The organism is Bacillus sp. ISL-34, from assembly GCF_018613325.1.
Lineage (GTDB): Bacteria > Bacillota > Bacilli > Bacillales > DSM-1321 > Peribacillus.
In genome coordinates this window covers 57,672-115,342 of sequence record NZ_JAGGQJ010000031.1, presented here as the reverse complement: position 1 = coordinate 115,342, position 57,671 = coordinate 57,672, and the positions used below count along the sequence as shown (strand labels likewise).

General features: G+C 40.2%; 54 protein-coding genes, 2 pseudogenes and 2 riboswitches (1 of these 58 only partly in view). Of the genes and pseudogenes, 13 read left to right on the top strand and 43 right to left on the bottom strand.

Annotated elements, in window-relative coordinates:
• Nucleotides 1-135 precede the first annotated feature (135 nt).
• Nucleotides 136-366: a dCTP deaminase domain-containing protein gene (locus J7E52_RS20970; protein WP_214750373.1), complete on the bottom strand. Its 231-nt coding sequence runs from the start codon at nucleotides 364-366 to the stop codon at nucleotides 136-138.
• A gap of 294 nt (nucleotides 367-660) precedes the next feature.
• On the opposite strand from J7E52_RS20970, the gene J7E52_RS20965 reads away from it, so the two are divergent.
• A complete protein-coding gene (locus J7E52_RS20965; protein WP_309476921.1) occupies nucleotides 661-1,857 on the top strand; it encodes a macrolide family glycosyltransferase in 1,197 nt (398 codons plus the stop codon).
• Nucleotides 1,858-2,392: 535 nt separating this feature from the next.
• Here J7E52_RS20965 and J7E52_RS20960 read toward each other — a convergent pair.
• From J7E52_RS20960 to J7E52_RS20945, 4 genes and pseudogenes are all read right to left on the bottom strand, one after another.
• Nucleotides 2,393-2,569 carry a hypothetical protein gene (locus J7E52_RS20960; RefSeq protein ID WP_214750371.1) on the bottom strand — a complete coding sequence of 59 codons (177 nt, stop codon included), beginning with the start codon at nucleotides 2,567-2,569 and terminating at the stop codon, nucleotides 2,393-2,395.
• 240 nt (nucleotides 2,570-2,809) lie between these two features.
• Nucleotides 2,810-3,193: pseudogene (locus tag J7E52_RS20955) on the bottom strand (DNA-methyltransferase); the annotation flags it as partial.
• A 342-nt stretch (nucleotides 3,194-3,535) separates the two neighbouring features.
• A complete protein-coding gene (locus J7E52_RS20950) occupies nucleotides 3,536-5,068 on the bottom strand; it encodes a flotillin lipid rafts scaffold protein FloT (RefSeq protein WP_214750369.1) in 1,533 nt (510 codons plus the stop codon).
• A 21-nt stretch (nucleotides 5,069-5,089) separates the two neighbouring features.
• Entirely contained in the window at nucleotides 5,090-5,608 is a 519-nt protein-coding gene (locus J7E52_RS20945) for an NfeD family protein (protein WP_214750368.1), read from the bottom strand.
• Nucleotides 5,609-5,925: 317 nt separating this feature from the next.
• On the opposite strand from J7E52_RS20945, the gene J7E52_RS20940 reads away from it, so the two are divergent.
• Nucleotides 5,926-6,498, top strand: a complete 573-nt coding sequence (locus J7E52_RS20940) for a biotin transporter BioY (RefSeq protein ID WP_286197968.1) — start codon at nucleotides 5,926-5,928, stop codon at nucleotides 6,496-6,498.
• Nucleotides 6,499-6,774: 276 nt separating this feature from the next.
• Here the strand turns inward: J7E52_RS20940 and J7E52_RS20935 are convergent, their stop codons facing one another.
• Nucleotides 6,775-7,260 (bottom strand): YusW family protein, encoded by a 486-nt coding sequence (locus J7E52_RS20935; RefSeq protein WP_214750367.1) that lies wholly within the window; start codon nucleotides 7,258-7,260, stop codon nucleotides 6,775-6,777.
• 98 nt (nucleotides 7,261-7,358) lie between these two features.
• Nucleotides 7,359-8,003 carry a PAQR family membrane homeostasis protein TrhA gene (gene trhA / locus J7E52_RS20930; RefSeq protein ID WP_214750366.1) on the bottom strand — a complete coding sequence of 215 codons (645 nt, stop codon included), beginning with the start codon at nucleotides 8,001-8,003 and terminating at the stop codon, nucleotides 7,359-7,361.
• A 160-nt stretch (nucleotides 8,004-8,163) separates the two neighbouring features.
• Between trhA and J7E52_RS20925 the strand changes: the two genes are divergently transcribed.
• A complete protein-coding gene (locus tag J7E52_RS20925) occupies nucleotides 8,164-8,751 on the top strand; it encodes a DUF2087 domain-containing protein (protein WP_214750365.1) in 588 nt (195 codons plus the stop codon).
• A gap of 62 nt (nucleotides 8,752-8,813) precedes the next feature.
• On the opposite strand, the gene J7E52_RS20920 is transcribed toward J7E52_RS20925, so the two are convergent.
• The 14 genes from J7E52_RS20920 to ku all read right to left on the bottom strand — a co-directional run bounded on the left by J7E52_RS20920 (nucleotide 8,814) and on the right by ku (nucleotide 28,706).
• A complete protein-coding gene (locus J7E52_RS20920) occupies nucleotides 8,814-9,413 on the bottom strand; it encodes a cell wall hydrolase (protein ID WP_214750364.1) in 600 nt (199 codons plus the stop codon).
• A 105-nt stretch (nucleotides 9,414-9,518) separates the two neighbouring features.
• Nucleotides 9,519-10,094 carry a GNAT family N-acetyltransferase gene (locus J7E52_RS20915; RefSeq protein WP_214750363.1) on the bottom strand — a complete coding sequence of 192 codons (576 nt, stop codon included), beginning with the start codon at nucleotides 10,092-10,094 and terminating at the stop codon, nucleotides 9,519-9,521.
• Nucleotides 10,095-10,123: 29 nt separating this feature from the next.
• The gene (locus J7E52_RS20910; RefSeq protein WP_214750362.1) at nucleotides 10,124-10,528 is read right to left on the bottom strand and encodes a secondary thiamine-phosphate synthase enzyme YjbQ; all 405 of its coding nucleotides are present in this window, start codon (nucleotides 10,526-10,528) and stop codon (nucleotides 10,124-10,126) included.
• 556 nt (nucleotides 10,529-11,084) lie between these two features.
• Nucleotides 11,085-12,977 carry a PTS fructose transporter subunit IIABC gene (locus J7E52_RS20905; protein WP_214750361.1) on the bottom strand — a complete coding sequence of 631 codons (1,893 nt, stop codon included), beginning with the start codon at nucleotides 12,975-12,977 and terminating at the stop codon, nucleotides 11,085-11,087.
• A 4-nt stretch (nucleotides 12,978-12,981) separates the two neighbouring features.
• Nucleotides 12,982-13,902 carry a 1-phosphofructokinase gene (gene pfkB, locus J7E52_RS20900; protein WP_214750360.1) on the bottom strand — a complete coding sequence of 307 codons (921 nt, stop codon included), beginning with the start codon at nucleotides 13,900-13,902 and terminating at the stop codon, nucleotides 12,982-12,984.
• Entirely contained in the window at nucleotides 13,902-14,654 is a 753-nt protein-coding gene (locus J7E52_RS20895; RefSeq protein WP_144479012.1) for a DeoR/GlpR family DNA-binding transcription regulator, read from the bottom strand. The genes pfkB and J7E52_RS20895 overlap by 1 nt, the downstream gene beginning before the upstream one ends.
• Before the next feature lie 227 nt (nucleotides 14,655-14,881).
• Nucleotides 14,882-16,159 carry a 2-oxoglutarate dehydrogenase complex dihydrolipoyllysine-residue succinyltransferase gene (odhB, locus tag J7E52_RS20890; protein WP_214750359.1) on the bottom strand — a complete coding sequence of 426 codons (1,278 nt, stop codon included), beginning with the start codon at nucleotides 16,157-16,159 and terminating at the stop codon, nucleotides 14,882-14,884.
• A 1-nt stretch (nucleotide 16,160) separates the two neighbouring features.
• A complete protein-coding gene (locus tag J7E52_RS20885; protein ID WP_214750358.1) occupies nucleotides 16,161-19,013 on the bottom strand; it encodes a 2-oxoglutarate dehydrogenase E1 component in 2,853 nt (950 codons plus the stop codon).
• A 376-nt stretch (nucleotides 19,014-19,389) separates the two neighbouring features.
• Nucleotides 19,390-20,160 carry a dioxygenase family protein gene (locus J7E52_RS20880; RefSeq protein ID WP_214750357.1) on the bottom strand — a complete coding sequence of 257 codons (771 nt, stop codon included), beginning with the start codon at nucleotides 20,158-20,160 and terminating at the stop codon, nucleotides 19,390-19,392.
• 75 nt (nucleotides 20,161-20,235) lie between these two features.
• Complete coding sequence (locus J7E52_RS20875) at nucleotides 20,236-21,003, bottom strand: polysaccharide deacetylase family protein (protein WP_214750356.1); 768 nt, start codon at nucleotides 21,001-21,003, stop codon at nucleotides 20,236-20,238.
• Between the two features lie 102 nt (nucleotides 21,004-21,105).
• On the bottom strand, nucleotides 21,106-24,555 hold the full coding sequence (gene metH, locus J7E52_RS20870; protein WP_214750355.1) for a methionine synthase: 3,450 nt from the start codon (nucleotides 24,553-24,555) through the stop codon (nucleotides 21,106-21,108).
• The gene (locus J7E52_RS20865) at nucleotides 24,548-26,395 is read right to left on the bottom strand and encodes a bifunctional homocysteine S-methyltransferase/methylenetetrahydrofolate reductase (protein ID WP_214750396.1); all 1,848 of its coding nucleotides are present in this window, start codon (nucleotides 26,393-26,395) and stop codon (nucleotides 24,548-24,550) included. The genes metH and J7E52_RS20865 overlap by 8 nt, the downstream gene beginning before the upstream one ends.
• A 104-nt stretch (nucleotides 26,396-26,499) precedes the next feature.
• Nucleotides 26,500-26,598, bottom strand: a riboswitch (SAM riboswitch).
• Nucleotides 26,599-26,709: 111 nt separating this feature from the next.
• On the bottom strand, nucleotides 26,710-27,360 hold the full coding sequence (locus J7E52_RS20860) for an MOSC domain-containing protein (protein ID WP_214750354.1): 651 nt from the start codon (nucleotides 27,358-27,360) through the stop codon (nucleotides 26,710-26,712).
• 503 nt (nucleotides 27,361-27,863) lie between these two features.
• Nucleotides 27,864-28,706, bottom strand: a complete 843-nt coding sequence (gene ku / locus J7E52_RS20855; protein ID WP_063234429.1) for a non-homologous end joining protein Ku — start codon at nucleotides 28,704-28,706, stop codon at nucleotides 27,864-27,866.
• A 150-nt stretch (nucleotides 28,707-28,856) separates the two neighbouring features.
• Between ku and ligD the strand changes: the two genes are divergently transcribed.
• On the top strand, nucleotides 28,857-30,707 hold the full coding sequence (gene ligD, locus J7E52_RS20850; RefSeq protein ID WP_214750353.1) for a DNA ligase D: 1,851 nt from the start codon (nucleotides 28,857-28,859) through the stop codon (nucleotides 30,705-30,707).
• Between the two features lie 667 nt (nucleotides 30,708-31,374).
• Here ligD and dapF read toward each other — a convergent pair.
• The 5 genes from dapF to J7E52_RS20825 all read right to left on the bottom strand — a co-directional run bounded on the left by dapF (nucleotide 31,375) and on the right by J7E52_RS20825 (nucleotide 36,001).
• A complete protein-coding gene (gene dapF, locus J7E52_RS20845; protein WP_214750352.1) occupies nucleotides 31,375-32,361 on the bottom strand; it encodes a diaminopimelate epimerase in 987 nt (328 codons plus the stop codon).
• Between the two features lie 172 nt (nucleotides 32,362-32,533).
• Nucleotides 32,534-33,835 (bottom strand): NCS2 family permease, encoded by a 1,302-nt coding sequence (locus tag J7E52_RS20840; RefSeq protein WP_214750351.1) that lies wholly within the window; start codon nucleotides 33,833-33,835, stop codon nucleotides 32,534-32,536.
• Nucleotides 33,836-33,993: 158 nt separating this feature from the next.
• On the bottom strand, nucleotides 33,994-34,566 hold the full coding sequence (locus J7E52_RS20835) for a beta-class carbonic anhydrase (RefSeq protein ID WP_214750350.1): 573 nt from the start codon (nucleotides 34,564-34,566) through the stop codon (nucleotides 33,994-33,996).
• 89 nt (nucleotides 34,567-34,655) lie between these two features.
• The gene (locus J7E52_RS20830; RefSeq protein ID WP_214750349.1) at nucleotides 34,656-35,450 is read right to left on the bottom strand and encodes a hypothetical protein; all 795 of its coding nucleotides are present in this window, start codon (nucleotides 35,448-35,450) and stop codon (nucleotides 34,656-34,658) included.
• A gap of 230 nt (nucleotides 35,451-35,680) precedes the next feature.
• On the bottom strand, nucleotides 35,681-36,001 hold the full coding sequence (locus tag J7E52_RS20825; protein ID WP_034311189.1) for a DUF4870 domain-containing protein: 321 nt from the start codon (nucleotides 35,999-36,001) through the stop codon (nucleotides 35,681-35,683).
• 201 nt (nucleotides 36,002-36,202) lie between these two features.
• On the opposite strand from J7E52_RS20825, the gene J7E52_RS20820 reads away from it, so the two are divergent.
• Nucleotides 36,203-37,225 carry an IS1595 family transposase gene (locus J7E52_RS20820; protein WP_214750348.1) on the top strand — a complete coding sequence of 341 codons (1,023 nt, stop codon included), beginning with the start codon at nucleotides 36,203-36,205 and terminating at the stop codon, nucleotides 37,223-37,225.
• Between the two features lie 138 nt (nucleotides 37,226-37,363).
• Here the strand turns inward: J7E52_RS20820 and J7E52_RS20815 are convergent, their stop codons facing one another.
• Entirely contained in the window at nucleotides 37,364-37,876 is a 513-nt protein-coding gene (locus J7E52_RS20815; protein WP_214750347.1) for an ankyrin repeat domain-containing protein, read from the bottom strand.
• A gap of 318 nt (nucleotides 37,877-38,194) precedes the next feature.
• Between J7E52_RS20815 and J7E52_RS20810 the strand changes: the two genes are divergently transcribed.
• The 4 genes from J7E52_RS20810 (at nucleotide 38,195) to J7E52_RS20795 (ending at nucleotide 41,119) form a co-directional block, all read left to right on the top strand.
• Nucleotides 38,195-38,974, top strand: coding sequence for an undecaprenyl-diphosphate phosphatase (locus J7E52_RS20810; protein ID WP_214750395.1), 780 nt, complete (start codon nucleotides 38,195-38,197; stop codon nucleotides 38,972-38,974).
• A 333-nt stretch (nucleotides 38,975-39,307) separates the two neighbouring features.
• Nucleotides 39,308-39,862 (top strand): GNAT family N-acetyltransferase, encoded by a 555-nt coding sequence (locus J7E52_RS20805; protein ID WP_214750346.1) that lies wholly within the window; start codon nucleotides 39,308-39,310, stop codon nucleotides 39,860-39,862.
• A 206-nt stretch (nucleotides 39,863-40,068) separates the two neighbouring features.
• A complete protein-coding gene (locus J7E52_RS20800; RefSeq protein WP_214750345.1) occupies nucleotides 40,069-40,461 on the top strand; it encodes a CidA/LrgA family protein in 393 nt (130 codons plus the stop codon).
• Nucleotides 40,436-41,119, top strand: a complete 684-nt coding sequence (locus J7E52_RS20795) for an LrgB family protein (protein ID WP_214750344.1) — start codon at nucleotides 40,436-40,438, stop codon at nucleotides 41,117-41,119. The genes J7E52_RS20800 and J7E52_RS20795 overlap by 26 nt, the downstream gene beginning before the upstream one ends.
• Before the next feature lie 36 nt (nucleotides 41,120-41,155).
• Here the strand turns inward: J7E52_RS20795 and J7E52_RS20790 are convergent, their stop codons facing one another.
• Both J7E52_RS20790 and J7E52_RS20785 read right to left on the bottom strand, forming a co-directional pair.
• Nucleotides 41,156-41,305, bottom strand: coding sequence for a DUF2639 domain-containing protein (locus tag J7E52_RS20790; protein ID WP_214750343.1), 150 nt, complete (start codon nucleotides 41,303-41,305; stop codon nucleotides 41,156-41,158).
• A gap of 52 nt (nucleotides 41,306-41,357) precedes the next feature.
• Nucleotides 41,358-42,446 carry an undecaprenyldiphospho-muramoylpentapeptide beta-N-acetylglucosaminyltransferase gene (locus J7E52_RS20785; protein ID WP_309476917.1) on the bottom strand — a complete coding sequence of 363 codons (1,089 nt, stop codon included), beginning with the start codon at nucleotides 42,444-42,446 and terminating at the stop codon, nucleotides 41,358-41,360.
• A gap of 193 nt (nucleotides 42,447-42,639) precedes the next feature.
• Here J7E52_RS20785 and J7E52_RS20780 point away from each other — a divergent pair, with 193 nt between their 5' ends.
• A complete protein-coding gene (locus tag J7E52_RS20780; protein ID WP_286197965.1) occupies nucleotides 42,640-43,752 on the top strand; it encodes a mechanosensitive ion channel family protein in 1,113 nt (370 codons plus the stop codon).
• A gap of 123 nt (nucleotides 43,753-43,875) precedes the next feature.
• Nucleotides 43,876-45,231 carry an MATE family efflux transporter gene (locus J7E52_RS20775; protein ID WP_214750341.1) on the top strand — a complete coding sequence of 452 codons (1,356 nt, stop codon included), beginning with the start codon at nucleotides 43,876-43,878 and terminating at the stop codon, nucleotides 45,229-45,231.
• Nucleotides 45,232-45,293: 62 nt separating this feature from the next.
• Here J7E52_RS20775 and J7E52_RS20770 read toward each other — a convergent pair whose 3' ends face one another.
• On the bottom strand, nucleotides 45,294-46,067 hold the full coding sequence (locus J7E52_RS20770) for an SDR family oxidoreductase (protein ID WP_214750340.1): 774 nt from the start codon (nucleotides 46,065-46,067) through the stop codon (nucleotides 45,294-45,296).
• A gap of 158 nt (nucleotides 46,068-46,225) precedes the next feature.
• Here J7E52_RS20770 and J7E52_RS20765 point away from each other — a divergent pair, with 158 nt between their 5' ends.
• A complete protein-coding gene (locus J7E52_RS20765) occupies nucleotides 46,226-46,693 on the top strand; it encodes an Hsp20/alpha crystallin family protein (RefSeq protein WP_214750339.1) in 468 nt (155 codons plus the stop codon).
• Between the two features lie 161 nt (nucleotides 46,694-46,854).
• On the opposite strand, the gene J7E52_RS20760 is transcribed toward J7E52_RS20765, so the two are convergent.
• The 6 genes from J7E52_RS20760 to J7E52_RS20735 all read right to left on the bottom strand — a co-directional run bounded on the left by J7E52_RS20760 (nucleotide 46,855) and on the right by J7E52_RS20735 (nucleotide 51,955).
• The gene (locus tag J7E52_RS20760; RefSeq protein ID WP_214750338.1) at nucleotides 46,855-47,586 is read right to left on the bottom strand and encodes a CAP domain-containing protein; all 732 of its coding nucleotides are present in this window, start codon (nucleotides 47,584-47,586) and stop codon (nucleotides 46,855-46,857) included.
• Nucleotides 47,587-48,046: 460 nt separating this feature from the next.
• Complete coding sequence (locus J7E52_RS20755; protein ID WP_214750337.1) at nucleotides 48,047-48,484, bottom strand: FixH family protein; 438 nt, start codon at nucleotides 48,482-48,484, stop codon at nucleotides 48,047-48,049.
• 19 nt (nucleotides 48,485-48,503) lie between these two features.
• Nucleotides 48,504-49,919, bottom strand: a complete 1,416-nt coding sequence (locus J7E52_RS20750) for a sensor histidine kinase (protein ID WP_214750336.1) — start codon at nucleotides 49,917-49,919, stop codon at nucleotides 48,504-48,506.
• A complete protein-coding gene (locus J7E52_RS20745; RefSeq protein WP_214750335.1) occupies nucleotides 49,916-50,602 on the bottom strand; it encodes a response regulator transcription factor in 687 nt (228 codons plus the stop codon). Before J7E52_RS20745 ends, J7E52_RS20750 begins: the two co-directional genes overlap by 4 nt.
• Before the next feature lie 5 nt (nucleotides 50,603-50,607).
• Entirely contained in the window at nucleotides 50,608-51,570 is a 963-nt protein-coding gene (locus tag J7E52_RS20740; protein WP_214750334.1) for a YncE family protein, read from the bottom strand.
• A 118-nt stretch (nucleotides 51,571-51,688) separates the two neighbouring features.
• Nucleotides 51,689-51,955, bottom strand: a complete 267-nt coding sequence (locus J7E52_RS20735) for a hypothetical protein (RefSeq protein ID WP_214750333.1) — start codon at nucleotides 51,953-51,955, stop codon at nucleotides 51,689-51,691.
• A 101-nt stretch (nucleotides 51,956-52,056) separates the two neighbouring features.
• Between J7E52_RS20735 and J7E52_RS20730 the strand changes: the two genes are divergently transcribed.
• Nucleotides 52,057-52,299: a DNA alkylation repair protein gene (locus J7E52_RS20730; RefSeq protein ID WP_214750332.1), complete on the top strand. Its 243-nt coding sequence runs from the start codon at nucleotides 52,057-52,059 to the stop codon at nucleotides 52,297-52,299.
• Nucleotides 52,300-52,356: 57 nt separating this feature from the next.
• On the opposite strand, the pseudogene J7E52_RS20725 reads toward J7E52_RS20730, so the two are convergent.
• From J7E52_RS20725 to J7E52_RS20695, 7 genes and pseudogenes are all read right to left on the bottom strand, one after another.
• Nucleotides 52,357-52,503, bottom strand: a pseudogene (locus J7E52_RS20725) (DUF2188 domain-containing protein); the annotation flags it as partial.
• A 66-nt stretch (nucleotides 52,504-52,569) separates the two neighbouring features.
• Nucleotides 52,570-53,496 (bottom strand): CobW family GTP-binding protein, encoded by a 927-nt coding sequence (locus J7E52_RS20720; protein WP_214750331.1) that lies wholly within the window; start codon nucleotides 53,494-53,496, stop codon nucleotides 52,570-52,572.
• A gap of 124 nt (nucleotides 53,497-53,620) precedes the next feature.
• Nucleotides 53,621-54,154 (bottom strand): cupin domain-containing protein, encoded by a 534-nt coding sequence (locus J7E52_RS20715; protein WP_214750393.1) that lies wholly within the window; start codon nucleotides 54,152-54,154, stop codon nucleotides 53,621-53,623.
• 24 nt (nucleotides 54,155-54,178) lie between these two features.
• A complete protein-coding gene (locus J7E52_RS20710) occupies nucleotides 54,179-54,808 on the bottom strand; it encodes a methylthioribulose 1-phosphate dehydratase (RefSeq protein ID WP_214750330.1) in 630 nt (209 codons plus the stop codon).
• The gene (locus tag J7E52_RS20705; RefSeq protein ID WP_214750329.1) at nucleotides 54,805-55,464 is read right to left on the bottom strand and encodes a 2-hydroxy-3-keto-5-methylthiopentenyl-1-phosphate phosphatase; all 660 of its coding nucleotides are present in this window, start codon (nucleotides 55,462-55,464) and stop codon (nucleotides 54,805-54,807) included. The genes J7E52_RS20710 and J7E52_RS20705 overlap by 4 nt, the downstream gene beginning before the upstream one ends.
• Nucleotides 55,465-55,470: 6 nt before the next feature.
• Nucleotides 55,471-56,703, bottom strand: a complete 1,233-nt coding sequence (mtnW, locus tag J7E52_RS20700; RefSeq protein ID WP_214750328.1) for a 2,3-diketo-5-methylthiopentyl-1-phosphate enolase — start codon at nucleotides 56,701-56,703, stop codon at nucleotides 55,471-55,473.
• Between the two features lie 105 nt (nucleotides 56,704-56,808).
• A riboswitch (SAM riboswitch) is annotated at nucleotides 56,809-56,961 on the bottom strand.
• A gap of 130 nt (nucleotides 56,962-57,091) precedes the next feature.
• Nucleotides 57,092-57,671 carry the 3' end of a pyridoxal phosphate-dependent aminotransferase gene (locus J7E52_RS20695; protein WP_286197964.1) on the bottom strand. It continues 593 nt past the right edge of the window, so the window shows 580 of its 1,173 coding nt (coding positions 594-1,173); its start codon lies beyond the right edge, outside the window — the gene reads right to left on this strand; its stop codon occupies nucleotides 57,092-57,094.

Below are 57,671 nucleotides of genomic sequence, written 5' to 3'. Positions count from 1 at the left end.
TACCATAGCCTTAAAATCCACAATAAAATCCCTTTCATTTACAATTTTGATTAATTCTTACTATAACACAACTTCTAATAGGAGTCCTACCATATGCCCGAGTCCAAAATTTCGTTCTGGGGGTACTACAAAACTTTAAATTGATGGCAATGTGGCGGTACCCCTAAAATGATCTTTGTAAATTTCTTTATAAGTAGCTGGTTTGACCAGTGAAATAAGAGGGGTGGAATATTCATCAATCGTCAAAAAATGATTTCCTATCCGTAAATCAATAGAAGCTGGTTGTAGTTGGGATGGTGTAATTGGTTCAATGATAAGCTCTTTCTCTTTTATTTTCTTTAAGATTGTTTTACTAGACTGAATCACAATAGTTGTACCTCCCGAATCAGCATTTCTTCACAATCTTTATAGTGATATTAGCATAAATATCCAAAAAAAATCATCTCACCTCTAAGAAACCTATAGAGGTGAGATGATTTTAATCAAACTTTTTTACAAATTATCAATCTTTATTATAAATAATCAAACTTTTTTACAAAGCTACACCTCACCCCTTATAGACAAGCACGATGGTTTATATTGGAAAAAGATAAGAATGGTATTGTATCATGAAAAGAGATTGAGTAATTTATATATTATTGGAAAGGGGAATGAAAGTTGATGAATGTATTAATGATAAACTTTCCAGCTGAGGGCCATGTTAATCCGACTCTTGGTGTAGTAAAAGCTTTAATTGATCGTGGAGATTCTGTTCATTACGTAACCACTGATGAATTTAAAGAGAGAATTGAAGGTTTGGGTGCGAATGTATATCTTCATCCAAATCATTTAAAGGGATTCACACCTCAAAAAGTCATTAGTATCCATGAATTTATGCAAGTCCATTTAAAACTTTCCTATGATATTTTGGCTGTTGTTCAAGAATTAGCTGATTCCATCCCATTTGATTATGTGTATCATGATTCGTTTGGTGCGGGACTTCTGGTCAAAGACTATTTAAACATTCCTTCAATCTCTTCATCATCTTCCTTCGCTATTCCTCAGGAGCAATTCCTGAAAATGCTAGAAAGTAGCAGGGGTCTTCCTCTAAATCCATCACCGGAAATGGAGAAAGAAAATTCGACTATAACGGAACGGATCCAGGAACGTTTCGGTGTTAAGGTAAAGCACCACTTCCAATTTATGATGAATACTTCTGATTTGAATATTGTCTATACAAGCAGAGAGTTTCAACCAGGTGGAGAATATATGGATGATTCATATGTATTTATCGGTCCTTCCATCACGAAACGGGTGCAAACACATGATTTTCCGTTAGAGGAACTGAAAGACCAGAAAGTACTGTATATTTCAATGGGTACCGTATTGCAAGGATTTGAATCTTTCTTTCAAACCTGTGTAGAGGCTTTTAGAAACTTTGAGGGGAAAGTCATATTTTCAGTGGGCTTAGCTACTGATTTAGCCAAGCTGCAGCCTTTGCCGGAAAACTTCATTGTACGTAGATATTTACCGCAGCTTGAAGTTTTAAAGCATACGGACGTATTCATTACTCATGGAGGAATGAATAGTACGAGCGAGGCTCTCTATTATGAAGTGCCCCTTGTCGTCATCCCCCAGACCTCAGATCAGCCTATGATCGCTAATCGATTAGAGGAACTTCAAGCCGGGTTTAGAATTGATCCACATGAAGTAAGCATAGAAAAGCTACAAGAATCCGTTCAACAGGTATTGTCCAATCCTGCTTATCGGGAAAATGCTAAGAAGTTGAGCAATAGCTTTAAAAAAGCAGGTGGAGCAAAAGAAGCTCTAACGGCTATAGATGAGTACTTAAAAAAGGTAAGTTCGGGTATCTTCTAAGGCATATAAGGGGTACAGTCAGAAAAATGATCGATTGACATCTGTATCACTCCTAGAAGAGATTATCGAAGTAACAGGTCAATTGAATCATCAAAAGGATCTTCGTTGAAGATCCTTTTTCATTTCCTATAACGTCTCATTACAGTTAACTGGCATTGTATAGGATATTCAATGCCGTTAGAGAGGATATATGTGATTTATATCAAAGAGCTAAATTCCCAATATCATTTAAATTTTTGGGAATAGTTCAGGACGGCAACGATCCTCGGGGCTGTCCTGAACTATTCCCCATTAACACTTATGCTCCATCAGTGTAAGGATCTCTTTGGTCTACAGAACTTTTTTGTGAATCTTTTTCCGTCTCATCATTTTGATGCTTTGAAACAAAGTTTGATTAAAAACTCCTCATAAACCCGTATTTTTCGGTAAATAAGAAGAAGCCATTTCGAAAAAAGATTGATCAAAATGGATTCTTATCTAGCAGTTTTAAGTTATGGTTTTATAAAAAAGTTTAATCATTTTCTACTTTCGATCTTCAACAATCGCGCCCGATAGTTGAAGAAGGTTCTAGAAACATCTCTAATTGGTATTCGTCTAATATTGGTTTGACCTGTCTAAAATAATCCTTGTTCATATTTATTTGAAAAGCTTTTTGTTCAGGTAAAATCAAAGCTGCCTGCCACTTTAGAATTCCTCTGTCACGGATTGTCATATGAACATCTCCATTCATTCTATAATTTATATTAGAGAACGAACGTTCTTAATAATACACAAAAATTTTCACCTAACTTCCACATTTCATTTTTCTTTTCCAAAATAAAAACACCGCGGGAAACGGTGTTTAAAACGGATCGTTAAGTTCGGGGTTAAAGCCTTAAGTAGGCAAATTAATTATTGTCACAAGAGGGGTACCCCGAAGTCTTTTAAGTGGTTTCAACAGCAACAACATCATTTAGCTTACGGTATCTTTATGCAAAGTATTCGAAGCTTCTTTAAAGTAGGTATTATCTAATTCGAAACCAATAAAGTTCTGGTTTAGATTTATAGCAGCTTGTCCTGTTGACCCAGAACCCATAAAACGATCTAATACTGTTTCACCTTTATTAGAATGAGTTGCAATTATTTTTTCGAGAACAGCAACTGGCTTTTGACAAGGATGAAACCTCACTTTTCCAATAACTATAGGTGCTTCATTAGAAGCCCTATCATAATAAGAATTAAACGTTCTTTTTGTCCCTTTAGTATAGGAAATAAAATATTCTCTTGAGTTTGACAAATAATTTACTTTCGCATTAATTGGGAACGGATTGGTTTTCTCCCAAATTCCTATTCTTTGTAGTTCAACATCAGCTTTTCTGCAACTTTTTTATATATCACTTATTTTAATAATTTCGTAAAAAATAACCATAGTTCCACCTGGAATTAGTACTCTTTTAAATACTTATGGCTTCGATGATAAAAATCCCCTCTTTTTTGACGACTTTTCCTTTTACTTTTATTGCTTTCATTTTTCCCACCAAAAAACAAAAGATGATGAATTACTTGAAAACCGACTATTACGAATATATTTGTTAAGTATAAAAAATCAAATAAACTGATCATGCCTTTTATAAGCAAAAACTATGCAAAAAAAGGTAAGAGCATATAAGTGCTCTTACCTCCCTTAAATTTTTCCCTTTTACTCTTCCTTGCCTGCTGCCATATTCATGCTTGCTTCAACATTCTCCTGGCTGATGGTGGTAAATGGTAAATTTCGTTTTCCTGAGAAATTCTCAAGCAAGTCTTTGACATCAATTCCCGAAGATGCCTTTAATGACTCCTGCAAGGATGCCATTAAATCCGTTGCATACCCAGTCACTTTATTAGCCCCGCCATTCGCACCGCTACCGCCTGTATCCACTACAGTGATCTTGTCGATATTACTAAGCGGGCTTGCCACTTGTTTTGCATATTCCGGCAGCATTTTCAAAATCATGTCCATTACGGCCGCCTGCCCAAACTGTTCAAAGGCTTCAGCAATCTTCTGCTTGGCTTCTGCCTCTGCTACCCCTTTTAACCGGATGATTTCCGCCTCAGTCGTACCTTGTGCCCTTTGTGCGTCCGCTTTAGCAAGACCGTCCATACGAACACGTTCCGCTTCCGCTTTCGCCATGGCTTCAATTTTATACTTATCGGCATCCGCTTCTGTAATCTGTTTCATCTTGTTAGCGGAGGCTGCCTGCTCTACCGCATAACGGTCGGCATCCGCTTTTTTCTTCACTTCTGAATCATATTGCTTTTCCCGGCGAAGGATTTCTTTTTCCTCCAGCTCAATTTGCTTCTGACGTTCAATGATCCTGATTTGCATTTCCTGTTCTGTTACATCCTGTTTAGATCTGGCCGTTTCAAGATCGTAAGCTTGGTCAGCTCGTGCTTTGGCAATATCCTGTTCACGCCGGAATTCCGCAACCTTAAGCTTGTTGATTTTTTCAGCTTCAGCTATTTCGGTTGCCCTTTCAAGTTCGGCACGCTGGGCTTCCTTCGAAGCTTCGGCCCGCTTGATTCGCGTTTCTTTCTCTGCATCGGCGGTAGCTATATCGGCATCCCGCTTCACCTGGGCAATCCTTGGCTTTCCGAGCGATTCAAGATATCCATTTTTATCCCGAACATCTTTAATGGTGAACGATACGATAATGAGTCCCATTTTAGCTAAATCCTGCGAGGCTACCCTCTGTACTTCCTGGGAAAACTTTTCACGGTTTTTATAAATTTCCTCGACTGTCATCGAACCAAGGATGGAACGAAGATGTCCCTCCAAGACTTCCCGCGCTTCCTGTTCACGGTCATCTTTTGATTTACCCAGGAATTGCTCTGCCGCTGTGGCGATATCGGTGATTGAACCGCCAATCTTGATGATCGATACACCATCAGCCATGACAGGAACCCCTTGTTCCGTATATACTTCGGGAGTTGAGACCTCAAGCTTGCTTGACAACAAGCTTAGTGGTTCCGCTTGCTGGAAAACCGGGAGAACGAAAGCACCCCCGCCGCGGACGATTTTAATTTTATTTCCTGATTCGTCGATGTGAACATTTTTGCTTCCTAAGTAGCTTCCGGTCACGATCAATGCCTCATCAGGTCCAGCCGTGCGGTATTTCGTAATAAAGACAGCAATAAGTGCGATAAGTAAAAATGCAACAATGGCGACAACAATCCAAATCAAATCAAACATACCCTACCTCCTACCCTTTTTTTAATCCTGGTGGGGCATAACATAGACAACCCCATTTTTAACTTCGATGATCAAGACCTTTGTATCAGAAACAATTCCTTCATTCTTATAACTGGCCGCAGTTTTCGCGATGCTTCCGCTGATGCTTTCAATCAGGACTTCCCCAAACCCGTCAACCGGGATTGATGTCAGAACCCTGCCGACCCTCCCTCTCAGGTCATTATCATGAAATGTCAAACTTTCTTCCGCTGATGAGATGGGAATCAAAACAAATACATTCAGTAAAGTGACGATGGTAAACGAAATAAGCAGGGAAATGCATGCACTCAATCCAGCATTTAGTCCTGAAAGCGATTCAAGCAAAAACCCACTCGCAAAAAACACGGTCAAAAAGCTAAAAATGAGAGTTGGATTAAATATATCCGGTAATTCAAGGCCGGAAAATATATCATTAAACATGATAAATAAGAATGTTAGCCCCCCGAATATAATTAATCCATATAAATAGACTGTTTCTAATGGAACCCCAAATAACTCCATCTTTTTCATCCTTTAAATTCGATTTTTCCATGCCGCTTACTACTTCCTGGGATAAGCGTTTTACCAACATTGATAATATCTGGTTATAATCCCCTCCATTTACTTTGATTACCATTCATACGAATGACGCATTCAAAAAGTTTCATTTATTTTGAAGTTTTGGATTTTACACTTGTTTTTACTTACAAACCTTGTCATCTAAAAATACGATTACTTAAATAAAATTCATAATATCATTGACAGTGTTTACTTAACATATTAAAATTCTTTATATGTTAACTCGTTACATAACCAGGTTTACATTAGGGGGAAGCACGATGAAGGAACGTCATGAGAAGTTAAGAATGATGATTGTTACAGCTTTATTTGCAGCACTTATAGGAATACTTGCCCAAATTACAATTCCACTGCCCTTAGTACCGATTACAGGACAGACTCTAGCTGTTGGATTGGCAGCTACGATACTGGGTTCACGTTATGGAACCTCTTCCGTTTTATTATACTTGTTCATAGGAGCAGCGGGAGTACCGGTATTCGCTGAAATGTCAGGGGGCCTAGCTAAGATATTCGGTCCGACTGGCGGTTATTTATTATCCTATATCCCGACAGTGTATATAACGGGTTTGATATTGGAAAAAACGCGTTTCTCAGTTGCAATGGCTTTCCTTGCAAATACAATCGGGATGATACTTACTTTGGTCATCGGTACGGTTTGGTTAAAATATATGAGTTCATTATCTTGGCCAGTGGCATTTGCCAGCGGTTTTGCTCCATTTATAATCGTAGGCGTTTTAAAGGCATTCCTTGCATCTTGGCTTGGCATTACAATCCGTTCAAGGTTAGCGTCGGCTAATATGCTGCCAAAAAAAAGTGCTCCACTTTCCCAATGATGGGTAAATGAAAGAGAGGGTACCCTTGTGGTACCCTCTCTTTCATTTATATTCAAATTTCCAAACATAAAAAAAAAGACTCTTAAAAAGAATCTTTTTTACAAGTATTTATTGCGGTCCTATCCCCATAAGTCCGAATATGAATAGCAAATGTATATTATCCCCTTTGCTAACCGTAATCATTTTACTATAGTAACAGTAATTTGACAACTATTGAGGACACATTGAACATGCTGCCATTTTTTTACTTAAGGAAGATTATAGTAACGGATTTGGTTACTTATTATTCACTTTATATTCTTTTTTCGTACCATCATCGAAAACGACCTCTAAATCGAATTCTTGATAATCATCTTTCAAATTAAAAGTTTTTGTCACTTCTTGGATGACTTCCTCATCTGATGAATCTTTGGTGAATGTCAATTTTTCTAAAATCGGGGTCAATTCTTTCATTGCTTCATCACCGTGAACCTCATGTTTGTTAAGTTTGTCCTCGATCGAAGCTTCTGTTTGAGCTCCCATGGTATCATATTCAGCTTCGTATTCGTTATCATTGCCTGCATAATCCACTTCTAATTGAAAATCCTTATAAGTGAAAGGCAGTTTTTCATTATTATCCGTTCCAGTTTCAGGATTATTTTCCGCTTGATTTTCATTTTCCTGAACCGGCGGGTTTTTCACTTCATCGTTTTCTTCGCCGCATCCAGCCAAAACAAGCATAGCCGCAAACGGGACTGATAATATTTTGATTGATCTTCTCATTAGTTTTTCCTCCTTTAGTTTTGTATACGTAATTATTTCCTAATAGGGGTCATTTAAAACCTCAAGAATCTCTCAAATACATCAAATCAACCAAGTGATCATAGTGGAAGGATATAAAACAATACCGCAAAAAAGTGTGTGACAGATCCCCCAAGCACAAACACATGCCAAACCGCGTGATGAAACGGAAAACCGCGCCAAACATAAAAGATGGCTCCAAACGTATAAAGCAATCCCCCTGCAATCAATAATTGGATACCAGCTGAAGGCATCGTTGCTGTAAGCGGTCCCCAAACGATAACGATCATCCACCCCATTGCAATATAGAGAATCGTCGAAAGGAAGAGGAATTTTTTAACATAGAAAGCTTTGAAGACGACGCCAATGATTGCAACTCCCCAAATTATACCTAGCAGTGTCCAGCCGAGTGACCCTTGGATCACAAGAAGCATGATGGGCGTGTATGTTCCAGCAATGAATATATATATGGCTGAATGATCAAAGATTTCAAATATATCCTTCGTTTTTCCCTCTGGAAAACTATGCACCAAAGTGGAAGAAACATATAAAAGAAGCATGGAAACACCATAAATGACTGCAATGACTACATGCCAAGGCGATCCTGTCTGGGCTGAGAATATGATTAAAAACACAAGTGCGGCAATACTTAACAAAGCGCCGATACCGTGGGTTATCGCATTGACCAATTCTTCTTTTTTTGTATAAACATGTGTATTAGCCATGTTACAGCTCCTTAATTCCGGATTAATTTTTTTTCTATTCACCTAAAGTATACACCAGATCTTCCATGCGATATAGAAAAGTGAATATTAACTTGATTAATACCCGCTAATTAGATTAATATCTAATTAGATAATAATCTAATTAGAAAGGGGGATTAAAGTGCAATTAGAAAAATTGGTCGCTTTCCACAAAACGATTGGTGATGTGACCAGGATCAAGATTATATCCATCCTGGCAAATGGCCCAAAACACGGACAGGCACTTGCGGGAATATTAAAATTGACGGCCCCGACCATTTCACACCATTTAACGAAATTGAAGGACATTAATTTAGTGAAGGATCGCAGGGAAAAAAATACGGTATATTATTTTTTGAATGTAGATGTTCTGAATCATTATTCATCAGCATTACCTAAAATGGTTTCAACTAAGGGGGACCCCAATAAAATGGATGATCAAAAGCTGAATTTGGAACACAAAAAGATCCTTGAAAACTTCTTTACCCCAGATGGCCGACTAAAAACAATACCAGCACAGAGAAAAAAGAAAATGATCATTCTTCATCATATTGGCAGCCTTCTGGAAAAGGGACGTAAATATCCAGAAAAAGAACTGAATGAATTCATACAGTCATTCCATGATGATTATGCAACGTTAAGGCGTGAGCTCATTATCGGAAGCATCATGTACCGTGAAAACAGCATTTATGAACTGAATCCCCGCGAGATGTGGGCTGACATCGTTTAACGGAAGTGTTCCAAAATAAAAAACCGGCCTCCCATTTGGAAAGCCGGTTCTTGAGATATAGTTTATATGGCAAAATGGTGACCGCCGATGATTTTGATTACCTCTAATTGTTTCATCCATTCGCTGTCCGAAATGCTAGGATTCCAAAAATACAATGCATCATTTGTGTAGCCATGAATCGCCAATGCTTCATTGACAGCTCTCTTGGCATCAGCTCCTGCTGCTTTGTTTATACTGCCATCAGCAACGGGCGAGAATTGGTTTTTTTGATAGATCACTTCCCGGACCGTATCAGGGAATTCATTGCTATCAAGGCGATTCAAAACAACTCCTGCCACCTCGACCTTTCCTCTGTATGGTTCCCCTTTGGCTTCTGCATGTACAAGCCTTGCTAATATTTCTTTATCTTTTTCATTCATTACATGTGGAATAATCAATGTTTTACCAGGCTCGGCGACATTATTTACATTATTATTGACTTCTTTCAACTTACCGATTGGAATACCGTGCTGCTTGGCAATATCCCAAATCGATTCACCTTGTTTAATGACATGTTTGGTTGCTCCATCAGAAGCTTTACTGGTCGTTCCCTTAGGAAAAGCTATCCCAAGTACGATGACACTTAGAGTCATTATCACGGTTATTAATACTGATAATTTCATCTTGTAACCTCCTCGTTAAGCATCTTCCTAGGATAACAGACCATATGTGAGAAAACAGTGCTAAATTTTTTCCAAGGAAATGAAGGAAAAATTTTCACGGGTCTATTAACTTCGAAATTTTAATGATTCCCATTCTTCCCGTAGCATTCCCATTCTGATTGAATCATAATAATAACCTTCATGATAACGGCATTTTCTCATCCTTCCCTCTACTTGCATGCCTACCTTTTCTCCAACTGCGATCATACGTTCATTACCTGACCATGTCGTAAGCCCAACGCGCTCAATCTCCATTTTTTCGAATAAATAGCCTATGAACAACATTAACGCTTCTGTTCCGTAACCACCGTTCCAATACTTGGGCTCAAAAATCGTAATTCCGATTTCAAGCCAACGTGAAGGTTCATGTTCCCAGTAATATACAACAGAGCCTATTATTTGATCGTTTTTTTCCATTAATAGCTCAGAGTAAGCCCCCATTTTCTCATCATAGTTTCTGTGCTTCGTTTCTTTAGCGATATACGTATGGAAATCAATGAGTTCTAGAGGATAATAAGGTGCATCCCACTTTTTCCAATCTGGATCGGCTTCTCCATATTTCAGGCTCCATAAACGTTTTAAATCGGCTTGTTTAACATTCCTCAATGCCACTTTGCTTCCTTCTATCCAAACATCGTCCAATCCGCGCTTCCTCCCACTTCATCCCCATTTTACCGTTCGACACATAATTTAATAAAATATTGCCTTTCTCTGGGACCATCGAATTCACAAAAATATACCCCCTGCCAAGTACCAAGGATTAAGCTCCCTTTATGGATGATCACCTGTTGTGAAGAACCAACCGTACTTGATTTCAAATGGGCCGCCGTGTTTCCTTCCATATGTAAATCCAATGTATGATTCCATGGGTATTGCTCATCCAGTCTTCTTAGCATATCCTTTTTGACATCGGGATCAGCATTTTCATTGATCGTGATTCCTGCTGTCGTATGTGGACAATATATAAGAGCTATCCCCTCTTGAATCCCATTTTCCTTGATGAAGGCCTGTACTTCTGTAGTAATATCAATCATATCATCCCTTTTCGTCGTTTTTAAGGTGTTTTTCTTCAGCATATACGTTCACTCCTTTGTTCATTTTAATATTCCTTTACCCATAAACATTACATTCATGCTTTCATGAACAATTCTAAATTAAAATATAAGAAAATCTTATCGATATCAATTAAAAAATAGCCTATTCTTATTGATTTTTTTATTTTAAAATTGTATTTATAAGGAATCAGGAGGAGTGGTAAGATGAGCTTCATTTTTAAGTCAATCGACCATTACCAATTAGCATCTCCCAAAAATACCGAGGACCAATCAAGGAAGTTTTTCACTGAGATATTATTTTTCCGGGAGGTAAATAGAATCGGGATCGATCAAAATTCATGTCGGAACGGAGGATAATTTCATTCCCGCGAGAAAAGCCCATCCAGCACTTGAAGTTGAAAATCTTGATGATTTTAAACAACATCTGATTACTAAGCATATTCCTTTACAGATGACGAGAGGCTGTCCGGGTCGAACCGCAAATATTTATCCGATCCCTTCGGCAACCGGATCGAAATTTTGGAATGGATATAATAAAAAGCGGGTCCATTTAGGTGGACCCGCTTTTGTAGTACATTTATTTTTGTTTCTTTTTCCAGAACCCCAATATTAAAGCGGTAATGAGGGCTCCTATTAAAATCGCCAGCAAATAGCGGAAAGGATGGTTGACTAGAGGGATGACAAATATTCCCCCATGCGGCGCTGGCAAAGTTACATTAAAAGCCATTGACAGGGCTCCTGCCGTCGCTGCCCCTATAACACTGCTGACGATAACGCGCAATGGATCCGCCGCTGCAAAAGGAATCGCTCCCTCTGTAATGAATGAAGCACCCATGAAGTAATTAGTGAATCCGGATTTCCTTTCCATTTCACTGAATTTACTTTTAAAGAATGTAGTTGCAAATGCGATTCCAAGAGGAGGAACCATTCCACCAGCCATTACTGCAGCATGCGGACCGAAACTTGATGCCTCAATGGCTGCAATCCCAAAAGTGAATGCTGCCTTATTTAAAGGTCCGCCCATATCCACAGCCATCATGCCCCCAAGAATCAAACCAAGGAATATTGCGTTCGTGCCGGATAAGCCCTGCAGCCAATTGGTCAGGCCTGTGTTAATTGCTGTTACTGGTTCATTTACAAGAAATATCATGATAAACCCTGTAATTAACATCCCGAATACAGGATAAAGTAAAACCGGTTTAATGCCATCGAGTGTTTGCGGTAACCTGGAAAACAACTTTCGTAAAAGTAAGACGACATAACCTGCAAGGAAACCCGCGATCAGTCCGCCAAGAAAACCGGCATTAGCCTGTGCTGCCAATAATCCCCCTACCATACCAGGGGCAAAACCTGGACGGTCGGCTATACTTGAAGCAATGAATCCAGCGAGGATAGGGACAAGTAAGAAGAAGGCACCATTCCCTCCGCCAATATCACTTAATGCTTTGGCAATGGGATTATAATCCGGATTTGCCGGATCGGCTGCCTCGATTCCAAAAAAGAACGAAAGCGCAATCAAGATTCCGCCTCCGACGACAAATGGAAGCATATTACTTACACCATTCATTAAGTGCTTGTAAATCCCCAATCCTCCTTTTGCTGAATCACCTTCATCACTTTTATCATTCCCAGTTCCTTTGTAAACAGGTGCATCCTGATTCAATGCTCTGGTTAACAGCTCCTCGGTCTTCCGGATCCCATGGGCAACAGGGACAATAATGACATGTTTTCCATTAAAACGATCCATTTCCACCTGCTTATCAGCTGCCACAATAATCGCATCCGCCTCATCAATTTCTGCGGCGGTTAAACCATTTTTGATTCCTGTGGAACCATTTGTTTCCACTTTGAAATCGATTCCCAATTCCTTCGCTTTGGCCTTTAACGCATCGGCAGCCATATAAGTATGGGCAATTCCTGTTGGACAAGCGGTAACGGCAAGGATTTTACCTCCTTTATTGTTACCACTGGCAGCATTACTTGATTGCTGCTCTTCTCTTTCTTCTTCATCGGCCTCCATTTCTTTTTGATTGATAATTTCTAACACTTCCTCACCAGAAGAAGCAGAAATCAATCGTGCCCTGAATTTATCATCCATCAGTAACGAAGAAAGCCGGGAAAGGGTTTCCAAGTGATCAGCATTCGCTCCTTCACTTGCTGCAATCATAAAGAACAAATGAGCTGGCTGCCCATCAAGCGATTCATAATCCACACCACTGACCGATTTTCCGAAACAGATGGCAGGTATCTTCACAGCATTTGTTTTTGCGTGCGGTATGGCTATCCCTTCACCAATCCCTGTTGTGCTTTGCTCTTCACGTTTTAAGATGGCAGCTTTGAATCCCTCCACATCGTTTAACCTGTCTGCCTCGGCTAACTTTCCTGATAGTTCATCAATGACTGCTTGCTTTGTAACACTTTGCAGATTGATTATGATTGTATCCAATTTTAACAAGTCTGTAATTTTCATAGAGTCAGCCTCCTGTTAGTTGATTGATAGCAATTTGCGGTAATAACTCTTCAATTTTATCCAATGTACCGAGATCGGCTGAAAAGGCTGTAGCACTTCCTGCGGCAAGACTGAATCGGAAAGCAGATAGAATATCCCCTGTCCTTTCATATGTCCCGATGAAACCTGCGACCATGGAATCACCAGCACCCACTGAGTTGATGACGTTCCCTTTTGGAACATTTGCGGAATATGACTCTCCACCGGAGCAAAGCACGGCCCCCTGTCCAGCCATTGAAACAATAACATTTTGTGCTCCTGCTTCAACCAATTTAGCGCCATATTCTCTAGCATCATCAACCGTTCTTATTTCGGCGGAAAAAAGCTCAGCCAATTCATGGTGATTGGGCTTTATTAAAAATGGCCGGTGTGGAAGGACATTCAGTAATCCCTTGCCACTCGTATCCACCACCACTTTAATGCCGTTATGGGAACAAGACCTTGCCATGGTTTCGTATACATCCGAAGGAACGCTTGGAGGGATGCTTCCTGACAAAATGAGGATATCATTATTATTCAACTGTTCAATCTGGCTAAATAATTGTTGATAATTCCCTTTTGAAATGACTGGCCCTTGGCTATTTATTTCGGTCTCCAGCCCTGTTTTCAATTTAATGTTTATTCTTGTATCTCCAGCTATCTCGGTAAAGTCCGTGAAAATCTCTTCCTGTCTTAAAAACCTTTTTACATATTCACCTGTTTGTCCACCGATGAATCCTAAAGCTGTCGTACTATTTCCCAGCCTTTTAAGCACTCGGGAAACATTGATCCCTTTCCCTCCAGGGAATTTTGCATCATAACTGGCTCGATTCACCTTGCCCATTTGAAAACTTTCCACCTCGACCAGGTAATCGATGGATGGATTGAGTGTCACTGTATAAATCATTAAATGGTCACGACCTTTACCTTTGGATTTTTATGAAGTTGAGCAACTGCCTCTTCATCATTGCTGTCAGTAAGGATAATGGCATCGCTTACATCTGCCACCTTAGCGAAAGTAGCTTCATTCAGTTTTGAACTGTCAGCAAGCACGTAGGTTTCGTTAGAGAGACGTAATGCCATCTTCTTCAGTAGAGCTTCTTCCGGGTCAGGTGTTGTGAAACCCAGATCTTGGTGGATACCGTTCATTCCCAAGAAACATTTATCAAAACGGTATTCATTCAAAAACTGTACTGCATTACTTCCTATAACCGCATTTGTCGAGAATTTTATCGTTCCGCCAACTAACACTGTTTTGATTTCCAATTCGATGAGTTTTGGAATATGCATAAGACCATTTGTCAGCACCGTTATATTTTTATCCTTTAAATAAGGAATCATTTCCGCAGTTGTCGTGCCTGCATCAAGATATATACAATCATTTTTCTCTATGAATGAAGCCGCCAGCTTTGCTATAAGTTGTTTTTCAGCTCTTGCTTTGTTTTGCTTTTCCATAGTTGTTGGTTCAAGGCCTTTTCTTTGAAGTAAAGAGGCCCCGCCATGCACGCGTTTCAAGAGCTTCATTTCTTCGAGTTGCACTAAATCTCTCCGAATGGTCGACTCCGAGGCTTGTAACTGATCTACAAGCTCCTGCAGCTTTACCGTTCCTTGTTCTTTTAGGATCGATAAGATGAACTGATGCCTTTCAGTTGTCAACAATTCGCCCACCTCACTTTAATATCATCATATATGAAAACGACGGAATAATCAATCACAAACGTTTAAAAATACTCAAATTCATTCAAAAAACCTTCAAAAACATTCAATTTTAATAGAGATAACCTTTCTTGAATCCCAATATCTCTTTTTCTATGAAAATATCCTTTCAATTCTTCACACAAAAAAACCCCCATGTCATGATGACAGGGGGGTTTCGTATTATTTTATTAGCCTTGAAGTAAAAGTTGTTCTGGATCTTCCAGCATATCTTTGATAGCCACTAAGAAACCAACAGCTTCTTTTCCGTCTACAATACGGTGATCATAAGATAATGCAAGGTACATCATTGGTCTGTTTTCGATTTGATCTCCAACAGCGATTGGACGAGTCTTGATTGTATGCATGCCCAAGATCCCAACTTGAGGGGCATTCAAGATTGGTGTAGATAATAGGGAACCGAAAGTCCCTCCGTTTGTGATGGTAAAAGTACCACCTGATAAATCTGAAAGTCCCAGTTTGTTGTTACGCGCTTTAACAGCTAAATCCGAAATGTTCTTCTCGATTTCAGCAAAGCTTTTGCGGTCAGCATCCCTTACTACCGGAACGACAAGACCTTCATCAGTGGATACAGCTACACCGATATCATAAAAGTTCTTTTTCAGGATATGGTCGCCTTGGATTTCAGCATTCAATAACGGATATTTTTTCAATGCGCCAATGACCGCTTTAGTGAAGAATGACATGAAACCAAGTTTAACGTCATTTGTTTTCACGAAAGAATCCTTATGGCGGTTACGCAATTCCATGACTGCAGAAAGATCGACTTCGTTAAAAGTAGTAAGCATGGCTGCTTCGGATTGTACTTGAACTAGACGTTTGGCAATGGTTTGACGACGGCGTGTCATCTTAACCACTTCAATGCGGTCATCATTCACTTCAACAGGAGCGGCTGCTTGTTTAGCTGCAGGTGCTTGTTTTGGAGCTGCCGCAGGTGCTGCAGGAGCTGCAGGTGCATTGCTTGCTGCTTCTACGTCTTGTACACGTACACGACCTAGTGGATCGGCTACAGGCACTTGAGTCAAGTCAATTCCTTTTTCGCGAGCCAATTTCCTTGCAGCTGGTGAAGCAATAACTTGTTGAGTGGATGATGCTTCCTTCGCTTCTGCTTTAGGAGCCTCTTTAGCAGGAGCCGCTTGTTCAGCCTTAGCTGGTTCTGCTTTAGCTTCTTCAACCTTAGGAGCTTCCGCTTTTGGAGCTGCTGCACCTGATCCATTTTCATCAACGATGGCGATAGCCTGTCCAACTTGGACAGTATCGCCTTCTTCTGCTAAATGTTCAGAAAGTGTACCGGTATAATCTGAAATGATTTCTACGTTCACTTTATCCGTTTCAAGTTCAAGGACATATTCTCCTTTTTCAACGTGATCACCGGGTTGTTTTAACCATTGCGCAATAGATCCTTCAGAAATTGATTCTGCTAATTCAGGTACTTTTACTTCAGCCATTTTATTTCTCCCCCTCATTATTGCGTGTAATTGCTTGAGTCATAATCCGTTGTTGTTCATTTTTATGGACAAGTGGATCTCCCTCAGCCGGGCTTGATCTGCGCTTCCTTCCTATATATGTTACTGAAAGATTGCCAGGCGCCGCTGCATTTAGGCGAGGTTCAACAAATGTCCAAGCACCCATGTTTTTAGGTTCTTCTTGAGCCCAGAAGATTTCTTTAAGATTTGTATATTTTTTCAGGGCTTCTTGAACTCCAGTGAATGGGAATGGATAAATTTCTTCGATACTGATGATTTGCAACCAATCCGTATTTTTTTCAGTTGCCGCTTTTTCACGAAGTTCAACCGCCAATTTACCTGATGCAAAAACAATGCGTTCAACCGATTTAGGTTTTTTGCCCAAAGCTTTGGTTTCTACGAATGATTCAAAAGAGCCTTCACTGAATTCTTCTGCTGTAGAAGCCATCACTTGATTACGAAGCATACTCTTCGGTGTCATGATGACAAGCGGACGTACTTGCTCTTGATCCAAAATCTTAGCTTGTCTTCTAAGGATATGGAAGTATTGAGCTGCCGAACTTAAGTTGGCAACTGTCCAGTTGTTTTCAGCCGCTAATTGAAGGAAACGTTCCAGGCGTGCACTTGAGTGCTCTGGCCCTTGTCCTTCATAACCGTGTGGAAGCAGCATGACAAGACCTGATTTTTGACCCCATTTTGCACGGCCTGCCGCGATGAATTGGTCAAAGATAACTTGTGCTGTATTAGCGAAGTCACCAAATTGCCCTTCCCATAATACAAGTGTCTCAGGTGCAAATACATTATAACCATATTCATAAGCCAGAACTGCCGTTTCAGTAAGCGGGCTGTTATGAACAGCGAATGAAGCTTTGGCAGTTTCAAGTGTGTGAAGTGGTGAATATGTTTTTCCATTAACACTATCATGTAACATGATATTACGTTGTGCGAATGTTCCACGCTCTGAATCTTGTCCTGTCAAACGGATTGGAGTACCGTCACTCAATATGGATGCAAATGCCAATGTCTCGGCATGAGCCCAATCAATTTTTCCGTCAGCACCAAAGGAATCCAAGCGACGTGATAAAATCTTTCCTAATTTTTTATTAGGAGTGAATCCTTCCGGCCACTTAACAAGTTCTTCGTTAATTGTAACAAGTTCTTGTTTCGGAACTGCCGTTTCAATGGCTGGAAGTCCTTTTTCAATAATCCCAGGAGGATTACACTCTTTAGAAGCTTCCGGTTTATTTCCGGAAATTTTTGCATATGCATCTGCAAGCCTTGTATCCACTTGCTCAGCAATAGCTTTAACCTCAGCTTCGGTGAACTCACCAGATTCAATAAGTTTTTTACCATAAAGCTCTTTAACGGTAGGGTGCTTATGAATTAATGCATACATTTCAGGTTGAGTCACCAATGGCTCATCCATTTCGTTATGGCCGAAACGTCTGTAACCGATCAGGTCAATCAAGAAATCCTTGTTGTATTTTTCACGATATAGGTTAGCAAGGTTCACAGCAGCCATACATGCTTCCGGATCATCTGCATTCACATGCACGATCGGCACTTCAAAGCCTTTTGCCAAATCACTAGCATATAGGGTTGAACGTGAATCTTCACTTTCCGTTGTAAAACCGATCATGTTATTGGCGATGATATGGATGGCGCCGCCAACTTGATAACCGCGTAAACGGCTTAAGTTAAACGTTTCAGGTACAATTCCTTCACCTGGGAATGCTGCATCACCATGAATCAGGATTGCAAGAGATTTGGAAATGTCTTGAACAGGGAATCCTTTTTCTGAACGGTCTTCTTGTGCCGCACGAGAATACCCTTCCACGATTGGACCGACTACTTCCAAGTGACTTGGGTTATTGGCAAGTGTAATCCTTGCTTTTTGTATGTTAGCTTTAGTAATCTGTTTATCCAGACCTAAATGGTATTTAACATCACCGGTCCATCCATTGTTAATGCCTGTTGAACCTTCGGAAGGAACCAAATCTTTATTAGGTGAATGTTGGAATTCAGAGAAAATGACCTCATAAGGCTTTCCTAATACATGTGCAAGCACATTCAAACGTCCTCGGTGAGCCATGGCAATATTCACATTCCCCGTTCCGTTTTGAACAGTTTGTGAAATCATTTCATCTAAGATCGGAACCAAAGCATCCAGTCCTTCAATAGAGAAACGTTTTTGCCCTACATATGTGCGGTGTAGGAATTTCTCGAAGCCTTCTACTTCATTCAATCGTTTAAGTAAAAGTTCTTTTTTCTCTTTAGCCACTTCCGGGAACATGTTTCCGGATTCGACCATATCAGTAAGCCATTGCTTTTCATCCAAGTCATTAACATGGTGAAATTCAAAGGCTATCGTTTTTGTATAGAGTTGTTTTAGGTATTGTACGGCTTCGTATCCGTCTTTCACGTCTTCCGGTGATTCCGGGCAAATAAAGTCAGCCGGTATTTTCCTTAAATCATCTGCAGTCAAGCCATATTTTTCAAAGTGAATTTGTTCAGTGTCCAGAGCTTCTTCTTTTAAAGGATAAATATTTGCAGCAAGATGTCCGTATGCACGGATATTTTCAGCTAACTTTACTGCAGACATAATTTTCTTCATTGAAAGAACTTCTCCAGTTTGTACAGTTGGTGCACTTCCAGTCGTTGTTTCTGCCGATACATCGAATGAAGGAGGACCAGATACTTCAAAAAAGTTTTTCAGTTCCGGATCCACTTCTTCCGGGTTGGCTAGAAATAAATCGTATTGCTCCATGACATACCCAAGGTTTGGACCTGAAAAAGCTTTCCATTGGTCGTATACCTTAGAATCATTGATGGTCATTTTGTAAACCCCCAAATTTTTCTCATAATTTTTTTCATTTCGTTTTATCCATCCCCAAATTTCTTTCTTCTAAATTTTCCCCAAATATATGATATATATAAGATATATAATAAATAACTTTGGTTATTGAATAATAAAATTTTAAAGGATAAAACGTTTTCAGATGTTATATTAACATGTTTTTGTCGAAATATCCAAAGGTTATCCCACTTTATGCAACCTTTTTTAAACTATATTTCTGCTTAATTCGTCAAAAATCGCTTTTAATTGTCTTTTTTGCTCATTTAAGTCTTTTTTTCGCTAAAAAAAGATTTTTGTATTTTTGTATAATGATTATTTTTCAGGTAAATTTAACTAGTTTGAAAACCCTTTCACCTCAATCAAACTTCCAAGCTGTTAAACTCAGATTGCCATATTGAAAGCTCCTGTGCAGGAGAGCCGCTTTTTTGTTGTCATCCCCTGACCCCATTGCAATGACCAATGGAATGAAATGCTCTTTGGAAGGCACTGCTTCTGTACTGTAAGGGGCAATTTTTTCATAATTAAACAAAGATTGTAAATCCCATTTCATGATTTTCTCTTCGACCCAGTTCTCAAACTCGATTGCCCATCCTTCTGCAACATGCATATCTTTCTGAATTTGGGTGAAATTATGGACAATTCCACCGCTCCCGATAATCAGGACATTACTGTCCTTTAATTCCCTCAATGCTTTCCCAATTTCATACTGCTTGTCCAATGGCAGCGCAGGACTAATGGACATAGAGACGGTCGGGATGTCAGCTTCGGGGTACATGATATGCAAAAGCCCCCATGCTCCATGATCCAGGGGGCGCCTTTCATCAAGTTCCCCCAATACACCTATCTTGGACAATAAGGTTAAAATTCGATCTGACAGCTCAAGGCATCCCGAAGCAGGATAAGTTATCTGAAATATTTCTTCAGGATATCCTGCAAAATCATAAATGACTTCATGCTTCCCTACAGCAGAAATCATTTGATCTTCATTTTCCCAATGTGCTGACAAAATAACGATGGCAGCGGGTTTCTTCATAGCTTGCATATAATCCTTCAAAAAGGAAGTGTAGCTATTCTTTTCCAAAGCTAATAGCGGTGTTCCATGTGATAAAAACAATGATGGCATCATAGAAACGATAAATCCTTTCGCAATGTAATCTCAATACCCTATACCTTAATTTACTATAGATAAACAATGTGTTCATCAATTAAATTGCATTTTGGGGGTTGTCTCATCAATAGTATCAAAGGTATACCCTTCTTTTTTTAGGAATTTAATTATATCAGGCAATGCTTTCACTGTATTTTTCATACTATTGATATCATGCAATAAGATATTAACATGCTTTTGATTCTTCGTCCCTTTTTGTACAGCAGTAATGATTTGTTGTTCACTTATTGACGGACTGAAGCCATCTGTCGAGTCAATGGACCAATCAATGTATATATACCCTTTTTCCTTTAGTTGCTGAAGGATTCCATTGATGATGGGTTTAGTTGCAGCCTGATGACGCAGACGATTATTCGAGCCGCCAGGAAGGCGTACAATTCGGCTTTTTATCCCATACTCTTTTTGCAGCATGGTTTCAAGTCTATTCAAGTCTTGAAAGAAACTCTCAGTCGATCGATAAACGATGGAATAATCATGTGTATATGAATGAAGGGCAATCGCATGACCGCGGGAAATCATTTCCTGATAATATTCCTTTGCATATGGCTCTTCGTTGCCTTTAACGAAAAATGTGGCTTTAATATGATAGCGGTCCAAAATATCCAATATATCCATGGTATTCAAAGATGGACCGTCATCGAAAGTCAAATAAGCGATTTTCTGATTTTCCTTACTTTTTAGGAGCGGTGTCATCTCTTCAGGAACCATTGCATGTACTTGAATGTTTTGCACATCCACAACAAATAAAATAATAAAGAAAGAACCCGCCATGGAAAGAAATAATTTAAGCATATTCTTCATAGGTGTTGCATCCCCTTCCTTTTGACCATTAAGGTGTACCAATAAAGGGGTTTCATGCGCAATAAGGCAGCGGTAAAAAATACCGCTGCCTTATATTATGAATTATCGATCGACATTAAAGTAACGAGCTTCAGGATGTGCAAAAACAATGGCGGAAACGGAAGCCTCTGGTTCCATCATGAATCCTTCAGTCAATTCCACGCCAATATCTTGTGGTTGTAACAAGCGGAATAGCTTCTCCTGATCTTCCAGATTAGGACAAGCAGGATAACCAAAAGAAAACCTTTGTCCGGTGTACTTAGCGGCAAATCGCTCTTTCATGGACATTTCAATCGGATCGCTTATACCTAAATCATCCCGCATTAATTGATGAATTCTTTCCGCGAACCCTTCAGCTGTTTCGAGAGCAAGTGATTGAAGGGCGTGATTTTTCAAGAAATCACCTTCAAGCTTTAGTTTTTCTGCCCATTTCCTGATCCCTTTTCCGGCTGTAACCAGGAAGAAACCAACATAATCCATTTGCCCGGAGGAGACCGGTTTCGCGAAGTCCGCTAAGCAAAGATGCGGATTCGTATCTTGCCGGGGGAAGTCGAAAGTTTCCAAAACCTCTTGATGATTATCCGGGTTGTAAACCAATAACTTGTCCCCTTCACTTTGAGCAGGGAAAAATTGATAAATAGCATTCAAGCCGTAGTCCGGTTCCGTCTTAAGGAATTCAATCAATTCATCAACGAGGGCATTCAGCTGCACTGCCTTTTCATTGCCTTCCTTAAGCAATTCGGTAACTTTACCTTTTAGCCCCAAATGATGTCCAATCAGCATTTGCCTATTGATGTACGGCTGGATGACATCCAATGGATAGTTTTTCAGAACATGACGCTTGATATCACGCGGTTCTTTAACAGGTACATCGCTTAAAGGGGCAGCTGTGGACTGCTTCCGAACTGGTTTTTCCAGCGTGGCGGCAATGGCGGCATTCGCTTTCGACCTTTCTCGTTTCTCGACTAACTCTTCCAAGTACACCACTTTTTTGTCAGAGTCATGTAAAATATTCGTTACAGCCAAACCATCCATCGCATCTTTGGAATATAAAACCGGTCCGTCATATTCAGGTGATATTTTAAAATCGGTGAATTTACGTGATAATGCTGCCCCTCCCACTAAAATTGGGGTGTCTATTCCCGCTTGCCTTAAATCCTGTGCGGTTAAAACCATTTGCTGTGCAGATTTGACAAGTAACCCAGATAGGCCAATGATGGTTGGCTCATGTTTTCGAACCTCTTCAATGATTTGTTGCGGTGCGACTTTGATCCCCAAATCAATGACTTCATAGCCATTATTGGATAGGATGATATCGACTAGGTTTTTCCCGATATCATGCACATCTCCCTTGACAGTCGCCAAAAGGATCTTCCCTTTCTTAGCGCTATCTTCAGCGTTTTCCATTAGTGGTTCAAGGTGAGATACAGCCGCCTTCATTGCTTCAGCACTCTGAAGCACCTCTGCGACAATAAGTTGGTTGTCATTAAATAACCGACCCACTTCACTCATTCCATCCATTAATGGTCCATTGATGATTTCCAATGGGTTATCACCGCGCTCAATCGCTTCATTTAAATCATCAACCAATCCTTCTTTCGTTCCTTCGATAATATAGTTACTTAAACGTTCATCCAATGGCAGGATTACACCATTATCCTGTTTCTCTGCTTTTTTCCCACGATAAAATTCGGTAAAAATCGCTAAAGTTTCAGTTGAGGTCTCAAACAGGAGTGCCTCAGCCAATTTCACTTCCTCTTCCGGAATCAGAGCGAAACGTTCAAGTTTTTCTGTATTCACGATAGCATAATCAAGACCCGCTTTTGTACAATGGTAAAGGAAAACTGCATTTAATATTTCCCTTCCCCTCGCTGGCAGACCGAAAGAAACGTTAGAAATTCCAAGTATCGTTAGGCATTCCGGAAACTTTTCTTTAATCGCCTTTATTCCATTCACCGTCTCTAAAGCAGATCCGATATATTGTTCATCTCCTGTGCCTACAGGAAATACAAGCGGATCAAAAATGATGTCACTTTTGTTTAGGCCGTATTTATTGACGAGCAGATCCACAGACCGTGTTGCCACTTCCAATTTCCGTTCAGCATCGACTGCCATCCCAATTTCATCAATGGTTCCTACGACGACGGCAGCACCATATTGATGGACTAAGGGTATTATTTTTTCAAAGCGCTCTTCACCATCTTCAAGGTTTATGGAATTAATGATCGATTTTCCTTGTGAATGTTTTAATGCTTGTTCAAGTACGGCTTCATCCGTAGTATCGATGACCAATGGGACCTTCACTTTTTTGACGACCTCTTCTACGAATTCCTTCATATCGCCAAGCTCATCCCCATCAGGATCAGCAAGACAGATATCAATGACATGGGCGCCTTTTTTCACCTGGTTACGTGCAATTTCGGCTGCTGGCTCGTAATGCTTTCCGCGTATGAGCTCCTTGAATTTTCGGGAACCGATCACATTCGTCCTTTCACCTACGAATAAAGGACGCATTGAATCATCATAAATGAGCGGCTCTATGCCTGATACAGCATGACCATGGGCTGTTTCCGTAATTGTACGGGGCTTCATGCCTTCAAGGACCCTGGAAAGTTCTTTAATATGCTCTGGTGTCGTACCACAACATCCGCCAATGATATTGATCCATCCCTTTTCGGCAAATTGCTTCATTTTCTCTGCCAGGGAAGTAGGTGACTCATGATAGTGGCCTTCTTCATCAGGGAGCCCGGCATTCGGATAACAACTGATGGCGCTATTTGATATATCTGCAAGTGTCCTGATATGATCTATCATGAATTCCGGCCCTGTTGCACAATTTAGGCCGACAGCTACGGGCTTCATATGTTCAACCGATAAATAAAAAGCTTCTATGGACTGGCCAGCAAGTGTCGTGCCCATCGGTTCGATTGTTCCTGAAATGATGACAGGTACTTCTTTTCCTGTTTTTGCGAATGCTGCTTTGATTCCAGAAAAGGCAGCCTTGACATTAAGCATATCCTGACAGGTTTCAACCAATAGCAGGTCTACCCCACCATCCAAGAGACCCAGTGCCTGTTCTTCATAAGAATCGGTTAAAATATCAAAAGTCGTACCCCCCGTTACGGAAAGCGTTTTTGTAGTTGGGCCCATCGAGCCAGCCACATACCTCGGCCATTCAACATTCGAATACTTTTCACAAGCTTTAACGGCAAGCTCAGCTGAAATTTTATTTAGCTTGTATGCAATCGTGCTTATTTGGTATTCATCAAGAACGATGGAGGTCGCTCCAAAGGTGTTTGTTTCAATGATATCTGCACCAGCCGCTAAATATTTTTCATGGATCGATTGGATGATTTCCGGTTGCGTCAGTGATAAATATTCATTGCAGCCCTCGAATTGTTCCCCGCCAAAATCGTCTGCTGTCAAATCCTCCGCTTGAAGCATGGTTCCCATCGCCCCATCAAGAAGGAGAATCTTAGAATTTAACTGTTCTTGAATCGCTTTTTTATTCATGTACTGCCACCTCTGATGTATGTTTACTATCGACTTTTCTAATATATTTCGTAAGTTCCGCCGTCATTTCATAGCGAAGGAACGGAGTGATTAAATATATGCCCTTGAATTTTTCCCTTGCCGCGTCCACTAGCTCTCGCGCGATATTAACCCCTTCGATTCTTGACTTTACAGGGTCATCCCCCGCTAAAGCCATGGCCCTTCTTACGTTATCAGGCAATTTGATGCCGGGGATCTCATTATGGATGAATTCTGCGTTCCGGGTGCTTGTCAAGGGCATGATACCGATGAAAATCGGGGTTTCTAAATGTTTTGTAGCTTCATGTACCTCTTCAATCTGCTCCACCGAATAAATAGGCTGTGTCAAAAAGGATTGAGCACCACAGGAAATCTTCTTTTCCATTCTCAGTACGGCTTTATCCAGATATTTCACATTGGGATTAAACGCTGCCGCAATTTTAAAATTTGCCCGTTGGCCCAAACTTTGACCGGAATAGGAAAGACCTTCATTAAATTGTTTGACCATGCTTATAAGGTCAAAGGAAGATAAATCATAAACCGAAGTGGCACCCGGGAAGTCCCCTATTTTTGAAGGATCTCCGGTGATGATCAATAATTCATTAAGCCCCACCGTCTGCAGACCCATTAAATGTGACTGCAAGCCAATTAAATTTCGATCACGGCATGTTATATGCACCATCGGATTTATATTCAATTGGTTCTTCAGTAAATTAGCCAGTGCATCATTCGATATCCTTGGTGAGGCAAGTGAATTATCCGCTAATGTAATGGAATCGACCCCTGCTTTTTTCAAAACCTCAGCACCGGTCATGAAGCTCTCTATTCCCAGCTTTTTCGGTGGATCAAGCTCAACAAGGATCGTCCTTTCCGTTTTGGCCTTTTCGTACAGTGGAAGTTCCAATTCTCTATCGTTCACTTTAATTATTTCTATTTCGCGGGATTTCGTAAATTTCTCTTTTACGGGAGCAAAACTTCCGATCGCATTCTTTACAGCTTGAATATGCAGTGGAGTCGTTCCACAGCACCCGCCTATGATTGCGGCACCTTGCTCACGAAGTTCCAGGGCACTTGAACCGAAATATTCCGGCACAGCCTTATAGACGAGCCTTCCATCCACATAATCGGGGAGGCTGGCATTAGGGTATATGGCAATCGATGCTTGCTTTAACAAGCTTACTTCTTCCAAGGCCCGGATCATATGATGTGGACCAAGACGGCAATTCACCCCAACAACATCGGCACCCAATTGCTCGAGTTTTTGAAAGGCTTCATTTAAATGGATTCCATTTTGAAGATTACCCAGTTCATGCATCGAAACATTTGCGATGATCGGCAGTCCAGTTTCATTTTTAACGATTTGCAGGACGGTTTCCAGCTCTTCCAGGTCATAAAATGTCTCCAAGAGAATCCCATCAGGGTTTTCCATCAACAGACTGTATAGCTGTTCACGAAAACCCCGTTTAATCTCTTCCATGCTTAAATCCGATTTCCTGATACTCCGCTGTGCCCCTATGGTACCGAAGACATACGCCTTTCCTTTTGCCGCTTTTTTAGCAAGAATGACTCCCTGGCGGTTGATTCTGCTTACTTCATCTTCAAGTCCATACCGTTTCAATTTGTTGAAATTGGCTCCGTATGTATTCGATTGAAGGATATCTGCACCAGCTTCCAGATAGGCACGGTGGATGGACTCTATTTGATCTGGATTCGTGCAGTTCATTTCCTCATAACATTGATCGATGCCATTTGAGTACAATAAGGTCCCCATTGCCCCTTCCCCAACCAGCATTCTTTCTTTCAATTCTTTACGAAAATTCATCATTACACCCTCTCTCAAAAACAATCCTGTTTTTGTCGTATTCTATGAGTATGAGAGAAAAGAAAAAAAAACCTTCTCAAAGAAGAAGGTTTTTTGAAACATTCTCCTCATCTATCAAGCTCTGCTTGCTGGATTTAGCACCTTTGCCTAAGCTGGTTGCTGAGGTTTCTTCGGGCCAGTCCCTCCACCTCTCTCGATAAGATCCATTTATATAATTTTCACAAGATTTCAAAATTTGATTATATTTAATTTACATTAATAATCTGCCAATTTCAATACCTGATCGACATTTTTTTCACTTTTGAAAAAATCATTCAATCTTTTGCAGCTTGAACCCTCTTCAATATCCTTTGTTTCCAGTCGTCCGCTAACGAGTCCAGTGTTAGTAAAGCCTTTGCACCTTCCAGCCCATCTCGTTTATGAAGGATTACCTCTGCTGCATAATGAACTGAAATTTTTTCTTGCAAACGATCTATTAGCACGATCTCGTTATGTTTATTTATCGTTCCTTCTTGAAGTACTCTTGCAAAATAACCAGTGAAGCTCGTTTTCAGCACGAGTTCCAAAAACTTAGGTTCTTGATTGAAGTGGGAAATGGTCGAACAAGGTATCCTCCCCTGGTTAATTTGAACAATCACTTCGCCTATTTGATATATATCGCCGATATACGTGGCTTCTTCCCTCATCCCCGCTACGGTTAAATTTTCACCGAATGCCGGTATATCCAGCTTTTTAGAGAATTTTTCATTCCATAATGAATAATGCTCAAAAGGGTAAAAGCACAAAGCGCGATCAGGACCTCCATGGAACTTTACATTACCTACCCCATCACCAATTATGCCTGATTTAGTCACTGTCACACTATCATGTGCTTGTTTATCCATGGCTGAAAAGATATCGACATTCGAAAAAATTTCCTGTTTCGGCTCTCCGGCATGAAGTGATATGATTTTACCATTTTCCATTTTGCATCTTCCATTCATATTTAATTTATATCATCCTATATGTATAAATTATACTAAAAGTCCATTTTATTCTGTAGTTTTTTATAAGTATATGAAAATGAAAAAGCCACACGAGCCGTTAAGTGGGTGAAATATCATTAATTTCCAGAAAAAATTCATAGGTTAGTTTCAGTAATTTTGTTGCTATTTCAGAATTAAATATGGTAGAATATGAACACAATATATAGTCGAAAACTACAACCGTTCGCCTATATGTTGATTTTCACGATTGAATTCCTCATTGTCGCTCTTTAGGGAGCGAATTTTTTTGCCTTCATTTCCATCCATCATTTTCTTTTTATTCCAGCTCCTTACATCGCAATCCACTTACCCTTTTGTATTTTCCTTCCCTATGTAATTCTCTCCCTGTTAAGTCACTTACATTACCTTATTAGAAGCCTGATTCCTTGCTAAAAACAAGCAGAAGCCGAGCGACATCATATGTCATCCGCTCAGCTTCCTGTTTAGGCTTGTTTCTTTTTTTTCGGTGCCGCTTTCTTTCGGGTCGTCTTTTTCTTTTCCGGTTCATCATGCTTCGTACGATCAATGGATGCCTGTAATGCCTCCATTAAATCGGTAACATTGTTGGAAACTGGTTCTTTTGTTTTGGCTGTAATCGTCGTCTGTCCCGTTTTCTTTGATTCAATCAATTCAAGTAACGCGGTTCGATAGTCATCGGTGTATTTTGTCGGATCGAAAGTTGTCGTTAATTGATCTATCAATAATACGGCAGTATCGATTTCTTTTTTGACAATGGTATCATTGGCAGGGATATTCGGAACATCCGCTGTGGAACGGACTTCATCCGGATAATGAATCGTTTCCATCACCAAGGTATTATCAACGACTCGGATTACCGCCATTTGCTCTTTAGAGCGAATGATGATCTTCGCTAAACCTACCTTATTCGATTCCTTGAGGGCCTGCCTCAAAAGGGAATAAGCTTTTATCCCTCCGTCATTAGGGGACATGTAGTAGCTCCGATTGAAATAAATCGGATCTATTTCTTCAATTTTAACGAAATCCACGATTTCCACGGCTTTTTCTTCGTTTTGTTTTTTCAGTTGTTCCAGTTCATTGTCTTCCAATACAACAAACTTTCCTTTTGTATACTCAAAAGCGCGGACTATATCATCCTTCCCCACTTCTTTCTGGCATACCGGACAAACCTTTTCGTATTTAATCGGTGAATGACATTCCTTATGCAACGTCCTTAAAGAAATATCCTTATCCTCCGTTGCAGCATGAAGTTTGATCGGAATGTTCACCAAACCGAATGATATGCTCCCTTTCCACATCGTATGCATATTCGTCACCTCATAACTTATTTTTAAAGAGAAGAACAATTTTATTATTCCCCTTTGTTCAAAAAAAACCGAAAAAACAATTGCCAACTCTAACAATTCGTTTCTTTGGCAAAATAATGTTAATCAATTATTTGCGGAGGTAATACAAAAATGAAACCGATGCTGCCAACCTATTACCCCGAAGCCCCCAACTCCAAGGATTGGCGTTATGAAGTAAAATATGACGGCTTTAGGGCTATTCTAACGATAGACACGGATACCATAAGCATTTCGAGTCGGAACGAGAAGGAATTATCACCACAATTCCCAGAAATCATTGCTTACATCAAAGAACTGGACCTGGAAGATTATCTCCCGCTTCAGTTAGATGGAGAATTGGTCTGGCTTACCAATCAAGCGAAAGCAGACTTTTTTCAAATACAGTGGCGGGGACGCCTTGGAAAACAATCCTTAATATCAGAAAAAGCCCGCTTTTCCCCATGCCGGTTTATAGCGTTTGACCTGCTTCGCATAAGCGGAAAAGACTTAGCAGCTAAACCTATGGAAAAACGAAGGGAATTGATGTTGAATATGGGGGCAAAACTTGACTTTCCTATGCCGCCTGATCCCAACAATAAGGCCTTGATACAAATAATTGAGAGTTTTGACGTTTTGGATAATGCCTTGAATAAGGTCACCCTATTAGATGGCGAAGGAGTTGTCGCCAAGGAAATTCGAGGTACTTGGCAAGAAGGAAAACGTACTACATCTTGGATTAAGGTGAAAAATTGGAAGACCGTTTCTTGTTTCATAACAGCATTGCACAAAGAAAATGGTTACGTTTCCCTCGCAGTTTTCAAAGAAGGTGCCGTAACGAAAATCGGAAGTGTTAAAAATGGACTGAGTGCTCAAGATAAAAGAATATTGCATGAACTGATCAAGCAAAATGCATCAGACGAAGACGCACAATTTTTTTATATCCATCCATCCATTTGCATCGAAGTTCAATTCTTACACGTATATGAGGAAAACGAATTGCGTGAACCTCAGTTTTCGCAATGGCTTTTACAAACGACACCCGATGAATGTACTTGGGATAAATTCGTGCTAGGCCAATACACATTTCCAGATACTGTACAAATAACCTCCAGAGATAAACCGCTTTGGATAACAGAAGGTAAACAGGTGGTAAAAATTGAATACCTTCATTATTTACGGGAGGTTTCAGCTTTCTTCTTACCCTTCTTGAAAGATAAACTGCTTACGACGATCCGCTATCCTCATGGCACTATGGATAAAGAGAAGTTTTTCCAGAAAAACAAACCTGATTATGCGCCCGCCTTTATTGAAACGTTCATGGATGAGGATATCGAGTATATGCTGTGTAACGATATTGAAACGCTTCTTTGGTTTGGTAATCAGCTTGCATTGGAATTCCATGCCCCATTTCAGAAAGCGGGGAAAACAAGACCCGACGAAATCGTCCTGGACTTGGATCCCCCTTCCATCGAATTTTTCTCCTTTGCGATAAAGGCCGCACAGGAAATTAAAAAAGTGATGGAATCATTAAGGATTAAAGCTTTTGTAAAAACTTCAGGTAACAAAGGACTGCAAATTCACATTCCTCTGCCTGAAGACAGATTTACTTATCAGGAGACACGCATATTCACCGACTTTCTCGGTGACTACTTAACAAGTTCCAACCCAAATGATTTTACAACAGAAAGAATGAAAATAAATCGGCATAATCGACTTTACTTGGACTTTGTGCAGCATAGTGAAGGAAAAACCATCATCCAGCCCTATTCACCACGGGGAAATTCATTCGCGGGGGTGGCTACACCTTTGTTTTGGGAGGAAGTGGACGAAAGTCTCCAGATAAAGGACTATACGATTGAAACCATCCCAAACAGAATAAAAAGGGATGGATGTGCATTTATGGATTACAGACTTTTCGATAATGGCCCAGCCTTTTTGGAAGTATTGTCGTTTCTAAAACAAAAAAAGCCCAATATGAAGTAAACCCAAATAGTTAGACCTCCGGCGGAACGGGAGCCTCCGTCCCCATTCGCCTGCGGGGGTCTTCCCTTGGTCGTGCTTTTCCCGTAGGAGTCCCGCACACCCGTTCCAAATACTTTGTTTAAAATTTAGGTAGAACCTCTTTCGTTGACAATCTTTTTCTTAACCTCGGGTCAAAATTCAATGGGAATTTCAAAATGGGGTTCGGAATGGTATCATCCCGGATCCATCCCCTAATGTCACCGAGAATAATTTTAGAACAGCGCTTGGTTATATTCCATTTTTTTATGAAAACTCACTGGATTAAAAACAATTGGAAATACCTACTGCCGAATAACTGGCTAGCCGAGATCCCACAGACGCTTGCTTTGATGATGCTTGGCAGACAGTCGGCGGATTCAATACGTGGACCTAAATGCTCCGGAGTCCGAGTAGTGAGGTGAAAACCGAAAAAATTTGTGAACGGTCGAATAAAGCGTGGTTAAGGTCAAATTAAATCGCGAACGGTCGAATAAAGTGCGGTGAAGGTCGAATAACTGTGTGGACGGTCGAGAAAAAGCTCCGGATAACGAAAAAGTACGGCGAAGGACTAAAAAAAGTAACTTTTTTAAATAAGAAAACTGCAGGCAAACTCGCTTTTCTTCGAGTTTGCCTGCAGTCTGAGATTTCTTTATAATTTTGCTATCAAATAACTTTGCACTTCATCCTTAAGCTTGGCATATAAGCTTGTTTCCAATTCAAAATCCTCTTTTTCAAGCATTTCAAATTTTTCAGGCTGACCTAAGTCTATTTCAATCGTTACCTTGAATTCATAGGTTGCGTTCCCGATTAAATCAATTGAATACTTTTGGCTTTCTTCATCATGATGGACGACGCATTTAACTTTTCCGCCGTTATTGTAGACAGATATTTCACTTTCCAACGCGTTTAAACCAACAGAGCATGTTACTAGGCTTGAAGCCGACATCGCCGTTCCACATGCATTCGTGAAGCCTACTCCCCGTTCGAATGTTCGCACATAAATGCTCCCTGGTTCCAGCTCTTTCACAAAGCTGACATTGACACCATCAGGGAAAAGCTCATTCGGTTGATTGACCTTTGTTGAAAGTTCTTCCTGCAAATCACTTTGTAAAACATCACTATCGACGAGTGTGATCAAATGTGGATTGGGAACCGCCAATGCCGAAAATAGTAGGGTATCATGAAGTTCCGGCAATGGTTCGTTTTGCAACTGTTCTTTAGCCAATACAAGAGGTAGATCCTTCACATTAAAACTTACCGGGGAAATTTCCACCTTGAAAGTCGGAATGCCTTCATAAATATCTTCCGTTTTTTCCACGAGTAGATCTGCCTTCATCGTTTCCACGATCATTTTATCTAGCCCCAGAACGTCGTTCGCGTAACGTGCAACACAGCGAAGTCCATTGCCGCACATCGATGCTTCCGATCCATCGGCATTAAAGACACGCATCCGGCAATCAGCATGTTCACTTTTCATTACGAACAAAATACCATCCGCTCCAAGCCTCTCCCTATTGCATAGGGCCTTCGCGAAATTTTTTCGCTCTTCTTCAGTAAACGTCAGGGTTGTAGTCAATTCATCAATGATTAAAAAATCATTTCCAGAACCATGGCTTTTTAAACCTTCAATAATCATCCTGTCACATCCTCTAATATGCTGCTTGTCATTTATCATTTTTTTAATATTCTATATCATAGCATTTTCAAGATGGATGTGTCATCGCGTAAATTACAATAAATCCATTTTTTTCGACGAAAAAGAGCGGTTGGAATAAGAATTAACTCATTCCAACCGCTCTTTTGAATTATTAACCGATCATACCAATGATGAAATAGACGATAAACATTCCGGCACTCACATACATCGGGGCTGACACTTCTCTCGCTTTTCCGGTTACAAGCTTCAGGAACGGGTACAGGATGAAACCGAATGCCATTCCATCGGCAATACTGTATGTGAAAGGAATGATCGTGATGATCATGATTGCAGGTATGCTTTCGGTTAAATCACTGAAATTCAGCTTTTTTATGTTTCCGAGCATCAAAATGCCAATGATAATCAAGATGGGGGCAATGGCGCTATCAGGAATTACTTTAATCACTGGTATAAATAACAGTGATAAAATGAATAGCACGCCAGTCACCACTGAAGTAAAACCAGTCCTGCCTCCTGATGCGATTCCAGCTGCCGTTTCAACAGTTGCAACGGTAGGACTAGAACCGAATAAGCCTGATAACAGAACGGACACACTTGTCGCCTGCAGCGACTTTTTATAGGCATCCTGGCGGTTGATACTGTCTACATGCCCGTGTACAAGACCAATATTTTCAAAAACAAGAACCATCGTCATCGCAAATACACTTATCCAGAATTCAATCCGGTTCGCTTCCAAGAACGATAATGAAAAGAAGAGATCGCCGTAGGAAGCTGTGTCTATGCCTGAAAAATGGATTTCCGATAGTTGAACCGTCCCGAACCAATAGGCAATGAGGCTGCCTGCCAGGATGGTAATCATGAAATTACCGGGGACATTCTTGATGAACAGCGTGATTGCCAGTAAAAAGGTCAACACCGTTGCACACACCGCTGGATCGCTTAAATCTCCGAGTGCGACGATTGATGATGAACCTCCTGTGATTATCCCGCCCTTTTCAAGACCGATTAGCATCAAGAATAAGCCAAGACCAACAGATATGGCTTCTTTTATCGAACTTGGAATCGAATCACTGATTAACTTAGAGTATTTTGTAAAAGCGATGACTACAAAAATTATCCCTGAGATAAACACAGCACCAAGAGCCGATTGCCAAGATAGGCCCATTCCTTGAACCATGGTATAAGCAAATAGGGCATTTACGCCCATTCCTGGAACGAGAAGGATTGGGACATTCGCCCAAAGTCCTATCATGACACAGCTTAAAGCAGATAAAAGAATCGTGGCAATCACTGCACCATTAATCGGTATGCCCGCTTCCGATAAAATCAGGGAATTCACGATGAGAATATAGACTATCGTAAAATAGCCGACCACTCCAGCAAGGATTTCACGTTTTCCATTCGTTCCATATTCGGAAAAATGAAAAAACGTTTCCAAGTTTAATTTCTTCATGTTGTATCCTTATTAAATTTATCCCTCGCCCACCCGTTTGTATTAGTGACAAACTACACTTGGCGATTTTAACAAAAAAAAGGACAAAAATAAATAGTAATGATAAAAATTTGAAAAAAACTGCCGGAAATGATCCCGGCAGCCTCGAAATATATATATTATTTTTGTCCTTCAGAATACCCATCGACTACCAATTCCAGCTTCCCTGTATCTGGCGAAATGATAAGACCATGTACAGGAATATTTTTAGGGATTAAAGGATGTCCTTTAATCACTCCCACACTGTTCTTACAGCTTTCATAAACATCATCAAAACCGCGAAGCCAACTGCGGATATCGATTCCTGCAGCTCCCAGTGTATCGATGGTGCTCTTTGGTATATCACGTCCGATCATCTTCTCTACTACAGAATCGGCATCGACTGATGCCATCCCACAGTCATGGTGAGGTATGACCAATACTTCATCCGCCTTTAGCTCGTAAATAGCAACAAGGATACTCCGCATGACACTTCCGAATGGGTGGGAGACGATTGCCCCGGCAGTCTTCAGGATTTTGACATCGCCATTTTTGACATTCAAAGATTTTGGCAATAGTTCAACGAGCCGAGTGTCCATACAGCTTATGATGACCATACGTTTCTCAGGAAACTTATCCGTCCTATACTTAACATATTCACCTTTTTCTACAAACTGTTCATTATAATCAAGAATCTCATTAAGTAAACTCATATTTACCACCTTTTTAATATGTATTTAATCTATGTACCTCACTATGATTATATCAAATATTTAAAAGATTTGCTAAAGGTTATCCATAGTCAATTTGAACGATGATTCAGTGTGGCTGCACAGAACCCAAAGACGATGATTTTAGGAATTTCAGCAACATTTGATGAAAAAGAAAGTATGGGTGTATTTGTCCTGAATCGTTTCCCCCACTCCAATGGCATCCAGCCTTCTTGGTATGAAACGATCTTTTCCCCGTCTTTTGTGACAATCTCGAAAGAATTAACACTTCCCGGCGTTTCAATGGGCATCCATTCCGTACCGTCTTCCTTATAGATCATTCCATTGATTTTCACGAATGACCGATTTTCTTGATATGAACCCATAATGCCGCCCTGATCATCCATGATCGTCATTTTATTGAAAAGCCCACTATTGATATGGTACTTAGCCAGCAAACGCCCCTCATGGTCCACCAGTTCATATCGCTTGGCCAAAAGCATCGACAAGAAATTGGGAATCATCCACATGAACCACTTCATATTCAAATCCCGTACCTCGCCAATTAGAGAGCCATCCGGCGCAAAGAGTAGCAGGCGCAATGTCGGTGCTGGCATAAAAGTCAATAAAACATGTTCATTTTTAAATAACCCGGAATTCGTCCCGATGTGTTCATCAGGCAATTCCTTCATTCGACTTTCATATATACGATGACTGACAAATTGGGCAATGCTAAAGAAAATAAAAGGAGACGTTATCAATAAAATATTGCCAGGTATCATCGAAAAAATATGGAAAATGAAAAATACAAATGCCAAAAGTAGAGATATCCAAGATGCATGAAAATTTGAATTGCTCGTTTTCTGATAATATTCACGTATATTCATATCCTGCTCTGCTCCTCACTCCTTACAAGAAAGATTGCCGCCATTAGGGCGGCCATTGATTAGCAGTACCACAATCCGCCCGGATCCACTTCCTAAAAGTGCATAGAATTAAATATCATAATACTTTATTCGCGTTAAAGTGATCTATTCCCTTTTTTAATTAAAGGCAATTCCCAACATGGTTCATTCAAAAAAGGATTCCGAATTGAACGGAATCCTTTTACATCATTCTATAAAATCCTGAAAATCAACGGGAACCTGTAATCCGTTCCTTCATAAGCCCTAACAGCAGCAATGATGGTGAATACGACTAAAGCTATCCCGATAACCGGCAATAGCAAGAACCCAACCAATACTATAGTGAGTATCCCCGCGACTATTGAATATACGGTGTAGGAAATGAAAAAATTCAAATATTCCCTTCCGTGATAATCCACAAATTGTGACGAGTCCTTTTTCAATAACCAAATCACCAAAGGACCGATAAATGCTGTAAAAAAGCTGATCACATAAATAAGGGCAGCAAACACTCTTTCATCTTTAGTAGGCATAGTGTCTTCTCCTCCTTTCTCATATGAATAATTACGAATCAAATGAAAAATAGTTTCATTTTTCCTTTCATTATATTCGAAAAAAGGTAAAATTGGACTGCTCTTTCTTGATGGCTATGTTAAAGTTCTTGGTTGATTTTGAATAAATCTTAATCATTTGTGGTATCCTGATTGTAATTTATGAAAAAAGGGGTAATTCAAATGACAGTGGCGACAATATTAGCTGATATTTCTTCTTTAAGTGAGAGGGATAAAGAGTATATCTTAGGGTTTCTTACCCGCCACTTTACTCCTTTTGCTTCTCAACAAGGAGCTTTAATAGGTGAATTAAGGGAGAGGAAATTTTCTCACGGCTTTCATTGTCGTCATTGCGGAAGTATGTCAGTTGTTCGCTATGGAAAGCGAAATGGTCGCCAACGTTATAAGTGCAAAGATTGTCTTAAAATGAGCTGTGATTTAACAAATTCACCTATGTATCGTTCAAAAAAGGCAGACAAATGGATTGCATTTATTGAATGTATGTTGAAGGGGCTATCTCTTCGTAATACAGCCGAAATAGTTGGTATCACTCACGTAACTGCTTTTTACTGGAGACATAAAGTGTTGTCTGCTCTTGCGAAAGAAAGTGTAGGTGAATTTGAAGGAATAGTAGAAGTAGATGAAACCTATTTCTTAGAGAGTCATAAAGGTCGAAAGGCTATCCAAACTCGCAAATCAAGAAAGCGTGGTGGTTCAGCGTCAAAAAGAGGTATCTCCAATGAACAAGTCTGTGTATTGGTCGCAAGAGACCGAAATAAAACAACTCTTTCAAAGCGTGTCGGTTCAGGCAGAATTCTAACCGAACAAATCGAGGTAACCCTTACACCCCATTTCCAAAGTGATACGGTGCTTATTTCTGATGCTCATAATTCATATAAATCTTATTCGGCTAAAAACGATTTGGAACACATTATTATAAATGGCAGTAAGAAAGAATTTGTTAAGAAAGGAATCTACCATCTTAACAATATTAATAATTACCACTCCAGACTAAAGAAATGGATAAGTCGATTTAATGGCGTTTCCACGAAGTATTTACAGCTCTATTTAGTGTGGTTTCAATTCCTGGACATTAGGAAAATGGAAAGTGATTTAAGCAAGAAAAAGCTGATACTTATTTTATCAAGTGTTCTTGGAACTTGGGAAACCGCAGATACATTAAGACTTAGAAGCATCCCTTTCTAAAATTACAAAGTATCTCAAATAGAAAATCACAAATATTCATCAATGGTTTACATAAAAAATGAACTTGGAAATGTATCTCCAAGCTCATTTATTTCACTGTCAGTTTTTTACTAAAACAGCCGTTAGTTGAATATTAAACTATTTTTCTCCTTGCTCCCTTAGAAAAATAGCAACTTCCTTATTTCCATATTCCTCCGCAAAAGAGAGGGCATTATTACCATCCTCCACTTTTGAATGGATGTTCGAACCCTTTTGTACTAGCAACTTCACTGTTTCAAGATGGTCATAACAACTGGCAATTATCAAAGGAGTAGTGCCGTCATTAGACTTGATTTCGATATCAGCACCATTATCTATAAGATAATCAACAATCTGTACGTTTCCTTGTGAAGCGGCTTGGTATAAAGGAGAAAATCCTTCTTCGTCTTTGATATTAACATCGGCACATAAGGATATAAGTAGTTTGATGACATCTAATTGACCTTCTTGTGTCGCCCAATGAAGAGTTGTATATCCACTTTCATCTTTTCCATTAATATCTATACCAGAACTTATCAATTTTTCTATTTTTTCTACTTGACCATCATAAATAGCCCATATCATTTCGTTTCTTTCTTTCTTTTTTACTTTTTTTCTTAATCGTTTATTCATTACGCGACCTCCTTTTCAACATATTTGGTAATTCTATATCTTGTTAACTATCCTGTCCCGGTAGTAGTTTAAGCGGAGACCAATCTTATATTTATTTTAACATAAATATCCAAGTAAACATTAGAAACCCCAGTATATAGGAAACCCCGTCATCCATATTTTTTCGATATTATCAACCTTTATCTTTAACATAGCCTTCTTGATAAAACCAATTCACAATTCATATGACGAAAAATCCGGACATGTTCATCATTCTTGTGAATACAGTTTAAATAATGGATTGTCCTATACCTTCTAGAATGGAGTGATGTTTTTTTGCTGAATGAATTTCAAGCCTTCATCCTTGGGGTCATTCAAGGCTTGACTGAATTTTTACCTATTTCAAGTACTGGACATTTATATTTAGGACGGCATATCTTCCATCTTGACGAGGCCGGCATTTTTCTGGATACCATGCTCCACATCGGCACCTTGCTGGCATTATTGGTCGTCTATAAGAATGACATTATTGCCATTTTGAAAAATCCTTTCTCCAAAATGACTCTGCTTCTCATTGCTGGGACGATCCCTGCAGTGATCGCCGGCATTTTACTCGGGGATTGGTTTGATGGCCTTTCAAAAACAGGTGTGACCATAGGCTGGGAATTTTTAGCGACCGGACTGATTTTATGGGTAGCGGACGGAGTGAAAAAAGGGGGCAAATCCCTTAATGAAATTTCCATAAAAGATGCGCTGATCATCGGTACCTTCCAAGCTGCTGCCATCATGCCTGCTCTTTCGCGCTCCGGCCTAACGATAGCTGCCGGCCTCTTCTGCAGATTGGATAGGGCCACTGCAGCCTATTTTTCCTTTTTGCTTTCAATTCCTGCCATTACGGGTGGCATCGTATTTCAGATGAAACCGATTTTTACAGGAGAAGTTGAACGGCTTCCACTCACTGCGCTTTTCGTCGGAACCCTGGCCGCAGCAATCTTTGGTTATATAGCCGTAGTATGGATGATCGATTTCTTAAAAAAGCGTTCACTGAAAATATTCTCCATTTATGTGTGGGCCCTCGGCGCAATCATTTTATTCATGCAATTCACAGGTAAATTTTAAAGAAAAAAGCGGGCGAAAAAATCAGTTTTTCATGGAAAAATGCAGACGTTTGCCTTACGATTTCACCCTTCAAGAAAAAGTTGAAATTTGACGAAAAAAAAAGGCAAAAAACCTATTCCCAAACCGTTTTTTTTTTAGTATTATACCTTCGTAAGGGTCTTTAGATTTGCATAATTTCTGACAATAAAAATAGGGAAGGCAAATGGTGCGCCACCGGTTTCCGGTTCTAGTGGGTTCGATTCCCACCCCGAAATTTTTTGATGAACGACTTAAAAAATTTCGAGGGTGGGCAGCGACTACGCATAAGAACTGCCCTCAAACGGAGGGACGGAAATGTTAAAAAAGAGAGATTTCTCTGATTGTTTTTCTCTTTATGAACAAATGACGCATCCAGATGTCTTCCCTTTCGTGCGCCATAAGGTAGATTCATATGAAGAATATGTTTTCATTACTAAGCAAACGATCGAAGCCGAAGATGCTGGGCAACTCATTTCACGAACAATCTTGGATGAATGGGAAAATCCCATCGGTTGTATTTCTTTATACGATATTGAAAATGGTGCAGGTTTCTTAGGCACATGGCTTGGCAAGCCTTATCATGGAAAAGGGTATAATGCCATAGCAAAAGACGCTTTCTTCAAAGAGCTTTTTTTCGAGCTCGGTTTGGAAACGGTCTTCATGCGTATTCGCAAAAAAAATATCCGCTCTATAAAAGCCGCAGAAAAGCTTCCCTATGCCGTCAATGCCAACGAAACAAGAAAATCCCTTTATGATCAGATCAATCATGAAGGCGATATCTACGATTTGTATGAAATCCCTAAAGATTTATACACCTTTCATATCCTTAGACAGCATGATGATGACGAACAGCAGTTACTTGAAGCATAAAGCGAAGAACATTTCAATATGGCTTTAGTTTAACTTTTCATATAATGGCCGGAGCTTCCAAACCTGGAAAGCTCTTTTTTCCATTTACACAGGATGTTTAAGATAGATTGCTGCAAATCCCTATTCTTTTTAGGGATATTTTTTTATAATGAATACAATTGACCAATTCAACCATATATTCAAAGCGGCATTGAAAGGACTTAATCATGAAAAAAACATTTGCTTTTATCGTGCAGCTTATCATCCTGCTCATCATTTGCAAGCTTGGCTATTATTTAGCCCATTTACTTCATTTACCTATTCCAGGCAACGTCATCGGCATGATTCTGTTATTCGGTTTATTACAGACGAAGGTTATAAAGGTCGAGTGGATCGAACTTACTTCAGGATTTTTGGTAAAGCACCTAGCCTTTTTCTTCATACCCATTTCAATCAGTTTAATGACCATGGGATGGTTTTTCATTGAATTCGGTTTGCCATTGGCACTTACATTGGGAATCAGCCTTATATTAGGATTCATCGTTTCAGCTTGGACTGTTCAGAAGCTATCCCATAGAGGAGAGGTTAAGCAGCATGACAGCGCTCATCACAACTTATAGCATCTTGATAACCATCTTTGCCTATATAATTGGAAGAAAAATTTATGCTAAACATCCATCACCTTTTACTACGCCCGTATTTTTCAGTACGGTTACAATTATTCTCGTATTGCTGATCAGCGGTTTGGACTTCGAAGATTATTCACCGGGAAAAGACATCATCACCTATTTCCTGGGACCGGCTACCGTTGCTTTGGCCGTACCACTTTATAAAAATAGAAAGATAATCGTTAAATATGCAATGCCGGCAATTAGCGGCATGATTTTTGGTCTTATGGTCACATTGATCATTGCCTTCGCCATCGCTAAAGCATTTTCACTTCCGCAATTCATACTCCAAGGATTGGCGGTTAAATCCATTACAGTGCCCATCGCTGTTGAAATCACGGAACTTTATGGCGGAAATTCCAATATATCAGCAGCCTTCGTCATTTTGACTGGGGTGCTGGGTACGATGATCGCTCCAAAAATGATGGATAAACTCAACATCACGATGCCCTTCGCACGCGGTATCGCTTATGGTACGATCGCTCATGGTCTCGGAACGGCTCAAGCTGCCCAGGAAAGTGAGTTTACCGGGGCTGTCGCAGGTGCGGCAATGGCTATTGCAGGTATCCTTATTTCCTGTTTCTTTCCTTTTATAAGTAATTTCCTATAAAAAGAACCGCAACGTCAACGACGTTGCGGTTCTTTGTTATGATTTTCTTTTTTGCAGATCGTCGTATAAACGCCTAAGAATATAGGTTTTATACAGCTCCAGCTTTTTTTTCTCAATTGGATGATAGCTAATCCCTGCGGCTTTTAGCTGCTGAATGAACCATCCTTTGGAATATTCATAAGCCATTCTACCCCCTCCTCTGTTCGAAAAAGATATGCTGAATAGAGGGGATTGATACTTATTTTTTTGCAGCCATTACTTGAAGTAATAATTCATACATTTCAGCTGCCGTTTTGAATGGGCGTTTTTGACGCATTTTCTCCTGATATTCATCCGATAGTTCCAATAAATCCGCTAATGTAGCATTAAAAATCCGGTCATTTAGCTCTTCTTCTTGAATGACTTTACAAAAGCCCTGCTTTTCAAAGCTTGACGCATTCAGGATTTGATCTCCACGGGATGCATTGGCACTTAGAGGGATAAGCAGCATCGGCTTTTGCAAACCAAGGAATTCAAAGATTGAATTTGAACCTGCCCTTGACACAACGACATCAGTTGCAGCCAAAAGATCGAATAATTCTTCATGTACGAATTCAAAAGGAGCATATCCCCTTTGTTTCAATTCCGTTTTCACATTTCCCTTCCCGCAAATGTGTATAATCTGGTAATCCTTTAATAAGGCATCTAGGTTATCCGTAATCAAATTATTGATTTTAACGGCCCCAAGGCTGCCGCCCATGACGAGTAACACCGGTTTGTTATTCGTGAATCCACAAAATGCCTTTCCAGCAGAAGCGTTTCCCTTAAAAATCCCATCGCGCAATACAGCGCCAAGATACATGGCCTTTTCTTTCGGAAGGTCTTTTTCCGTTTCCTGGAAGGTAGTGAAAATCTTCGATGCAAGTGGCATGGCAATCTTATTAGCCAGACCAGGCGTATAATCCGATTCATGTATCGCAATCGGTATTCTCAGCATCCTGCCTGCCAAAACGACTGGTACCGAAACGAATCCACCCTTAGAAAAAATGAAATCCGGCTTGGTCTTTTTCAATATTTTTCGTGCATCAAAAATCCCTTTTATGACCCGGAAAGGGTCTTTCATATTTTCAACAGATAGATAACGCCGGAATTTCCCAACGGAAATCGTTTCATAACGGACCTCGGGAAATTCCGTTTCGATAATATTTTTTTCAATTCCTTTTTTTGAACCAATATAAGTAACATCCCAATCATGCTTTAAAAATTCCGGGATGATTGCTGCATTAACAGATACATGACCGGCAGAACCGCCTCCGGTAAATACTATTTTCTTAGTCAATATTTCCACCTTCCAAACTTAAAAAATCACTTTGCATCCATATTACCATATATCCTTGCCATTAATAACTTGAAAAAGTATTCAGTGAACCGCAAAATCCCCATGATAAATGTAATCATCGATAATTTTTCCTTTTTCAGCATGAATATATTATAATCTTAGTATTCTACAATACTACAAGATACATTGGAGGAGTAATACATTGCAAGAAGTTTCTGAATCACTCGATCAATTTGATGGAATCGAAGCCTGGACCAAATTAGGAATTTCCATTGGCATTTTTCTAATCTTCCTTTTGCTTCGGAAAGTATTTACTACATATATATTCAAGTTCTTTCTACGAATTGCAGAAAAACGCAAAGTGGAATTTGCCGCCAACTTAATGCTCGCTATAGAACAGCCGGTAAGATGGCTTATCGTTTTGATTGGTGTTATTATATCACTGCACTATTTTCCGATCGACTCACCTTCGGTTGAATTCAGATCGAAAATATATAGATCGTTTTTTGTCTTTTTATTCTTTTGGACGGTTTTCAATATCAGTTCGATCTTAACCATTTTATTTCCGAAATTAGTAAGTAAATTCGGATTGGAAGTCGATCAAATCGTCATGCCGTTCTTTACGAAAATCATTAAATTAATCATCATTGCTTTTGGTGCCTCCATCATTGCGGAAGAATGGGGATTTAATGTCGATGGATTTGTTGCAGGGCTTGGATTGGGTGGATTGGCTTTCGCTCTTGCCGCTAAAGATACAGTCAGCAATTTCTTTGGAGGTATCGTCATCGTTACCGAAAAACCTTTTACCATAGGAGATTGGGTCAAAACTCCAAGTGTGGAGGGAACCATTGAAGACATCACATTCCGAAGCACCAAAGTCCGGACTTTTGCCCAGGCTTTAGTTACAGTCCCAAATGCGACCCTTTCGAATGAACCAATCATCAACTGGTCCAAGATGGGCAAAAGACAGATTGCCTTCCATTTGGGTGTGAATGTCACGACACCAAAAGAAAAATTGGAAAATGTCATTAAAGACATAGAAAGAATGCTGATTGATCATCCTGAAGTACATCCGGAAACGATTTTTGTTAAATTTGATGAGTTCAGTCATTCCGGTTTCAATCTTTACCTTTATTTCTTCACGAAAGCGACGGACTTTGGAGGATATTTATCAATCAAAGAAGATGTAAACTTTAAAATAATGGAGATATTGGAACAGGAAGATGTACAAATTGCCATCCCTTCCCAGGCCTTCATTCTTCAAAAAGAATCAAATATGGAAGCCATGAATGATTTTGAATCCATGCGCGACTGACAAAAAGACTTGCCCAAAACGGCAAGTCTTTTTTTACTTAAAAACTTTAAAACATTACACGCATATGTGATATAATTCTTTCATTGTGTTGAAAATTCCAAATATTGATATTGAGGTACTTTAATGAATCAGACTTATACTAAATCACAAAAGATCCGCCTGTTATTTTATATATTGATACCTATCCTGATCACCCAAATCAGCATGTATGCCATGACTTTTTTTGATGTGATGATGTCGGGACAATACAGCACTCAGGACGTTGCTGGCGTCTCCATCGGCAGTTCGCTCTGGACACCCGTGTATACGGGGCTGAGCGGGATATTGATTGCCTTAACGCCGGTGGTTTCACAGCTGGTCGGTTCCAGGCAGTCTAAATCCGTTTCCTATTCCGTGATGCAGGCCATTTATTTAGCTGTCGCTTTAGCCTTGTTCATTTTAATCATTGGGGCGTTTTCTTTGAACCCCGTATTGAATGCCATGGACCTTGAAGATAGTGTCCACATGGTTGCTCATGATTATTTGATCGCCCTTTCACTCGGTATCATTCCTTTATTCGTTTATAATGCATTGAGGGCCTTCATTGATGCTCTGGGGCAGACCAGGATTTCCATGATCATAACCTTGTGTGCACTCCCCGTAAATGTCCTATTTAATTATCTGTTAATCTACGGAAAGCTTGGATTCCCCGAACTTGGCGGTGTCGGTTCCGGGTATGCCACTGCCATTACTTATTGGTTAATTGCCCTGGTGGCCATCCTTGTTGTGATAAAAATCAACCCATTTTCGACATATAAGGTTTTCAGTGAATTTTTCCGGGTTTCCTGGAAAGAATGGCGGTCTCTATTATTGATTGGGGTACCCATCGGGCTGGCTATCTTTTTTGAAACAAGCATTTTCTCGGCCGTCACCCTTTTGATGAGTAAGTATGATACCGTGACGATTGCATCGCATCAGATTGCCATGAATTTTGCTTCCCTGCTTTATATGATACCGCTAAGTATATCCATGGCATTGACGATCGTCATTGGATTTGAAATTGGGGCAACCCGTTATAAAGATGCCAAAGTGTATAGCTGGATTGGCATTTCGCTGGCCTTGACGATGTCGCTCGTTTTGTCGAACATCCTCTTCCTCTTCCGTGAACCTGTGGCCTCTTTATACACTAAAGATCATGAGGTAATGATGCTGACGTCACATTTTTTAATATATGCGATCTTCTTTCAGATATCGGATGCCCTCCAGGCACCCATTCAGGGTATATTGCGTGGATATAAAGATGTTAATGTCACATTTGCGATGTCACTGGTCTCCTACTGGATTCTCGGGCTTCCCATTGGCTTTTTCTTTGCAAAGTATACCGATATGGGAGCCTTTGGGTATTGGATCGGCTTAATTTCCGGCTTGGCTCTCGGAGCTATAGGCTTGGCGGCTCGCTTACGGTTCATACAGCAAGTGAAATATAAAAAAATGGCGTAAAAAAGAGTGGGGCTGGATTACACCGGCCTCACCCTTTTTCATTCTGAATATAAACCCTATAGCTAGGATTTATATATCTTCCCAAGAACATCCTTACCACCTGTTACCGGTATGATGCTGCCGGTAATGAAATCTGATTCTTCATCACAAAGAAACGTGATGACCCTCGCTATATCTTCGCCTGTACCCGGTCTGCCGACTGGAACCGTACCATCCCTTTCTGCTTTCGCGCCCCTGATTTCCGCCTCTTTCCATTCACCTACGATATCACCAGGACATACCATATTCACGGTGATGCCATTTGTAGCTTCTTCGGCAGCTAAAGTTCTTGTCAAGGAGGTCAAGCCGCTCTTTGCCGCGGCAAAAGCAGAACGATAAATCCAACCTGGCGCAGTTTCACACCGTTCAAACCCCAATGTAATGACTCTGCCCCAGTTTCTACTGCGCATTTGCGGAATAAGTTCCTTCGCAAAATAGAAAAAACCATTTAAATTTCCATCCATGATGTACTTCCATTCATCACTGCCATATTCAGTCATGCGTTTACGATCATGCATATATGGCCCTGCATTATGAATGAAGATATCAACATGGCCAAAGGCCTCCAAAATCTTTTGCAAAATATTCCGGCAATCTTCTTCACTTGACGAGTCACCTTGAATCGCAAGTGCCTTAACATGGTACTTTTCCTGTAATTCATCCACTAATGCTAAAGCTGCCTTTTTACTTTTTCGATATGTAATGATAATGGACATTCCATTATCCGCGAGTGAAAATGCCATCCTTTTGCCGATTCCCGTTGCTCCTCCAGTAATAAAAGCTACTTTTTCATCCACAGGCTCACCCTCTTTATCTAATGGATTTTACTTAATTATACATATGTTTATTCCATTTTCTATAATTTAGTAATTATATAAAAGAACCTATGGGCTTTAGCTGCATAAAATATAACAAATAAACCTGTCAGACCATAAGCAGGAGAGAGGAATTCAATATGTTTCCCTGGAATTCACTTTTTTCTTTTAAGAATAATCCGAACCAAAAGGACTTTATGAAAAATATGCAGCAAAGTGATGTACAATCATTCATTGAAAAAGTATTTTCACAAGTGATCCCTGACAATATGCAAGGTATGATGAACCAAAATGATGGCCGCTCACAAAAAGAAAATGCCAGATCTGAACATCCTTTACATGCCGATGTATTTGAAACCCACTTATATGTCTTTGTAAGAATACCCATAGAAGATGAATCTTGGCTAAAGAAAATGAAACTTTACCATACTTCTAACCAATCCATCATCGAGGGGATTCCTGAAGAGTCGGATCGACATGTCATAACACTCCCCGCACTTGTTAAGAAAAAAGGGGCATCAGCCCAATATAAAGAATCAACGTTGGAAATACGTCTTCAGAAAAGTTTCAACACACAGTATTCAGAAATCGATGTATCCGAGATTTAAGTTGCTTCACATGGACCCTACTTATGATAAGGGGCGGTTCCTGTTATGTTTTGCTCCAATCTTTTTAGATTCCGAGAGATACCATTCCATGAAATGGTATGATCCATTCTCGCAAAAAAAGCGCACCCCAAATCAATGGGATGCGCTTTTCTATTAATCTATTATTTTCCGATGAATTGTTGAGTCCAATAGTTACCAGATTCCACGTAACCTACTCCGATATGAGTAAAGCTGGAGTTCATGATGTTTTCACGGTGTCCTTGGCTATTCATCCAAGCTTGTACCACTTCTTCAGGTGTTTGTTGACCTTGTGCGATGTTTTCGCCAGCTGTTGTATAGCTGATTCCGAATTGTTTCATCATATCGAATGGTGAGCCGTAAGTTGGGCTATTGTGATCAAAGTAGTTATTATCTTTCATGTCTTGAGACTTGATACGTGCAACTTTGCTCAACTCAGTGTCGATTTTAAGAGCTGCCAAACCTTGTTTTTCACGTTCTGCATTAGTTAATTTAACAACTTCTTGTTCAAAAGCACTTAATTCAGAGCTTGTCTCTTGTTTTTCATCAGTTGATTTATCAGGTGTTACTTCCGGTGCTTCAGGTTTTGCTTCAGGTTTTGCTTCAGGCTTTGCTTCAGGTTTTGCTTGGTTCGTTGTTCCAGCTTCTTGACCTGGTGTTTGAACTGGTTTTTGTTGTGCCTGCGCTGCAGGTAAAGTGATATTGTATTTAGTTAGGTATTGGTTAAGGACTTTTTGCATATCCTCTTTATTCATAGATTTATAAGTTACTTGTTTAACAGTATCACAGTTGGCTGCTTCAGCTTGGTTAGCTCCTACTCCTGTGAATATAATAGCTGCAGCCGCTGCTGCTGACATAAACATTTTCTTTTTCATTCGTATTTCCTCCTGTGATGTTCGTTTTGTGTTGTCTTTGCTTCTGGAATTATCATAACATGCACTTTTTGTAATAAATGCACCATCAATTTCCATCGAATTTAACAGGATACGAAAGTGAAAATATCTTTATCAAAGTTTCAGACAAATCTTGCAAGAATGCTTTACCTATCTATGTTTCTTCCATTGGTATATATACTCATATTTTTCCAGGCATTACTTGTCAATGGTAGTTACATAGAACCATTTCCATTGAATACTAATAACTTTTTGTTGACATATCGTATTTAACCAACATTTTATGACTTTCTTTACTTTTATGTTACAAATTTTTCGATTTAACTTCGACGCTTCCGTCTTTTGTCCCGATCATTTCTACCCTATTGTCTTGAACCATATTTCAAATAAAAAAACAATCCGGATTCACTTCCGAATTGTTTTTTGTTTTGATGGACATTCATCATTTCTTTTCTTCATCATCCATTTCGTCCATTTCCTTTTTTCCGCCATTTTGTTCAGGAGTGCTTGGTTTCCCTATGACGAATTCTTTCTTTGGCATGTTGTGCATATCCCTTGCTGTTACATGGGCATATACATAATAGGTTCCTTCTTCATCAAAAGTCTTTTCCAATTCATATATGCCGTTCCTTTTATGTTTTACTGCGATCTTGTCATGGTCATCGCTATTCGCAAGCCAAATTTCAAAACTGACATCATCTGCATCTGTCACGACTTCGTCCCCATATGTCACTTTTGCCTGAAATTTCACTGGCTCATTCACTTTACCCTGAATTGGATCGACAGCTAAATCGACATTTAACATTTTCGGAATTTCCTCTTCCTTGCCGCATCCAGCCAAAAAAATTAACGCCATGCAAAATAACACGATTTTTTTCATTTTTGAACGTATCCCCTTTTTATGAATTCCATTCTTCTTTTATAACCGGTAGGATGACCCTGACTTTTGTTCCCCTTTTTTCTTTGCTTTCTATTTCAATTTTACCATTTTGCAATTCCACCAATTTTTTGACAATGGACAGTCCAAGCCCTGAACCGCCATCAAAACGGCTGCGTGCTTTGTTCACTCGGTAAAAACGATTCATGATATATGGCAGATCCGCTTCCGGAATCCCGTTACCCGTGTCAGTAATCAGCAGTTCGCAATCATCTTTATGCTGAATTAGGGTAATATGGATAGACCCCCCAGGATCCGTGTACTGAATGGCATTATCCAAAATGTTATGCAGGATCTGTTCCATCCTCCCTTCATCCCCAAAAATAATCGGATCTGGATCCAGATCTAGCTGCAAGCCCAATTGCTTTTCTTTTATTATCGGTTCATATTTCACAAGAACGTCTTCAATGAATTGCGCATAGGCAATCGGTATTTTATTTAACAAGAATGGATCACTTTCCATTTTTGATAAGTCCATCAGATCTCCCACGAGCCGCTGCAGCCTAAGTGCCTCCCTTGAAATGAGATGAAGGTATTTCCGTTGTTCTTCATCATTTTTCACGACACCATCCAATATGGCCTGCGTGTATCCCTTTACGTAACTAAGCGGGGTTCTGAGCTCGTGTGCAACATTTTCAAGAAATTCTTTTTTTCTTTCTTCTTCCAAATGGATGGAATTGGCCATATCATTAAAGGCTATTGCCAGTTTACCTATTTCATCATGGCTCCTTACCTTGACCTGTATGTCATAATTCCCCTCTGAAACACGATGCGCTGCAGTCTCGATTTCCTTGATCGGACTGACTAGCTTTTTCAACCATTTTGTCGTAAAAAATATCGCGACAATCAAGAATAATAGAACCGCAGCCAACCACTTTGCAGCAAATTCCTTAAGTAAGACCGTAATGGAGTCTACTGGAATATATGTATAGATGATACCTTCGAGGCGATCTTCGTCAATCAGGGGTATGATCGCCGCTACGATGTTCTTTTCAAACCTTTTCTCATATCCCTCTTTTTCAACGGCTTTCCCATCTAAAAGCATTTGCCTTTCTTCTTCAGAAATGAGGGTGTCATAATTGATTTCAAAAGGCAGACAGGCACTCAATTCCCTGGGATTGTTGACGACAAAGACCTCGCTGTCATTCTTACTGTTAAACCATTCAACTTTTTCCTTGAAGTCATCGCTGATTTCACCGCCGGAAAAATCCGCCCCTAGCAATGACGCTTCATTGACTAAATCTGTTTTAAGCTTCTCCACATATAGATTTTTGTAATAATATTGAGAAAGGGAGTAAGCGAACAGTACGGATAGGATGATGGCGGTGATGATGGTGAGCCATAATTTAAATGAGAGGGTTCGCCATTTATTGATCATTTCTTTTCCTCTATCTTATAACCGATTCCCCAGACGGTTTGAATGTAATCGGCCGCTCTTAATTTCATTCGTAACGTTTTGATATGGGTATCCACGGTACGTAAAGATCCTCCATACTCCCCGCTCCATACATTTTCAAGCAGTTGTTCACGGCTGAGTGCCTGGCTTTTATGACGCATGAGGAATAAAAGCAATTCGAATTCTTTCAAGGTTAAATTGATTGCCTTCCCTTCCACCAAAACTGTTCTGGATTGTAAGTTCAGGCTAATTTTACCGAATCGGACATGGTTTTGATTCTCTTCATTCAATGATAATTTCCCTGTTCTTCGCAATACAGCTTCGACCCTTGCGACCAATTCTCCTGGATTGAACGGCTTGACGATATAATCGTCGCCGCCAAGCTTTAGCCCTTTCACCTTATCCCATTCTTCACCTTTCGCACTGACAAATATCACAGGGATCTCCCAATTTTCACGAATCTCTTCACAAACGGAGAATCCGTCCATACCTGGCATCATGATATCCAATAGGATTAAATCCACTTCCTTTGTTTCAACCATACTAATAGCTTCTTTACCATTCGCAGCTTGAAGGCATCGATACCCTGAGTTCAGCAAATACATTTCAACTAGATTTCGCATATCTTCTTCATCATCCACGACTAAAATGGTGTAAGCATGCATGTCATCTACTCCCTCAACATCAATTGGAACGGACCTTCGCCGACTTTGATCGTTTTTTTAACATCGACTGTTTCAGCATCCATTACATACACTTCATCACTATCATATCCCGCCACGACCACGTCTTCGTTAAAGTTCGCCATTTCAAAGGGGTTGACCCCGACCACTTTGCTTTTCACTTCCTCATATTGATCATTCAATTTATATAAGGAGCTTGTACCATGACTAAGGACAAAAATCCCTTCAGCATTCTCCAAAAACTTTATCGGCATGGTGGGGGCCTTCAGCTTCTTCTTCAACTCTCCCGTTTTTGCCGAATAAATATATAGATCTTCTTCCACTTGGTCCCCATCACCGTGTCCCCCGATCCAAATTTCATCCTTTTCTTCCCTTAATAATGTGCCTGTGCTTGAACTATGTACGGGAAATTCGAAATCGACCTTTTTCGTTTCAAGATTTATCACTGAACATTTGGTATCACCAAAATTAATAACATACAAACGATTCGCTTGCTCTCCTTGAAGAACGGTCAAGGGGCTTTTACCAACCTTGACAATATCCTGTTCCTCCCCATCAGCATTTAAAAAATGAATGGAGTGATTCGCTTGATTGACCGCCACAATGCTTTTTCCATCACGTAACAACTGCATATTGACGATTCCTTTCCCAATCTCCCAACTGTTTATCAGTTTTCCTGCTGATAAAGAGTAAACTTGTACTTTCTCCATCTCTTTTCCATAAAGCAGGATAGTATTTTTGTCTGCCAAGAGCAGGGCTCCGGTAAATGGTTCTGAAATATCCCATTTTGCAAATGGATGATAGTTTTCATCCATGAAAGTCAGAGAAGTATCCTTGATATTGACAGTCGCCAGGAAAGATTCACTTTTATTGATTTTAGTAAATGCATGACCGCTATTACACCCAGTAAGCAGTACGATGGCAAGAAAAAGCCAAATGCCCCACTTCATATTTTAAGCTCCTTATTCATTAAATATCTATTTTTTAAAAATTTTAACAATGATTTGTGAAAAAAGTATGAAGCAGAAAAGAATATTTGCTAACAAGCATCAGTATCACAATCGGAAATCATAATCTTTCCAATTCAGTGATATAGAGCATGACGATTGCATTTTTCATTTCTTCCGAAAGCGAAGACTCCATCACGCGTTTAATAGAGAGGTAAAATTTCTCCAATACTGGTTTTCGGGCACGGGGATGGGCATTTTCATCCAAAAGCTCACGGCGGATGAGTTCCGACAACACTTCCCCTCCTCCTCCATCGGTCACCTTACGATTGTTCCATATGCTTAAATAAGCCACGAGTAATTCTTGTTGCCTGATATTTTCTTTCATAGTATCCCTTCCATCCATTACTAATTTATACATATTAATGATCAAGTTTGTAAAGACTATCTTAATAATACGATTTAAAATTCAAAAAAGGAGTGAGTACAATGTCTCAAGTATACCGCTGTCCGAATTGCCGGACAAATAAATCTCGCTTCAATCTCATTCAGCAAGTAGCAACTCCCATTAAAAAGGATCCGCAATCCGGTGAGATCGTTGAACAATATTCGAACGATTCCCTTCAGCCGTTCCATCTAGCATATAATGGTCCTGAAGTTCGGGTGCAATGTGCTGCGTGCGGATTAATAGAAGACGAAAAGACATTTGCCGCCTTTGGAATGCAAGAATAAAAATGGTCAGACCCACAAATGGGTCTGACCATTTTTTCAATCTTTTCCCACCGACATCTTAGCCCGGTCTATGGCAATTGGAATGGCTTTTCCATCCTCATATCCTTCATCCAATAATGCATTCGCGATTTCTATAGCCTTTTCCCTGACATCTTTATCCAGATTCTTCATCGAATTTGGGTAATCGTTCTTATTCCATGGCACTAATACCGCCTCCTTGATAAGAAAGTCTTTTTTTTATGTTTCCCTTCTTATATGGGCGGTAAACGTTTATCGGGCCGCTTTCGCTTCCAAATCCTTCAATTGACCGATCAACATTTCCTTATCCAACTTTTCCCCTATCATGACGATATTCAATGGCATTTTCATCATTTCATTCATATACATCGGCATTCCGTAGGAGTATTGAAATAAATGGGGGTATTGTGAATGTGTAAAGGAAATGTATCCTTTCATTCTATAGACCGTTTCCGGCAGGGACCTAAGCCACTCTTCAAAGTCGGTTTGTGCCACGGCACCTTCAAATGTATGAACGACTGCAGTTAAATGCAAATGGTCATGCACATCAAGCTTTTGATGGCCAGTTTGCCGTTTTCTTTGCATCCCTTGCAATGACATCAAGGAAACGGCTGCATACTCCGTCAATAAACATACAGCTTCCATATTCAGCGCCTGTATTGTATATATCAGCCGTGCGGCCTCCATCTCACTTACTAAATCCGCTTTATTCAATAATATGAAATCGGCATGGTGGATTTGCTCGGCAAGCAGCTGTCGAAGCTGCGGAGATAGTTCCTCCCGATCGCGCCACCTTAATAAATCGACGACCGTGATAATCCCTTTATACTCCAGCCTTTTGGCGAAAATCGGCGACATGATGCCATCCAATACTTCAACTGGATGAGCTGCGCCCGTCGTTTCAATATAAACCGCATCAAGGTCATTTTCTGTTAGCAATTCATGAAGCTGAACCTCCAGTTTATCTTGAATTGTGCAACAGATGCACCCGTCAAACAACTCCTTCAGAGGCACTCCATCACCAATGAGTCCGCTGTCAACCGATACACTGCCGAGCTCATTTAAAAGAACGGCGACTTTTCTTCCCGCTTCACTTTCTTGTTTTAATATATTTCGAAGAAGCGTCGTTTTCCCGCTGCCGAGAAAGCCGCCCAATATGTACACTTCGGTTGTTTTCATTCTTATCTGCTCCTATGATCCGGTTAAATTCGATTCCGTTAAATTTTATCATACTTATCTTACTAAAGCACTTGCCGGGACCATATAAAAAAACCAGCCCGTAAGCTGGTTTTTCAACATTGATTCATGCTTGAACTTCGTCTTTTTCGTAAATCGGCACCCATCCAGCCGCTGTAACGAAAATACGGACAGCAACAGTTTTCCTATCTTCTGCAAGCGTGAAATAATGTCTTGTTGATTCTGGTACACTAATTAGATCTCCTGGATTAAGGCGCACATCAAACCACTGTTTATCTTTGCCTTCAATGGCAAAGATACTCGTTCCGCCTGCTATGAAACGAACTTCATCATCTTCATGGTGATGTTCCTGCTTAAAGTTTTCAAGCATTTGATCCAAGTTCGGATTCGCATCGGATAATGTGATGATATCATGCGCTTTATAGCCTCTTCTTTCGGAGATTTCCGCTATCTCTGATTGGAATGCCACAAGGATTTCCTCCTTTTCAGCATCCGTTAGATCGTATTTTTCCACAAGATGGGCCGGTAATTTGGAAATGTCCCATTGCTCATAAATAACCCCTTGTGTTTCTAAAAATCCTTTTACCTGTTCACCGTTTTCAATAACCTCGTTTGTTTCATGGAATCTGATCGTCGCCATCATTCATTCCTCCTCTATGAGTGTTTATCTTAAAGTACCTGCAAACGCCTTTTGTTGATTAAGCAACAATTGATATTGAAATAAAAATTCGCACGCTTCAAGTATTCTCTTTGCTTCGAGTCCGCTTTTACCCCAAACCGTAATACCATGATTGCGGATCAGCACGGCGCCAGAGTCTTCTTCGACATGTGTCTTGAACTTCTCGGATAAGAGCGGAATGTCAGCATGATTATATATGATTGGAATCCGAAGTTCCGAATCTTCATCCCACCGACCGGTCGCTTTAATGATTTCATGATTACGAAAGGAAACTTGGCCTTCATCTCCGTACAATTCGGATATCACATTATTTTCAACTGTATGGACATGAAGTACACAGTTCGCATTTGTTTTCCGGTAAATGACTGTATGAAGTAAAGTTTCGGCCGATGGTCTTAGGTTCGTTTCTTCTACTGGTTTTCCTTTTAAATCCACCAGTAAAAAGTCCGAATCCGATTGCTTCCTTTTATCCTTACCGCTTGCCGTAATATAAAATAAAGGGCTTTTGGGCTCCCGAATGGACAAGTTCCCGCTAGTTCCCATAAACCAATCCCTTTCGGCCAATTCAGCTTTAATATCTGCCAGCTCCTGCCATTCTTTAGAATGATTGTTCATGCTTTAACCACCTCCTGCTGCTTTAAAATGTCAATTACATCAAAAAATGTTTCAAATCCTTGATGTGGAATTCCTTCCCTATCACATTTTTCAAGCAGTATGTCACGGGCTATGACAAAATCGGCCTGTTTTGCAGCTTCAAAATCCGTTACTGAATCTCCAATAACGAATTTAAAATCTTCCGCTCCCGCAATTTCCCTCATAATGGATGGCTTGCAGCACCCGCAATCATTAGTACATTGATCATCACAAGCATGTGGCCATTCAATATAAATCTTTTCCTTATCAAAAAATGCATTGTTGCAATAAACGGACTCAGTTGGCAAGATATCATTTAAAAGCGGTGCAATGAAAAAATCCATGCCCCCGCTTACAATATATAAAGGGATGTTGGCTTGTTTCGTATACTCAACGAATTCATAAAACCCTGGACGGATACCGGCCGTCTTTCTTACATATTGGATGATGTCATCCTTCAAGCCGCTATCAAGCAGGGAAAACATATCCCCTACTCCTGTAGATATACTGATTTTTTGCTGAAGGACACCGTCTTTCAACGCTTCCCATTCCGGAGGCGCAAATTTCTTCATGATGGAAATGATATTATCCGTGTTGGTGACCGTTCCGTCAAAATCACAAAAGATGATCGGTTTCATTATTTCTTATAGGCCTCCCCATAACACAAGAGCTTTTTTTAGTGATTCTTCCTCAGCCGCCGCTTCAGATAGGTCCTTTCCTGCTAGAACGGCTTCCACAGCAGAACGGAAAGCCTTGGCCCCGCCCTCTGCTCCATCAGGGTGCCCGTGAATTCCACCTCCGGCATTAATCACACTATCGATCCCAAAATCCTTGATTAGGTCCGGTACCATGCCCGGATGAATGCCAGCAGAAGGAACAGGGAAGGCTTTTTCCCAAGAAAGTTCATCTTTTGTCAGAGCTTCAGCAATCGCCAAGGTCTCCTTTTTTTCAAGTGCGACATTTCCATAAGGGGATGGGAACAAGGATAAATCCGCACCTGATAACCTTACTAATTTACCAAGCAATAATGGATAGCCGATCCCGTAAAATGATGAAGATGCCAATGCCCCGCTATATGCGGGGTGCGCCATGATCGGCAGTTTGATACGATCATGTTCACTCAAGGCCTGCAATACATCCAAACCATATGTATGAACGTTGAACAATAAAGCATCTGCCCCTGCTTCAGCCGCTTGCTCTGCCTTATCCAATAAATCAAATGTTTTCCCTGATAGATTGACAGCATATAAAGTTCGGTGGCCAGTGGTTTCATAGACTTCATTCAAAATTCTTTTTCCCGTTTTTATTCTATCGAAAAATGGAGTCAGTTCCTGGTCGAAGAGGATTTCATCATCTTTAACAAGGTCGACACCTCCTAATGCTTGCTGCCTCAGTTGCTCATTATGGAATGTTAGGTCTCTTCCTAATACACCTTTAAAGATGCTCATCACCAGGGGACGGTTAAATACGCCAACCTTTTCCCTTATGCCTCCAATGCCAAATTGCGGCCCGGGAAAGGCTTTTTGAATATCACCGACAAAATCCAAGTCGATAAGTTTTATTTCTCCGTCCAATGAAAGTTTGCCGAAGACCGTCGTGAGGATTGCAGGTAAATCATTGGAGAAATTCCCTGCCGGATAGGCAATTTTAATAAGCGAACGGTATACTTTACGATTAAAGTAGCTGTTTGCCCTCTCTTCTTCAGGTAGCGGTGTCACCGATACGACGCGTCCCTTATGTTTTTCCAGTTGTTTCTGGACCAAATGGGGCAGGTCCGTCCATGTCCCGACAGTCAATCCTAAGGCAATGCTCTCTGCTTTTTTCTCATGATTTCCATTAAAGTCATGAATTAAATAAGTAGCGACTATCTCGCTCATTTGATCACTCCTATATCACGTTAGTAAACTCTCGATGTCATTGACCTCAAATGGTTTCAAAATGGCAAAAGCCCCTTCATAAAGAAGAGGCTTTAAAAAGCCATCTTCTTATCTCCCAGCCATTGGCTGCAAGAATTAGCACCGTGCCTTGTGGATTTCTTGAAAATCCGGCGAAGAATTCCGCCCCATTTTACAATGGAATTACAGTCGGTTGCTGGGCTTCATAGGGCTAGTCCCTCCACCTGCTCAAAATAAGAAAACGCTGATATATAATTTGCATTCAAGTATCGAAAGATTAAGAATTTATTTTGTATTCTGACAGGTAATCCCTACTTTGTCAATAAGTTTTAACTATTTAAGGGTGAATTAATCGAATATCTCATTGTCGTTAAAATAATTTTAATGTACTTATCCGTTCCACAGCCTCTTTCAGCCGTTCTTCCGAAGTCAGCAGCCCTACCCTGACGTACCCTTCGCCAAATTCACCAAATCCATTCCCTGCGGCAACAGCTACGTGGGCATGCGTTAATAGATAGTCTGCAAAACTCTCGGACGTAAAACCTTTAGGTACCTTGAGCCAGGCAAAAAACGAAGCCGCAGGAGCCTTGACATCCCAGCCGATTGCCTTCAATCCCTTAATGAAAACATTCCTTCGCCCCTCGTACATCTGCACTAACTGCTCTACACAGCTCTGCGAGTCAAGCAATGCGCTTGCCGCAGCTTCTTGTATCGCCGGGAAGAGACTCACATAAAGATGGTCTTGTAATAGTTCAAGAGCTTCTATGACACTCTTATTCCCCACAGCGAAGCCGACTCTCCACCCTGCCATATTGTATGTTTTCGATAGTGTGTAGATTTCTATTCCTATATCCTTCGCTCCCTCCGCCTGGAGAAAGCTTATCGGTTTTTTTCCGTCGAATCCTATCGCCCCATAAGCGAAGTCATGGACCACACAAATTGAATGCTCT

Coding starts and splice junctions, on each gene's coding strand:
- J7E52_RS20960 (WP_214750371.1), bottom strand. CDS start 2,569: ATGACAATCCGTGACAGAGGAATTCTAAAGTGGCAGGCAGCTTTGATT.
- J7E52_RS20745 (WP_214750335.1), bottom strand. CDS start 50,602: ATGCATGCTTACACCATTTTAGTCGTGGATGATGAAGAAGATATGCGA.
- J7E52_RS20825 (WP_034311189.1), bottom strand. CDS start 36,001: ATGCCTACTAAAGATGAAAGAGTGTTTGCTGCCCTTATTTATGTGATC.
- J7E52_RS20945 (WP_214750368.1), bottom strand. CDS start 5,608: ATGGAGTTATTTGGGGTTCCATTAGAAACAGTCTATTTATATGGATTA.
- J7E52_RS20935 (WP_214750367.1), bottom strand. CDS start 7,260: ATGAGAAGATCAATCAAAATATTATCAGTCCCGTTTGCGGCTATGCTT.
- J7E52_RS20705 (WP_214750329.1), bottom strand. CDS start 55,464: ATGAAACCGATCATCTTTTGTGATTTTGACGGAACGGTCACCAACACG.
- J7E52_RS20840 (WP_214750351.1), bottom strand. CDS start 33,835: ATGAAGAAATTAAACTTGGAAACGTTTTTTCATTTTTCCGAATATGGA.
- J7E52_RS20760 (WP_214750338.1), bottom strand. CDS start 47,586: ATGAAAAAGAAAATGTTTATGTCAGCAGCAGCGGCTGCAGCTATTATA.
- J7E52_RS20805 (WP_214750346.1), top strand. CDS start 39,308: ATGTTAAAAAAGAGAGATTTCTCTGATTGTTTTTCTCTTTATGAACAA.
- ku (WP_063234429.1), bottom strand. CDS start 28,706: ATGCATACGATGTGGAAAGGGAGCATATCATTCGGTTTGGTGAACATT.
- J7E52_RS20820 (WP_214750348.1), top strand. CDS start 36,203: ATGACAGTGGCGACAATATTAGCTGATATTTCTTCTTTAAGTGAGAGG.
- J7E52_RS20860 (WP_214750354.1), bottom strand. CDS start 27,360: ATGGAAAATGGTAAAATCATATCACTTCATGCCGGAGAGCCGAAACAG.
- J7E52_RS20715 (WP_214750393.1), bottom strand. CDS start 54,154: ATGGCGACGATCAGATTCCATGAAACAAACGAGGTTATTGAAAACGGT.
- J7E52_RS20965 (WP_309476921.1), top strand. CDS start 661: ATGAATGTATTAATGATAAACTTTCCAGCTGAGGGCCATGTTAATCCG.
- J7E52_RS20835 (WP_214750350.1), bottom strand. CDS start 34,566: ATGAGTTTACTTAATGAGATTCTTGATTATAATGAACAGTTTGTAGAA.
- J7E52_RS20765 (WP_214750339.1), top strand. CDS start 46,226: ATGTTTCCCTGGAATTCACTTTTTTCTTTTAAGAATAATCCGAACCAA.
- J7E52_RS20710 (WP_214750330.1), bottom strand. CDS start 54,808: ATGAACAATCATTCTAAAGAATGGCAGGAGCTGGCAGATATTAAAGCT.
- J7E52_RS20755 (WP_214750337.1), bottom strand. CDS start 48,484: ATGAAAAAAATCGTGTTATTTTGCATGGCGTTAATTTTTTTGGCTGGA.
- J7E52_RS20920 (WP_214750364.1), bottom strand. CDS start 9,413: ATGAAATTATCAGTATTAATAACCGTGATAATGACTCTAAGTGTCATC.
- metH (WP_214750355.1), bottom strand. CDS start 24,555: ATGAATAAAAAAGCGATTCAAGAACAGTTAAATTCTAAGATTCTCCTT.
- J7E52_RS20865 (WP_214750396.1), bottom strand. CDS start 26,395: ATGAATTTTCGTAAAGAATTGAAAGAAAGAATGCTGGTTGGGGAAGGG.
- J7E52_RS20950 (WP_214750369.1), bottom strand. CDS start 5,068: ATGTTTGATTTGATTTGGATTGTTGTCGCCATTGTTGCATTTTTACTT.
- dapF (WP_214750352.1), bottom strand. CDS start 32,361: ATGATTATTGAAGGTTTAAAAAGCCATGGTTCTGGAAATGATTTTTTA.
- J7E52_RS20720 (WP_214750331.1), bottom strand. CDS start 53,496: ATGAAAACAACCGAAGTGTACATATTGGGCGGCTTTCTCGGCAGCGGG.
- mtnW (WP_214750328.1), bottom strand. CDS start 56,703: ATGAGCGAGATAGTCGCTACTTATTTAATTCATGACTTTAATGGAAAT.
- J7E52_RS20730 (WP_214750332.1), top strand. CDS start 52,057: ATGTCTCAAGTATACCGCTGTCCGAATTGCCGGACAAATAAATCTCGC.
- J7E52_RS20875 (WP_214750356.1), bottom strand. CDS start 21,003: ATGAAGAATATGCTTAAATTATTTCTTTCCATGGCGGGTTCTTTCTTT.
- J7E52_RS20790 (WP_214750343.1), bottom strand. CDS start 41,305: ATGGCTTATGAATATTCCAAAGGATGGTTCATTCAGCAGCTAAAAGCC.
- J7E52_RS20830 (WP_214750349.1), bottom strand. CDS start 35,450: ATGAATATACGTGAATATTATCAGAAAACGAGCAATTCAAATTTTCAT.
- J7E52_RS20940 (WP_286197968.1), top strand. CDS start 5,926: ATGAAGGAACGTCATGAGAAGTTAAGAATGATGATTGTTACAGCTTTA.
- J7E52_RS20775 (WP_214750341.1), top strand. CDS start 43,876: ATGAATCAGACTTATACTAAATCACAAAAGATCCGCCTGTTATTTTAT.
- J7E52_RS20800 (WP_214750345.1), top strand. CDS start 40,069: ATGAAAAAAACATTTGCTTTTATCGTGCAGCTTATCATCCTGCTCATC.
- J7E52_RS20885 (WP_214750358.1), bottom strand. CDS start 19,013: ATGACCATCAATGATTCTAAGGTATACGACCAATGGAAAGCTTTTTCA.
- J7E52_RS20795 (WP_214750344.1), top strand. CDS start 40,436: ATGACAGCGCTCATCACAACTTATAGCATCTTGATAACCATCTTTGCC.
- pfkB (WP_214750360.1), bottom strand. CDS start 13,902: ATGATTTATACAGTGACACTCAATCCATCCATCGATTACCTGGTCGAG.
- trhA (WP_214750366.1), bottom strand. CDS start 8,003: ATGGCTAATACACATGTTTATACAAAAAAAGAAGAATTGGTCAATGCG.
- J7E52_RS20735 (WP_214750333.1), bottom strand. CDS start 51,955: ATGAAAGAAAATATCAGGCAACAAGAATTACTCGTGGCTTATTTAAGC.
- J7E52_RS20880 (WP_214750357.1), bottom strand. CDS start 20,160: ATGATGCCATCATTGTTTTTATCACATGGAACACCGCTATTAGCTTTG.
- J7E52_RS20905 (WP_214750361.1), bottom strand. CDS start 12,977: ATGAAAATTACAGACTTGTTAAAATTGGATACAATCATAATCAATCTG.
- J7E52_RS20740 (WP_214750334.1), bottom strand. CDS start 51,570: ATGAAGTGGGGCATTTGGCTTTTTCTTGCCATCGTACTGCTTACTGGG.
- odhB (WP_214750359.1), bottom strand. CDS start 16,159: ATGGCTGAAGTAAAAGTACCTGAATTAGCAGAATCAATTTCTGAAGGA.
- ligD (WP_214750353.1), top strand. CDS start 28,857: ATGAAACCGATGCTGCCAACCTATTACCCCGAAGCCCCCAACTCCAAG.
- J7E52_RS20815 (WP_214750347.1), bottom strand. CDS start 37,876: ATGAATAAACGATTAAGAAAAAAAGTAAAAAAGAAAGAAAGAAACGAA.
- J7E52_RS20750 (WP_214750336.1), bottom strand. CDS start 49,919: ATGATCAATAAATGGCGAACCCTCTCATTTAAATTATGGCTCACCATC.
- J7E52_RS20910 (WP_214750362.1), bottom strand. CDS start 10,528: ATGCTGAAGAAAAACACCTTAAAAACGACGAAAAGGGATGATATGATT.